The sequence below is a fragment of the Hydrotalea sp. AMD genome (assembly GCF_004100315.1).
GTDB lineage: Bacteria > Bacteroidota > Bacteroidia > Chitinophagales > Chitinophagaceae > Hydrotalea > Hydrotalea flava.
Map to the genome: position 1 here is coordinate 1 of NZ_SCKY01000014.1, position 57,671 is coordinate 57,671.

The following is a 57,671-nucleotide window of genomic DNA, read 5'->3' on the forward strand; positions in this document are numbered from 1 at the left end:
GGTTTCAATAAAGCAGTTGGCATGCCCGTCAAATTCTTCTTTTAAAGGTTCTCCTTTCATATAGCGAAGAATATTTTCGGTGAGTATTTCTGCTTCAAAGTGGGCTACCGAACCTGCTTTGGATGCTGGTATGTTTGATGCATCGCCAATTACAAAAATATTTACATAATTTTTAGATTGCAGCGTAGTGCGGTTGGTGGGCACATAATTCAAATCATCCCCTAACCCTGAACGTGCCATTAATTCATCCCCTTTATTGGTGGGCACAGTCACCAGCAGGTCAAAGGGTACTTCCTTGCCGCTGTAATCAATTATTTTTTTGTTGGCATTGTCTACTTCCTGTATAGCAAAATCACTAACAATATCAATGTGTTTTTCCTGTAACAGGTGTTCTAAAGCTTCGGTACTTTTGGGTTTGGTAAAGGCACCACTCAATGGCGTAACAAAAGTAATTTGTACTTTATCACGCATGTTTTTATGTTTCAAATACGAGTCGGCCAGAAAAGCAAATTCTAAGGGTGCAACCGGGCATTTAATGGGCATTTCGGTAATGTGTACAACTAAACGGCCACCTTTCCAGTCTCTTAGTTTATTGCGCAAAGCCAATGCACCTTCAAAAGTGTAAAAGTCAAATACAGACTGATGCCATTCAGTACCTTTCATGCCCTCGGTTTCTTCCGGTGCAATTTTGGCACCGGTGGAAATAATTAAAATATCATAAGTAATAGTATCGCCATCGGTTAATGCTATGGTATTAGTGGTAGGTTCTATTTTTTCAATCCGTTTGTTGATGAAGTGTACACCTTTGGGAATAAATTCGGTGATGGATTTAATAATATCTTCCGGTGCATAAATATCAAAAGGTAAAAACAAATAGCCGGGCTGGTAATGGTGTTCTTTGCGTTCATCTATAATGATAATATCCCATTCGTCGTGCTTTAATTCATGTTTTAGGTGGTTGGCCATCATGGTACCTGCGGTGCCTGCGCCTAATATTACAATCTTTTTCATAACAATTTTTTAATGTGTTTACTGTTTCATTTGGTACTGTAAAAGTACATGGGGCATTTAGTGTATTATATGACGGTTGTTAGTTGCATTTATGATTAAAATCATATACTTTTAGCCAAGGAAAACGTGGTAGTGTAATAATTGTCACAATACATGCAATAGCTATTGGTAATTTTAAAATTTCTATAAAACCTGCACCTCTTTTATTGGTTGGGCACAGTAACAAAACAAGTATAAAAATATATTTTTATGGATTTAGAATTGCTTTCCCGCATACAATTTGCTTTTACTATTGCTTTTCATTACATCTATCCGCCCCTGAGTATTGGATTGGGTGTAGTGATTGTAGGATTGGAAGGCTTGTTTCTGAATACAAAAAATCCTTTATATGCAAAGCTTTCCCGTTTTTGGATAAAAATATTTGCATTGATATTTGGAATTGGTGTGGCAACCGGTATTGTAATGGAATTTGAATTTGGTACCAACTGGGCAACTTATTCACGTTTCGTGGGCGATATTTTTGGGAGTGCCTTGGCTGCAGAAGGCATTTTTGCTTTTGCATTAGAGTCTGGCTTTTTGGGTGTACTGTTGTTTGGATGGAACAAAGTATCTCCAAAAATGCATTTCTTCTCAGCAGTAATGGTTACTCTAGGCTCTATGTTTTCGGCGGTATGGATTGTAGTGGCTAACTCCTGGCAACAAACACCTGCCGGCTATCATTTGGTAGGGCATGGTTTAGCTGTGCGGGCAGAGGTTACCGACTTTTGGGCTATGGTGTTTAATCCTTCATCGGTTGATCGCTTGTTGCATGTTTGGGTGGGTGCATTTTTAGCAGGTTCTTTTTTAGTGTTGAGTGTACATGCTTATTACATTTATAAAAACAAACATGTTGAAATATCAAAAAGAGCATTTAAAGTAGCATTGGCAATAGCAACGGTATCGGCTTTACTCCAATTATTTATTGGCGATCGGTCTGCCAAAGGGGTGGCCGTTAACCAACCGGCTAAATTAGCCGCATTTGAAGGGCATTATGATAGTTTGGCTGCCGCCGATATGTATCTTATAGGTTATGTAAACATAAAAAAAGAACAGGTAACCGGTATTAAAATTCCGGGTGGTTTGTCTTATTTAATTGATGGCAATTTTTCAACACCGGTAAAGGGCCTGCGTTATTTTAAACCGGAAGACAGGCCTACGGCCGTAAACTTTGTTTTTCAAACCTACCACTTTATGGTGGCTATTGGTTTATTGCTTATAGCATTAACCTTATATGCAGCATTTTTATTTTGGCGCAAAAAATTGTTTGAAAAGAAATGGCTCATGCTTGTTTTTGCTTTCTCAGTACTGCTGCCTGAAATAGCCAATCAGTTGGGCTGGTATTCTGCTGAAGTTGGCCGCCAGCCCTGGGTAGTTTATGGTTTGTTACGCACCAGTGATGCTTTATCTAAATCTGTTAAAGAAAATGAAGTATGGTTTTCTTTAATTCTGTTTACTTTATTGTACCTGTTGTTGTTTGCCTTATTTATTTATTTGTTGAATAAAAAAATTCAGCACGGATTAGATGAAAATGATGGTGAAATAACCGATGCTATGCCTTCAACAACAAAACTTGATGACCCTTTAATACATTAATATGGAAACTTTTTTAGGAATAGAATTGTCTACCTGGTGGTTTGCCATTGTAGGCGCTGTATTTACCGGTTATGCTATTTTAGATGGTTTTGATTTGGGTGCTGGTGCCATTCATTTATTGTTTAAAAAAGAGGAAAGCCGCCGTATTGCCTTAAATGCTATTGGTCCTGTTTGGGGGGGTAATGAGGTTTGGTTAGTAATTGGCGGTGGTGCTTTGTTTGCGGGTTACCCGGATGTATATGCTACTATATTTTCGGCTTTCTATATACCCTTTATTTTGTTTCTGGTATTGTTAATTTTAAGGGCTATCTCCATTGAGTTTAGAAGTAAAGAACCTATGTTGTGGTGGCGTAAATTATGGGATATTCTCTATTTTGTTTCCAGCAGTCTGATAGGTTTTTTATTGGGTGTGGTGTTGGGTAATTTAATCATTGGATTGCCCATTAATGAACATTTTGAATATACCGGTACTTTTCTGCAATTATTAAATCCATATGCCTTGTTAACGGGTGCTACTACTTTGTCGTTATTTGCCATGCATGGTTCTATTTATTTAGTCATGAAAACTGAAAAGCGTTTGTACACCAAGCTTTCATTAATGGTGCATGATACCAGCAGGGTATTTGTAGTGTTTTATATGTTGTTAACCATTGTTACTTTGGTGTATTATCCGCACATGGCTAATACCATTAAAAGGTATCCTTTTTTAATTGCTGTGCCGGTAGTAACCGTATTTAATACCATTAATACAAGGCGTTTGTTAGAAAGTGGTAAATATTTAGTTGGTTTCTTTTCTTCTGCACTAACCGTTGCATTGCTGCTTATTACTTTTGCCATGAATTTGTATCCCAATATTGTACGTTCTACTATCAATCCACTGTATTCATTAACAGTGCATAATGCGGCATCTTCTCCCCGATCACTCACCATTATGCTTATTATTGCAGCCATTGGAGTGCCAATCATTGCTCTATATACCGGTTTTGTATTCTGGACATTTAAGGGGAAAGTGAAATTAGAGGAGAATAGTTATTAAATAGCAACTGATTTTTCATACTTAATCTATAGGATTAATATACTAATAAAAAACATTTGTTATGTGATTTTAGTCACATACCTGTATCTTGTAGTACATTATTTTCAACAAAAAATAAGATTGCTATGCCAGTACAACATCAAATTGTAATTATTGGTGGCGGAAATGCAGGTATTTCCGTTGCCGGTAAATTATTGCTTAAGAATAAGCAATTAGATATTGCCATTATAGATGCTGCCGATAAACATTATTATCAGCCTGCCTGGACATTAGTAGGCGGTGGTGCATTTAATGTGGCAGATACCGTTCGCTCTGAAGCATCGGTAATGCCTAAATCGGTACATTGGATTCAAAAAAAAGTAACCGGCTTTTTACCCAACGTCAATAAGGTATCGTTAGATGATGGTACTGAAGTGGGTTATGAATATTTGGTGGTGGCACCCGGTATTCAAATTAACTGGAGTGCTATTAAAGGATTGCCTGAAACATTAGGTAAAAATGGAGTTTGCTCTAATTACAGTTTCCAATCAGTAAATTATACCTGGGAATGTATTCAAAATTTTAAAGGCGGTAAAGCCATTTTTACCAATCCCAATACACCGGTGAAGTGTGGTGGTGCGCCCATGAAAATTATGTTTCTGGCAACAGATTATTTCAGAAAACATGATTTGCTCAATAAAACGCAGGTTGAATATTGGAGCGGTGGTACCCGTTTATTTGGAGTTGATAAGTATGAAAATACTTTGAAAAAAGTGATAGCCCGGGGTAATATAAAAACACAGTTTTTTGTGCGGTTAGATGAAATAGATGGCCCCAACAAAAAAGCAAAATTTGTGAGCTTTGGCGAAAATAATAAGGATCAGGAATATTGGGTTGATTTTGATATGATGCATGTAACCCCACCACAAAGCGCACCCGATTTTGTACGAAATAGCCCATTGGCCAATGCTGCAGGTTGGGTAGATGTGGATAAGAATACATTACAGCATGTGCGTTATGCCAATATTTTTTCTTTAGGTGATGCTTCCAGTTTACCCACCTCACGTACAGGCGCTGCTATTCGAAAACAAGCACCGGTATTAGTGCAAAATTTATTAGCGCTGATGCAGGGGCAGTCTTTAACTGCCAGCTACACAGGTTATACCTCTTGTCCATTAATTACAGGATATGGCAAACTGGTATTGGCTGAATTTGATTACAACAATCAGCCTATGGAAACATTCCCATTTGATCAGAGTAAGGAGCGTTGGAGTATGTGGATATTGAAAACGAAAATCTTGCCCTGGTTATATTGGCACAAAATATTACCGGGTACTGCCTAAATTTATTATAACCCCCATACAAGAGCCTGCGTTCAATTTTCTAAGCAGACTCTTTTTAGCGGCTACTTTCTAAAGTATGAAAATTGAATTTTTATTTTTTTAATATAAATTTCGTTAAAATTTCAATGGCTGTGTTGTCTGTGATTCATGTCACTTTACAATGCAGTAATAAAAGCCATTTTTACAAATAAATTTTTATCCATGCAGTTTATTTTTGGTTATTTGGCATCGGCTTTAATAGGTATATCGCTCGGTTTAATAGGTGGCGGCGGCTCAATACTAACGGTACCGGTTATGGTATATTTATTTAGTGTAAGCCCGCTTTTGGCAACCTCTTATTCTTTATTTGTGGTAGGCTCTACCAGTTTGGTGGGTGCTTATAACAGTTACAGAAGAGGATTGGTGCGTATTAAAACCGGTTTGTTATTTGGTATATCCTCTATTGCTACTGTGGTTTTAACAAGAAAGTTTTTTATTCCTGCCATACCCAAAAAAATAGCTACCATAGGCTCTTTTGTAATTACAGAAAATATTATGACAATGGTGCTTTTTGCTATTTTAATGGTAGTGGCATCTTTGTCAATGATGCGCAATGGCAACAAAAAAGAAATAACTGATGTAATACCCGATAAAAAAATTAATATCCCCAAATTGTTGGTTTATGGTATTGGTATCGGTTTTATTACCGGTTTGTTAGGCGCTGGTGGTGGATTTTTATTAATACCTACACTGGTATTGTTGGTGGGCTTGCCAATGAAAGAGGCAGTAGGTACTTCCTTGTTTATCATTGCACTCAATTCATTAATTGGTTTTACCGGTGATTTAGGCCATTTTGAAATGGATTGGAAGCTGTTGACAATTGTTACGATCATCGCTATTGGCGGTATCTTCGTAGGTGGATGGTTAAGTAAAAAAATTCATGGAGATAAATTGAAAAAAGGCTTTGGATGGTTTGTATTGGTAATGGGTATTTATATTATTGTTAAAGAATTGTGGTTGCATTAATAAAATATTGTTTTGTGATATGAGTCACTATTCATACTGAATCGTTTTATTAATTTTAATTTTTTAAAAATATGCTTATGGTAGTTGAACAAATTTATACCGGTTGCTTAGCACAGGGCGCATATTATGTTGAAAGTGATGGCGAAGCGGTGATCATTGATCCGCTTCGTGAGGTAGAACCCTATATTCAAAAAGCAGAAAGAAATGGTGCTATCATAAAATATGTGTTAGAAACGCATTTTCATGCCGATTTTGTATCCGGGCATCTTGATTTATCTAAAAAAACAGGTGCTCCCATTGTGTATGGCCCCAATGCTAAACCGGCATTTGATTTTTATGCAGCAAAAGATGGTGAAGAATTAAAAGTGGGTAAAGTAACCATTCAGGTATTGCATACACCCGGACATACCATGGAAAGTACCTGTTATTTGTTGAAAGATGAAAACGGCAAGCCAACCGCGTTATTTAGTGGCGATACCTTGTTTATTGGCGATGTGGGAAGGCCCGATTTGGCTCAAAAAGTAGTAGCTGATTTAACACAGAATAAATTAGCGGCGCATTTATTTCATTCACTTCGTAACAAAATAATGACATTACCGGATGATGTAATTGTATATCCTGCACATGGTGCAGGTAGTGCCTGTGGAAAAAATATGAGTAAAGAAACAACCGATACACTCGGCCATCAAAAGCAAACCAATTATGCACTGCGTGCAGATATGACGGAGGCTGAATTTATTAAAGAAGTAACAAACGGATTGGTTCCACCACCTGCATATTTTCCTTTGAATGTAATGTTGAATATTCAAGGCTATGAAAGTATTGATAAGGTGCTGGAACGCGGACAACATGCTTTTTCTCCCAATGCTTTTGAAGCTGCAGCCAACGAAACAGGTGCCATTATTTTAGATACCCGCGACCCTCAGGTATTTGCGCAAGGCTTTATTCCCAATGCTATTAATATTGGTATTGATGGAAATTTTGCGCCTTGGGTGGGTGCCATGATTCCCGATATTAAACAGGAAATTTTATTGGTAACAGATGAAGGTAGAGAGGAAGAAGTAATTACCCGATTGGCCCGGGTGGGTTATGATTATACCATTGGTTACCTGAAAGGGAGTTTTCAGGCTTGGAAAGAAGCAGGTAAAGAAGTAGATATCATTCTATCCATAACACCTGAAGAGCTGGCCGCAAAAATGGAACAAGAAGAAGTGGCTATTTTAGATGTACGCAAAAACAGTGAATATTTAAGCGAACATGTAGTAGATGCCGAAAATGCACCGCTCGATTTTATAAATGACAGCATGAGCTTGATTAATAAAAATAAAACATACTATGTGCATTGTGCCGGTGGTTACCGCTCCATGATTTTTAATTCTATTTTGCGGGCAAGAGGTTTTGATAATTTAATTGATGTAAAAGGCGGCTTTACTGCTATTAAAGAAAGCGGTAAGTTTCCTGTTACCGATTATGTATGCCCAAGCACTTTATTGTAAAACCAAATAAATACGGAAAAATAAAACATATGTCAACATTAAAAGAAATCGTAAACAATTCAGCAACAAGTATTGTAGATGTACGCACGGTAATGGAGTTTCAAGGCGGCCATGTGCCCGGTGCAATCAACATTCCATTAGATGAAGTCCAGAACCGTTTAGAAGAATTTAAAAAGTTGCCAAAACCAATTGTGGTTTATTGCCGCAGTGGGGCACGTAGTGGTATGGCCATGTCAATGTTAAAACAATCCGGAATCAACGAAGTATACAACGGTGGTGGATTGTTGGATATGCAATTTATGTTAAACTAAAAAATCAGTTATGCTTTCATTTCTTAAAAAATTATTTTCAGGTAAAGAAGTAGATTATCGGGAATTACAAAACCGTGGTGCTATTATTATTGATGTTAGAACACCTGCAGAATTTAAAACAGGCCATATTCGCGGGGCTATTAATATTCCGGTTGATCAAATCAAATTAAAAACAGCCGAACTGAAGAAAAAAAATAAGCCGGTAATTACCTGCTGCCGTAGTGGTGCCAGAAGCGGCATGGCTAAATCTGTGTTATCTGCTGCCGGTATTGAAGTATACAATGGCGGTGCCTGGTTTATGTTGGAGAAAAAATTATAAATACATTTTAAATTTAAAAAAATGTTAAATCAATTGAAATACGGCTGGAACCTGATGCGGATTATACGTCTTGCTATTGCAGGTTTTGCCATTACGCAGGCCTTTTTGTCGCACGATTGGTTACTGGGTATATTCGGGGGAATAGTAGCGTACATGGCTTTGGCGAATATAGGCTGTTGCGGTGTTGGTGGCTGCAGTACCAACACTTATCAACGCAAAACAATCAATCATCAGGCAGCAACAGAAGAAGTTACTTATGAAGAAGTGGATCATCAAAAATAAATTATACATAGCCGGTGCAATTACCGGTGGTGTTGCAGGCTATTTGTACTATTACTTTATAGGTTGTGCAACCGGCACCTGCTTAATTACCTCAAAACCGATAAATAGTACGCTGTATTTTGCCATGTTGGGTGCGCTTGTTTTTGGAATGTTTCAAAAGCGTTCGGCAAAGCCAACTAAAATGCAACCTTAAACAGTACTAATGTTGAATTAATTTGAGTGCTTTAAAATAAATTGATATGTTAACCTCTGCTGATATTCAGGTACAGAACATAAAATGTGGCGGCTGTGTAGCTGCCATCGAAAAAAATATTGGCTCCATGCCGGGCGTACAGCATGTTTCTGTGAACCAGGCAACCGGCATGGTTACCATTACCGGCATTGGTTTACAAACCGATGAAATTAAACAACAATTAACAAAGCTTGGCTATCCGCCCGCTCCAAAAAACAGTGTATTCAAACGCATTAAAACAAGTATTCAGTGCGTATTTAAACAATAAAAATTACTGTATGGAAATAAATATTAACAATATTGATATGGCTGCTTACGAAAAAATTAAACAGTCCATTACCAGTAAAGATAGTGTGGTAGGTATTGATGCGGTACATACACACATTCTTATCATTCATAAATTAATGCAGATAGAGCAGCAATTGCAACAGCTCCAGCAAAGGTTAGAAGGCATAGATAAATAATCTCTCAACATTACGTAAATGGTATGCCGTTTAGGAATAACATTTGCAAATTTATTTGGTATGAAACCTTACAAAGCTATTATTCAATTAACTTCTGATGAACCAAGGGTGTATAAAAGTATTATTGGACAAATAAATAATTTATTGCATGCTTTGCCGGGTAAAGTTACAATAGCAATGGTTTGCCATGGCGGTAGCAGCGCTTTTTGTTTGAATGATAACAATCCTAATCGAGAGGCTATTTTGCAATTAATGGAACAGGGTGTTGTAATTAAAGTGTGTGAAAATATGTTGCATGCCAATCATATTTCAGCAACACAACTCATCCCCGGCATGCAAACAGTAGCCGCAGGTATAGCCGAACTGGTTATCCGCCAACAAGATGGCTGGAGTTATATCAAAGCCGGCTTTTAAATATTTGCTTGCAGTAAAGAGAATAATTTTGTTATGCAAAAAAATTGTATGCAATTTTATGGTTGCTATTCGCACAATTTACGGCAGTTGACGCAACAGCACAAACGGCAGATACTTCATTGGCCGACGATGAGCATAGGGAAGAGCCAAAACAAAACGATACAACCACTTTATTGCACGCTCTTTTCGGAAAGGCAGTATTGAAGGGCGTTTCCGATACTTTTTTATTTCGGCCATCAACGAGGGGCAATTATCTGATTATTATGCCAATGCTTTTGGTGGCGGTATCAAATATCAAACGGCGTCATTCCATCATTTTAAATTCGGCCTGGGTGGTTTTTATACTTTTAATCTGTGTTCCTCCAATCTTGCAAAACCCGATTCTATTACTGGCTCCCCCAATCGTTATGAAATTGGATTATTCAACATATAAAATCCTTCGCAAACCAATAATCTGGATAAGTTAGAATATTTTTATTTAAAGTATCAGCACAAAAATTTTCAAGCTATATTGGGAAAATAATTGCTGCATACTCCATTTATTAATCCGCAAGACGGCCGTATGCGCCCAATTTTTGAAGATGGCTTGTATTTGAAATATAACCGTAACAAAACAATTTGGGAAGGGGAGGGGGCTGGTTATACAACATTTTGCCGCGCAGCACCATACAATGGTTTTTTGTTCCCAATTCAATAGGTTGGTATGCACAAGGCATTAATCCAGATGGAACAGTAGGTAATTACAGGGGTAATCTTTCCGGAGCCGGTATTGGTTTATTCGGCATTACGCATCATTTCAATAAAAATGTAAGTATTAAACTTTGGGAGCAGTTTGTTGAAAATATATTCAATACTTCGCTTGCCGAATTCAACTACATGCCTGAAACAATTCAGCAAAAGCCTGTTTTCTTTACCGGTATTCGGTTCATGATGGCGGTAATCAAAATCAAGATAAAACCTATATGCAGAAAGGCAATGTAGCCTATGTTCTTTCAGGGAGAGTGGGATTGAAAAATAAACGATGTGAAACCACTTTGAATTATACCCGTATTACAGATAATGGTTGTTTTCTCAATCCCCGAGAATGGGGTATTGAACCCTTTTATACTTTTATATATCGCGAAAGAAATGAAGGCAACGGCAATTTGAATGCTGTGATGTGGAATGTAAAATGGAATGCAATGGCTAAACAATTGCTGCTGGAAGGCCAATTGGAATATTTTGCCCTACCCGATGTAAAAAATACTGCCATGAATAAATATGGCATGCCATCTTACGGCCAATTGAATCTTGACCTGAGGTATCAGTTCAATAAGCAATTAGCAGGGTTTGATGCTGAGTTTTTGTACACCTACAAAAAAGGATATGGCGATACCTACAATAACCCAAAATATGTGTATAACAAGGCAAATCTTTCGCTCTTTAACTTTATTATCAATTATTCTTTCTGAAATTTATTGGGGGAAATAAATTTTTTGTACTTTCCCTGTTCGTTCAATTGTGTTTAAATTGTAATTAATAAAAACTGCTATGATTTTAGTAACCGGAGGTTCAGGTTTATTGGGCACTCATTTAATTGAGGAGTTACTGCGAAGAGATTTTTCCGTAAAAGCAATCTATCACAACAACATGCCCCCTCATCTGGCCAATAAATTAGAATGGGTAAAGTGCGATATATTAGATGTGGAAGCGTTATCTGCTGCTATGGAAAATGTGGAACAGGTTTACCATTGTGCAGGACTTGTTTCTTTTAATCCGGCCAAGAAAAAGTTGTTGTACAAAGTAAATGTAGAAGGTACCGCTAATGTGGTGAATGTTTGCTTAGAAAAAAACATAAAAAAATTAATTCATGTTAGTTCAGTAGCTGCGCTGGGTAGAATGCGGGAAGGCAGACCTGTTTCTGAAAGAATGAAATGGAGCATGGCCACCAGTAACAGTGAATATGGCAGAACAAAATACTTAGGCGAAATGGAGGTATGGCGCGGAATCGGCGAAGGGTTGAATGCCGTAATTTTAAATCCTTCCATGATATTGGGGGCAGGCGATTGGAATACCGGCTCTACAGAATTATTTAAAAAAGTATACCATGGTTATTCCTGGTATACAGAGGGCACCAGCGGTTTTGTAGATGTAAAAGATGTAGTAAGATCCATGCTCATTTGCATGCGTGGTACTTGCAACAAAGAACGTTTTATAATTAGTAGTGAAAATAAAAGTTACAAAGAAATTTTAACAAGCATTGCCCATCACTTTGCTGTAAAACCACCACATAGAAAAGTAACTCCTTTTTTAGCAGAAATAGTTTGGCGAATAGAAGCAGCAAAAGCATTTTTTACGAAACAAGAACCGCTGATTACAAAAGAAACGGCTAAAACTGCATTAACAAAAGTTACATACGATAATCTCCGCTTTCTTACCTATGCTGTAAATTTTGAATACACACCCATTGATGCAGCCATTGAAAGAATATGTGGTGAGTTAAAAGCTAAGTATGGATTATGATGGTGTATCCATTACTTTTTTCCATAACTCCGGAATTCTTTTTATCCAAACCAATTCTCTTCTTTTAACTGCGGCCTCCTGTGTGGGGGTACCCCAATACACTTTATTACCTTCTAAATCGCTCGGTACTCCGCCCTGTGCTAGTACAACAGCATTTTCGCCAATGGTTAAAGTTTTGCTTACACCTACCTGCCCCCATAAAGTAACCCCATCTTCAATTACCACAGCGCCTGCAATTCCTACTTGTGCAGCAAACAAACAATTTTTGCCAACAAGGGTATCATGCCCAATATGTACCTGATTGTCTAAAACAGAACCCCGACCAATTCTAGTTTCAGAAGTTACACCTCTGTCAATGGTACAACCTGCGCCTATTTCCACATAATCTTCAATTACAACATGCCCGCAACTTTTCATGCGCTTAAACCATACAGGTCTGTTTTTTTTTGTATTATAATAAAAAGCATCGCTGCCAATTACGGTGCCTGATTGTATTACAACATGATCTCCAATAATACAGTCATCACCAATGGTAACATTGGGATGTATGATGGTGTTTTTACCGATTACAACATGATTGCCAATATAACAATTGGGCATTACCACACTGCCTGCTCCAATTTTTGCTGAACTACTAATTGCTTTTTCTGAAGGTGTAAATGGTTTAAAATAATCTACAATTTTTAAGTACGCTTCAAACGGATCGGCTGTGTACAACAATGCTTTTCCTTCCGGTATTTGTACTGCTTTGCTATTAATAATTATAACACTGGCAGCACTTTGTAAACAAGTGTCATAATATTTTGGATGATCTACAAATACAATATCACCTTGTTCAACTTTATGAATTTCATTTATACCGGTGGGGGTTACAGCAGCATTGCCAACAACTTCAGCATCAATCAATGTTGCCATCCAGGTTAAGGTTACAGGTGTAGGAAATTTCATAATTCTATTTATGAGTGTAAAATGCAAAGTTAAATCTGCTTGCTGTTATAAATTTTTTTGTTGCAGAATAAATATAAACGTTGTGTTTTTTATGTAAAAACGCTTCGATTTTTTAATTTGTTATTCAAAATTTATAAAACAGTTTCTTTTGAAATGCACTGTTCATCGATATTACAGCTATTTGTAAAAAGTTAAATGCAAACAATTGAAAGTAGTGCGCTATAGTTTTTAGAACAAAAATTTTGAAGATCTGTACTCCGCTATTCACATTTTTTTTAAAGATGTGAATAAAATAGTTTGCAATTTTTTTTGTATTGGAAAAAACTCTTTATAATATTGTGGTGGGAATTGTATTCCCGTACTTACTAACCCATCCATATATAAAGTCCCGCTTCTGCGGGATTTTTATTGTAATAGAAAATCAACACCATCCATTCAAAAAAAATAGTGCAAGTTTAAACATAAAAAATTGGATGTACATTACAAATGTTGCATTAAAAAACAACTTTTACAAATTGTATGAAACACACTGTTCATCAATATTTCATTATTTATAAACCATTTCAGGTATTATCGCAGTTTACAGCAACGGATGATAAAAAATGTTTGAAAGATTTTTTTTCGGTTCCTGATAATGTATACCCTGTTGGTCGTTTAGATTTTGATAGTGAAGGCTTATTGCTGCTCACCAACGATAGCAGCATCAATAAGAAATTATTAGATCCTGCATTTGCGCATGAACGTGAATATTGGGTACAAGTAGATGGCGCTATTACACCTGACGCAATCTTTCAATTACAAAATAGTGTAAATATTCAGGTAGATGGCAAGCAATATCGAACTTTACCCTGCAAAGCTGAGCTGCTTGTAACTGCACCACAGGTGCCCGATCGTTTTCCACCCATACGATTTCGAAAAAATATTCCGGCACCCTGGATTAAAATAATTTTGAAAGAAGGCAAAAACAGACAGGTGCGTAAAATGACGGCTGCTGTTGGATTTCCTACCCTACGGCTCATTCGCCACAGAATTGGACATTTAACATTGGGTGGCTTATTGCCGGGAGAAATGCGAATATTACATGATACAGAGATATCGAGGTTTTTTTGCGGCAGATAAATTAAGGAGCAGACGAACTGTTTAAATGTATCCATAAACAATGGTTTGTATTGGTGCCTGCTACCAACACTCATTTTTTGTGAATAGCATTTGTAAAGATTTATTTCCTTTGAAACACGATTTCATTGAAACAAGTGCTGGTTGAATAAAAAGTAATGCAACGCTGCGAATGGCATAGCTGCTTTGCACTTATCTTTGCAGCCATTAATTTTCTAAGTTATGAGTGTACAACTGAGTGAACAAGAGCTAATTCGCAGAGAAAAATTAGCAAAATTAAAAGCAGCAGGCATAGAACCTTATCCTGCAGCCTTATACCCCGTTACACATTATTCATCTGATATTAAAGTCAACTTCAGTGAGGAAAATAAAGATAATTTTCAAAACGTTTGTGTGGCCGGCCGAATCATGAGCATCAACGATAAAGGAAAAGTTTTCTTTATAAAAATTCAGGATAGCAAAGGTATTTTTCAGTTGTATGTAAAGCGCGATGATATTTGCCCCGGTGAAGACAAAAGCTTTTGGGATGATGTAATTAAACATGGTTTAGACCTTGGTGATATTATTGGTGCAACCGGTTTTGTGTTCATAACAAAAACCGGTGAAACCTCATTACATACACAAACCATTACACTGCTTACTAAATCATTAAAACCACTTCCGGTTGTAAAGCGCGATGATGAAGGGAATGTGTATGATGAAGTAACCGATCCGGAATTCAGGTACCGCCAGCGGTATGTTGATTTAATCATTAATCCTTCTGTAAAAGAAAATTTTGTGCAGCGTACGCAACTCATCAATACCATCCGCACATTTTTAAATGAAAAGGGTGCATTGGAAGTAGATACGCCGGTATTACAGCCTATTCCCGGTGGTGCAGCTGCAAAGCCCTTCATTACCCATCACAATGCATTGGATATTCCATTGTATTTAAGAATTGCAAACGAATTATATTTAAAAAGATTAATTGTTGGCGGATTCGATTGGGTGTATGAGTTTAGCCGAAACTTCAGAAATGAAGGGATGGACAGAACACACAATCCTGAGTTTACAGTATTGGAATGGTATACTGCTTATAAAGATTATTTCTGGATGATGGAAATAACCGAACAACTCGTGGAAAAAATTGCATTGGCTTTGCATGGTACCACTGAAGTGCAGGTGGGTGAAACAATCATTAATTTCAAAGCGCCTTATAAACGCATCAGTATTTTTGAAGCCATTCAGGAAAATACAGGTATTGATATTAGCCAAATGGATGAAGCCGGCCTGCGTGCAGTTTGTCAGCAACTGCATATTGATGTTCCAGGCAATATTGGAAAAGGAAAATTAATTGATGAAATTTTTGGTGCTACCAGCGAACACAAATACATACAACCTGCTTTTATTATTGATTATCCGGTTGAAATGAGCCCGCTTACCAAAAAGCATCGCAGTAAAGCCGGTTTGGTTGAACGTTTTGAATTGATGGTGAACGGAAAAGAAATTGCCAATGCTTACAGTGAATTAAACGATCCGATCGATCAGCGGGAACGCTTTGAAGAGCAACTGCAATTAATGCAACGCGGCGATGAAGAAGCCATGTATATTGATTATGATTTTTTACGTGCATTAGAATATGGTATGCCTCCTACTTCGGGTATAGGAATTGGTATTGACAGGTTGTGTATGTTAATGACCAACCAGCCTTCTATACAAGATGTTTTATTATTCCCCCAAATGCGGCCAGAAAAATTATAAAAATTAAATAGCCATTAATTTATAACCACTAACACCTCTTTTCGAGGTGTTTTTTTTGTGCCACTTGCAAATATGAAAAATGATTTTTACCTTAAAGCCTAAATCAAAACTCCTAACTATGAACAAAAACATGGTTTCTCGTATTTCCAGTATTGTATTTGCATTGGTAATAGCCGTATTTGGCATTAATCATTTTAGAATGGGTGATGCAATGGCAGGGTATGTTCCCGGTTACTTGCCTGTTGCAGTTTTTTGGGTATATCTGGTAGGTACAGCTTTAATTCTGGCAGCTATTGCTATTATTATTAACAAACAAACCCGTTTAGCCTGCTATTTATTAGGGCTTATGCTGTTTTTGTTTGTAATATTATTGCATTTGCCCGGAATGATGCATGCCACTGACCCTCAAATGAAAGCTATGTCAATGACCATGCTATTAAAAGATTTAGGATTGGCTGCCGGTGCTTTCTATATCGGTTCACACAATCAATAAAAGGCAATTGGCGGTTATAAATTTTTCCCGGCAATTAACCACTGCCGGGATTTTTTATGTGCAGTTCTATCATAATCTTTCGCTAAATCAATAAATTCGCAATAATATCAATGTTCTCCATCTATTTTTGCTAAAAATATTATTCATTGAGTTTAACCATACATACAGAAGCATTAGTAAAAAGTTACAAGGGCAGAACCGTTGTAAGCAAGGTAAGCGTAAATGTAAAACAAGGCGAAATTGTTGGGTTGTTAGGTCCCAACGGCGCCGGTAAAACCACAACGTTTTACATGGTAGTGGGCTTAATTAAGCCCGATGAAGGACGTGTTTTTTTAGATACTGCCGATATTACAAAATTACCTATGTATAAAAGGGCACAAATGGGTATTGGTTACCTGCCGCAAGAAGCCAGTGTATTTAGAAAATTAACCGTACAAGATAATATAATGGCTGTTTTGGAAATGACGAATCTTTCTAAAAAACAGCGTCATGAAAAATTAGAACAGTTGCTCAATGAATTTAATTTACATCATGTAAGACACAATAATGGCGATAGTTTAAGCGGAGGTGAAAGAAGACGTACGGAAATAGCACGTGCACTGGCTGTTGATCCTAAATTCATATTATTAGATGAGCCCTTTGCAGGGGTTGATCCCATTGCTGTAGAAGATATTCAAACAGTAGTAGCCAAATTAAAGTATAAAAATATCGGCATCCTCATTACCGATCACAATGTAAACGAAACCCTGTCTATTTGCGACCGGGCCTATTTGCTGATTGAAGGGAAGATATTTAAACATGGCACAGCCGAACAATTGGCGCAGGATGAAAAGGTACGCCGTTTATACCTCGGTACTAACTTTGAACTGCGCAGAAAAGACTGGATTATTGAAATGGAGAGAGATAATGCCATGAAACAAACCACTGAAGGTTTTACAGAAGCGATAGAAGAATAATCTTTTTACTGTAAAATTGTTTACTTAAATTGCTGCAACCCCTATTTGAATGAAACTGCTTAGTCCTGCCATATCAAGATTTGCACGGTTGCGAAACTGGCGTATTGAACAGTGGATGCAAAATCCCATTGCTACCCAGCGCGATGTGTTGCAAGATTTGGTTACCCACGGGCAGTTTACGGAGTTTGGCCGAAAATATGGTATGAATAATTTATTCACCATTAAAGAATTTAAACAACGGATACCCATTAACGAATATGAAGATTTAAAGCCTTACATTGAAAGACTGATGCAGGGTGAGCAAAACTTATTATGGAATACACCGGTTTATTGGTTTGCCAAAAGTAGCGGCACTACCAGCGATAAAAGTAAATTTATTCCCATTACAGAAGAAAGTTTACAGGATTGCCATTACCAGTCTGCGAAAGATGTGCTTAGCCTTTATTATAAATTTAATCCGGAAAGCGACTTACTAACGGGGAAGGGATTGGTGATTGGTGGAAGTCATCAAATCAGTCCTATTAATGATGAGGCTCAATATGGCGATTTAAGTGCCGTATTGTTACAAAACACGCCAATGTGGGCTTCGTGGATACGCACCCCCGAATTATCCATTGCATTAATGGATGAGTGGGAAAGTAAAATTGAATATTTGGCACAAACCACTATTCAGGAAAATGTAACTTCTATTTCCGGAGTGCCTACCTGGACTTTATTGCTGATTAAACGTATTCTTGAAATTACCGGAAAAAATACTTTGAGTGAGGTTTGGCCGAATTTAGAATTATATTTGCATGGTGGCGTTTCCTTTGTTCCTTATCAGGAACAATTTAAAAAGCTGATTGGGAAAAATATATTTTATTTAGATTTATATAATGCCAGTGAAGGTTTTTTTGCTGCACAAAACGATGCACAGGAAGAAGGCATGTTACTGTTTTTAGATTATGGTATTTTTTATGAATTTATGCCTGTTGAGGAATATGGAAAAGAAACACCCATTACTATTGGATTGAAGCAGGTAGAAATAGGAAAAAACTATGCACCGGTTATTTCAACCAATGGCGGTTTATGGCGCTATCTCACCGGCGATACTATTCAGTTTACATCAATATTCCCTTTTAAAATAAAAGTAAGTGGGCGGTTAAAACATTTTATCAATGCCTTTGGTGAAGAATTAATTGTAGATAATACTGATAAAGCCGTAGCCATTGCTGCCCAAAAAACAAATAGCATTATAAGTGAATATACTGCAGCCCCTGTATATTTTAACGATGAACAAAACGGTGCACATGAATGGCTGATAGAATTTGAAAGGCCGCCCCAAAATATGGAACATTTTGCATTTGAATTGGATTGCGCTTTAAAATCTTTAAATAGTGATTACGAGGCCAAACGCCAGAAAGATATTGCCTTACGGAAGCCCATTGTACATGCTGTTCAAAAAAATATTTTTAATGGATGGTTGCGGAACAAAGGCAAATTAGGCGGCCAACATAAAGTGCCTCGCTTGTCGAACAACAGAATATATGTGGATGAATTATTACAACTTATGCGGGAAGAGTTTAAACAATAATATTATTTTTATCCCACAAAAACAGTATTCGAAAGAATGAATGCAATGCAAACACATTCATCACACTCATTATCAAAACATAAAACAAGTGTATCTTTTATGAAATTGTTAGAAGGAAAAACAACCGTAATTACCGGCGCAGCCAGAGGCATAGGAGCCGCAATTGCTTTAAAATTAGCCGAACAGGGAAGTTATATTGCTTTTACCTATGTTAGTGATAGCAGCGCAGATAAAGCAGCCGAACTGGTAAAACAAATAGAAGCAATGGGTGTAAAAGCTAAAGCTTATCAAACCAATGCAGCCAGTTATAGTGATTCTGAATTGTTCATTAATGAAGTACTAAAAGAATTTGGAACCATTGATGTTTGTGTAAATAATGCCGGCATATCAAAAGATAATTTGTTATTGCGTATGAGTCCGGATCAATGGAATGATGTAATCAATACCAACTTAAATAGTGTGTATAATGTTACCAAACAGGTAATTAGACCCATGATGAAAGCCAAAGCCGGCAGCATTATCAACATGAGTTCTATTATTGGCATTCGTGGCAATGCCGGACAAAGTAGTTATGCTGCCAGTAAAGCGGGTATCATTGGTTTTACAAAATCAATTGCTGCTGAGTTAGGTAGTCGTAATATTCGTTGCAATGCCATTGCACCCGGATTTGTTGAAACCGATATGACTGCTTATTTGAAAGAGGGCGATGCAGGTAATACATTCCTCAGTAAAATACCGTTGGGCCGTTTTGGTAAACCAGAAGAAATAGCCAACACAACCCTTTTTTTAGCGAGTGATTTAAGCAGTTATATCACCGGTCAGGTGTTGAGTGTATGCGGCGGATTGAATATTTAATTCAATAAAATTTGCTACCCTATGTAATTTTATGATTTAAGCAACATATTCTTTTTTAAATTTTGTTATTTTCGCTGCGATGCTAAAACCACTTATCGCTGCTTTTTTATTAATAACTATTTCCCTGCAAATCATTCCGATTAAGCAGGTGGGTGCGCTTTTATTCAATAATTCCATTACCGAAGAGTTGGCACATGGCCAAGGTCTTGAAAAAGATACCATCAAAAAATTCAATTTTTTGTATAATTTGCTTTATAACACTAATCAGCATTTCAATATCCTTTCCTTTAACGCATTGGATGTTTACATTCAACGCTCCGAGAAACTTCCCATTCAATTCAGTCCCGATATTTTAGTGCCTCCCCCCAACAAGGCCTAATGCAATCACAATCCGGATTGCAAGTATGCTCCACATTTTACCAATGATCATGCGTTTAATTCAATTATAATAATTATTAGGCATGCTTATCAATAAATACAGCATAGTTCTGTGTATGCAATACCGGAAGCCTGCATTTCTTTTTATTCTATTAAATTGTAATTAAACATATTCATGAAAAATTATTTCCGTTCTGCCGGAAAAGATATTCCGGCCTCTATTGTAGTGGTATTGGTAGCATTGCCCTTATGTTTGGGAATTGCTTTGGGATCAGGTGCACCATTGTTTTCAGGTATCATTGCTGGAATTGTAGGAGGTATTGTGATTGGATTATTAAGTGGTTCACATTTAAGTGTTAGTGGACCTGCTGCCGGCCTAACCGTTATTGTTGCAACGGCTATTGCCAAATTACAAGTGTATGAAGCATTCTTACTGGCTGTTGTAATAGCAGGAATATTGCAGGTGGTGTTGGGTTTTATAAAAGCGGGCATTCTGGGCGATTATGTACCCAATGCAGTGATAAAAGGCATGTTGGCTGCCATTGGCATTTTACTAATTTTAAAGCAAATGCCACATTTAGCAGGTTATAATTCCGATTTTATTGGTGATGAATCGTTTAAAGAAGCAAATTCGCAAAATACATTTACCGCTTTCGAAAACTTTGCTTCAAAAATAAATGAAGGTGCATTATTGATAGGGGTAGTTGCTTTATTAATTTTAATTGTTTGGGATGGTTGGATTGTAAAAAAAATTAAAAAAGTACAATTGATTCCCGGGGCATTACTGGCTGTAATTGCAGGCACATTCATGAATGAATACTTTAAAACAAGTATACCTTTTATAGCGCTGCAATCAAACCATTTGGTAACCCTGCCTGTAGCAAAAGATGTTATCAGTTTTCTCTCTTTCTTTACCTTTCCTGATTGGTCGTTCATTACCAACAAAGAAGTATGGATTGCTGCCGTAACCATTGCCATTGTTGCTTCATTAGAAACGCTGTTAAGTATAGAGGCTATTGATAATTTAGATCCTTTAAAACGGGCAACACCTACCAACCGTGAATTAAAAGCACAAGGGGTGGGTAATTTAATCTCCGGTTTAATAGGTGGTATACCTGTTACTTCAGTTATTGTAAGAAGTTCTGCTAACGTATATGCAGGTGCAAAAACTAAACTTTCTGCAATTCTACATGGGTTACTGTTATTGTTGTTTGTATTATTTATTCCTGAAATCATTAATCATATACCGCTAAGCGCATTGGCTGCTATCTTAATTTTTACCGGATATAAATTGGCTAAAGTTTCTTTGTTTAAAGAGTTTTACAAAAAAGGATTAGACCAGTTCATTCCTTTTGTAGTTACCATTCTTGCTATTTTATTAACCGATTTGTTAATTGGAATATTAATTGGGTGCGGAGTGGCATTGTTCTTTTTAATTAGAAGTAATTTTCATTCTGCTGTTTTGGTGGTGAATGATACCAATAACTATTTAATCAGATTACGGAAAGATGTATCATTTTTAAATAAGCCTATTATCAAACAAAAATTAGAGGAAATTCCTGAAAATTCTTTTGTACTGATTGATATTACCAGGGCTGATTTTATTGATAAAGATGTGATAGAAGAAATTAATCATTACATGCAACATGCACATCTGAAAAATATTAAGGTAGAAGTTAAGAAAAGCCGGAACAAAAGCATGCACCAATTATTTTCACAACCAAATGAATTAAAATATGAATTCAATTGATAAATTATTTTTAGAAAATAAAGCATGGGCCAATGAACGCAGGAAAGATGATCCTTCATATTTTAAACGCCTTAGCAAAATTCAAAGACCCGAATTTTTATGGATTGGTTGCAGCGATAGCCGGGTGCCCGCCAATGAAATAACCGGTACCGATCCTGGTGAAATTTTTGTACACAGGAATATTGCCAATATGGTGGTACATACCGATTTAAATTTGTTGAGTGTATTGGGGTATGCTGTGCATCATTTAAAAGTGCAGCATGTAATTGTATGTGGTCATTATGGTTGTGGTGGTGTAAAAGCTGCTGTTACACAACATAATTTTGGCATCATCAACAAATGGCTGCGCAATATAAAAGATGTAAAAAGGCTGCATCAATCTGAAATTGAACAATTACCAACCGAAGAACAACAACTAAACAGATTAGTTGAATTGAATGTAGAAGAGCAGGTGATTAATTTAGCCAAAACTTCTATCATTCAAAAGGCATGGCAGTATCATCATCGTCCAAGCTTGCATGGTTGGGTATACAATTTGGAAGACGGGTTATTAAAAAAAATAAAAGAAATACAACCAAACGATGTAATCGATGACTTATACTGTTACGATAATTTGTAAAACTGTTTTCTAATAATTTGTAAAACTGTTTTCTAAATGCCTATCAATACCTTTATGGTACTAATTTATTCACTCAAATTAATCATTTTATGAAAGTTTACGAGCAATTATTAAAAAACAATGAAGAATGGGCCAAGAAAAGAGTAAGTGATGATCCTGAATTTTTTTCAAGATTAGCACACTTACAAACCCCACAATTTTTATGGATTGGTTGCAGCGATAGCCGTGTGCCTGCCGATATGATTACCGGTACACAGCCGGGCGAAATTTTTGTGCATCGGAATATTGCCAATATGGTGGTGTATACCGATGTTAATTTGTTAAGCGTTTTAGAATATGCCGTGAATCAGTTAAAAGTTCAGCACATTATAGTTTGTGGGCATTATGGCTGTGGTGGTGTTAAAGCGGCCATGACCAAACATAGCCTGGGCATTATCAACAAATGGCTGCGTAATATTAAAGATGTATATCGTTTTCATAGGGAAGAGTTAGATGCCATAGCAGATGAAGAAGCCCGAGCAGACCGGTTAACTGAACTGAATGTTCGTGAACAGGTAATGAATCTGGCCAAAACATCAATTATTCAAAAAGCCTGGAAATATGAAAATAAACCACATTTACATGGCTGGGTGTATGGGTTAAAAGATGGCATTATACATCCTGTTTTTGAAATGACTTCCCGCACACATATTGATCCGTTGTATGAATATGATGACTTATAATAACAAATTAAAAATAATATGACAAAAACTGCAAATATTTCAATTATTGGTGCAGCAAAAAAATTTTTTGAAATTTTAAAGTTCGATAGAAGAGATATTTCTGCTATTTATTTCTTTGCCATTTTAGGCGGGTTAATTTCACTTTCGCTACCACTCGGAATTCAATACATCATCAGTTTTGTACAGGCAAATACCATCTCAATATCAATTGTGGTGCTTATTTCAATTGTATTGATAAGTGTATTTATCAATGGTTTATTACAGATACGGCAGATGGAAATAATAGAAAAAATTGAGCAAAAAATTTTTGTAAGATATGCATTAGAATTTGCTGACCGTATTCCTAAATTGGATGTTGAAAAATTAGACCACTACCACCTGCCGGAACTTGTGAATCGTTTCTTTGATACTACTGCTTTAATCAAGAGTATTGAAAAAATTTTATTAGATATACCGGCAGCAATCATTCAAATATTTTTTGGTTTGGTTTTATTGTCCTTCTATCATCCTGTTTTTATTGCATTCGGTGCTTTACTGGTAATAGTACTTTCTGTTATCATTAAATTTACTTCACCCCAAGGTTTTGAAACCAGTTTAATTGCAAGTGATTATAAGTATAATATTGCCGCCTGGTTTCAGGAAATGGCTGCAGAAATTAAAACGTTTAAATATGCAAAGAAAACAAACATTCATATTAAGAAAGCCGATGAAGATGTAAATGGATACCTCATCGCAAGAACAAACCATTTTCGCATTTTAGTAATGCAGTATTGGAGTTTTATATCATTTAAAATTATCATTATTGCCACAATGCTGATTGTTGGGTCAATATTATTGGTGAACCAGCAAATTAACATTGGGCAGTTTATCGCCTCAGATATTGTTATCATTCTCATTATCAACTCCATCGAGAAATTAATTCAGTCGCTGGATAAAGTGTATGATACCCTTACTTCAGTTGAAAAATTAAGTAAGGTGGTTCACGCACCCATTGAAAATGAAGGCAGCATGCTATTGCCAAATAATAATGTTGGCGTGCAAATAACACTGAATCAGGTAAATTTTACCTATCCTGATGGTAAAATAGCCTTAAATGATATTCATGTAAATATACCTGCAGGCAGTTTGGTGCAATTGTGTGGTGCTTCCGGTTCAGGAAAATCATCATTTCTGCGTTTATTAACCGGGGCATTTAATCATTATACCGGCAATATTTTAATTGACGGAATGCCCATCAATAATTTTCAATTGGCCGATTTACGTGCCAAAACTGGTATTTTATTTGGCAGGCAGGACGTTTTTAAAGGTACATTACTCGAAAATATTACAATGGGGAATGAGGCGATTGCTGTGCAGGATGTTTTAAAATTGGCTGAACAAATCAATTTTCTTTCTTACATTAATGAACTGCCAATGGGACTGTATACACCGATTGATCCTGTTGGTAAACGATTGTCGCAAAAAATAAAAAAAGAAATTTTATTAATGCGTGCCCTGATTGGCGATGCACGTTTAATATTACTGGAAGATCCTTGTGCACACAAATCTGAACAACAAATGTTAGCCTTGCTTGAATTTTTAAGAAAGAAAAAAAGCAATGCTACCATTATTATAACAACCGAAACACCCGTGGTAAAACATTTGTTTGATATGTTCATTCAATTAGATAATGGTAAAATAATTTTTATTGAGGAAAAATGAATACAGAAAAATCAACTTATTTAAATATTGAAATTGAATCGGCAACAACAAATCATTCGTTGCAATCATTTCATTCTATCTATAAAATACACAAAAGAAAATACATCAAAAAATGGATTATTGGCTTAATTGTTTTTTGTGTAATTGTACTTTTTTTACCCTGGACACAAAATATTAGAACCAAAGGAAAAATTACTACTTTACGTCAGGAAGCTCGTCCGCAACAGCTCAATACCATTCTGCCCGGTAAAATTGTAAAATGGTATGTAAAAGAAGGTGATATGGTAAAACAAGGCGATACCATATTACAATTGGGAGAAGTAAAGGTAGATTATTTTGATCCACAATTATTAAACCGCACACAACAACAAATTACTGCAAAAAAACAAAGTATTCAGGCTTATCTTGAAAAAGCTGCAACTGCCGATAAACAGGCTGCTGCATTAAAAAAAGGGTTGCAATTAAAATTAGCATCTTTCGATAATAAAATTGCGCAGCAACAATTAAAAATAGTGAGCGATAGTATGGATGTTTTAGCAGCTGTGAATGACGTAAATATTTATAAGCGACAAATTGAAGCTGCCAGGCTAATGCTGGATAGTGGCGTAATTTCATTAACAGATTTTGAAAAACGAAAAGCGAACTATCAAAATGCTATTGCAAAAAAAACAAGTGCCGAAAATAAATTTTTACAAAACAAACAGGAACTGTTGAATCTTAAAATTGAAAAAAACAGTGCCATTCAGGATTATACCGATAAAATTTCAAAAGCCGAAGGTGATAAGTTTGCTGCCCTTTCGCAAGTTGCTTCAACCAATGCCGAAGTAAGTAAATTAGAAAATATTTATACAAATTATGATATCCGAAATCAACTCTATTATATTACCGCACCTCAGTCTGGCCAAATAACAAAAGCTAAAAAAGCCGGGTTAGATGAAATTGTTAAGGAGGGGGATATGATCGTTGAAATTGTACCCGATTTCAGCAATTATGCTGTTGAAATGTATGTATCACCCACCGATATTCCGCTCATTTCTAAAGGGCAAGAAGTGGCTATTATTTTTGATGGATTTCCTGCCATTGTTTTTAGCGGATGGCCACAATCTACATATGGCACTTTTACAGGTAGGGTTTCAGCTATCGAAAATAATATCAATACATCAGGAAATTACAGAGTGTTAATAGCACCGGATACTACCAAAAAACCATGGCCCAAACAATTAAAATTAGGTGGTGGTGCTAAATGTATTGCGCTGTTAAAAAATGTACCGGTTTATTATGAATTATGGCGAACCATTAATGGCTTTCCACCAGAGTACTATTCAGCAGAAAATAATTTTGAAAAAATATCAAAAAAATAAACTAATTTTTGAATATGTAAATAGAAGTCATTTGATATGAAAGTATTTTTTATTGGTATATTATTGTTTTGCATCAACAGCTTTGCTTCAGCCCAAACTGAATCAGAGATTGTGTTTTCATTCAATGAGTATATACAAGGAGTGAAAAAAAATCATCCGGTTGCACGTTCTGCAAATCTGTCTGTTGAAAGTGCTCAGGAAGGAATTGTAGCCGCGAAGGGTGAATTTGATCCGAGCATTAGTTATACAAACAATCAAAAAACTTTTAACGGAACCAATTATTTCTATTATAACAATGCTGAACTAAAAATACCCATACCAATTGGTATGGATATTAAAGCCGGAGTAGAGGATAATGGAGGCAACTACATTACAAGAGAAGTAACAATAGGTAAAACAAGTTATATTGGTGCAGAAGTAGCAGTATTAAAAGGATTATTAATTGATAAAAGAAGAGCCGCTATTCAACAGGCTAAAATTTTAAACAGCCAGTCAGTTCAGGAAAGAAATGCAATGGTCAACGATTTACTGCTTGATGCAGCATTGCGCTACTGGCAGTGGTATGGTGCCTATGCACAAAAAAAATTGTATGAAAGATTTTTGGACGTTGCTAAAAACAGGTTACATTTAATAGTGATTGCTTACCAACAAGGTGATAAAGCTTTAGCAGATACTATTGAAGCGAATGCACAGGTTTTAAACTATCAGTTATTGCTGGGTGAATCAATCATTAAATTCAATAAAGCAAGTTTTGAATTAACCGATTTTTTATGGGATGAAAACGCAATGCCTTATTTTTTGCCCGGTCATTTTATTCCTGATACCACAGCACTGCAGGATTATATTGTTCCATTGTCATTGGATGATTTGATGAATCAGGCAGTACCTAATCATCCGGAAATAAAACAATATGAGTTTAAGCTAGATGCATTGGAGGTTGAGCGGAAATTAAAATGGCAAAGTTTTCTGCCTGCACTAAATCTAAAAGCAAACTTGCTTAATAAAGGGTACAATGCTTTATATAATGTTGCTGATGCAGCTTTTCTTGAAAATAACTACAAGTTCGGCATTGATTTTAAAGTGCCTTTGTTTTTACGAACAGCCCGTGGTGAGTACAGGAAAACACAAATTAAAATTCAACAAACCAATTTAAGTTTGGCTTCAAAAAAATGGCAGATTCAAAACAAAATAAATTCTTACTATGTTCAAAATCAATTGTACGCAGCACAATTTCAGCAAGTTGCAGCTCTGATTAATAGTTTTGAAATTTTATTTAGAAATGAGTTGTTGAAATTTAATAATGGCGAAAGTTCCCTGTTTTTAATCAATAGCCGTGAATCCAAATTATTAGAAACAAGGCAAAAAATGATTGATTTACAAACAAAATTGGTTGTATCAAAATTTCAAACCGAGTGGGCTGCGGGTTTACTTTTTTAAACTATTTCCGCTTATTTTTAAATTGCTCAATAAACTTTTTGGTATAGTCGCTCAGCACCAATTTACCGCTAACGGATGCACGTTTGTGTAAAAGGTCATCCCAGTGTTCTGTTCCCTGCCAAAATACATGTTTCAGTTCTTTAATGGCAGTGATGCTGCTTTGCGATAAAAAGTTAGCCAGACGATGAATGCTTTCATCCATTCCTGAAATTTCAGCATGCAGCTCGGCATATAAGCCTTTTTGTTTAGCCCATTCTGCCGGTCGCCAGTTGGCTGCATCAATGGCTAACTGCGAAAAAGCAGATAATCCTATTTTTCTTTCTACTGCCGGTCCTACAACAAATGGCCCAATGCCTACTGCCAACTCGCTTAATTTAACATCAGCACCTGTTGTTGCAATCGCATAATCGGCTGTAGCTGCTAATCCTACGCCACCACCTACACATTTTCCCTGTATACGTGCAATAATGAGTTGTGGTGCTTTACGCATGGCATTAATAACATGGGCAAAACCACTAAAAAATTGCTCTCCGGCTGCTTCAGTTTGAATGGCTGCCAATTCCTCAAAAGAAGCGCCGGCACAAAAAGTTTTTTCGCCGGCAGAACGCAGTATAATCACTTTTATATCTGCATTAATGCCTTCATTGTGTATGGCTTCTGCTAATTCATGCAAAATTTTTCCGGGTAATGAGTTACTTTGTGGATGATAAAATTCAATGGTGCTAATACCATGACTTCTGTGCACTGATACATATCCATGATCGTTATCCATATAAAATTATTTTATTGTTTTTGTTTTTTTACCATCGTTAAAATGGTGGCTATACCTACCAATTCATTCGTATCATCTATCATTTCTACCAGCCATTTTACAATGCCCCTTGCAATATCAGTTGGTTCTTTTCTTTCCTGACTAATTTTTTCTTTACAGGTAAATTTAACATGCATTGACGTGCCCGGATATACCGGCTTGGTAAATCGCAACTCATCAATGCCATAATTCAACAATACCGGATTTTTTTCATAACTGTCTACAAACAAACCTGCAGAAAGGCTTAATAACAAATACCCATGTGCTACCTGTTGAGTGAACATGGTGCCTTCAAAATTGGTATTTCTTAAATGAGCATAAAAATGATCGCCCGATAAATCGGCAAATGCATCAATCAAATCGTGGGAAATGGTTACAGAGGGGGTAATCATTTGCTCACCAATCCTTAGTTCTTCAAAATATTTTTTGAAAGGATGAACGGTTGCAGCTATACCATTTGCACCTTGTTGGTATTGTTGTAAAACAGCAGTGAGCATATCTGGCGAACCCTGAATGGCTACGCGTTGCATATAATGTTGCAGGCCTCTTAATCCGCCCATTTCCTCACCTCCTCCTGCACGTCCGGGGCCACCATGTACAAGCAGTGGCAATGGCGAACCATGTCCGGTATTTTCTTTGCCACATTGCTGGTTTAAAATCAATATTCTGCCATGATGAGTACCTGCTCCCAATACATAATTTCGGGCAGTTTCTGCAGATGCGGTAACAATGGTAGATACCAATGATCCCTTTCCTAATTTAGTAATGTGAATTGCTTCCTCTAAATTGTGATAGGGCATTAAAGTTGAAACAGGCCCAAACGCTTCAATAGCATGTACTTCGGGTGAATGCAGTGGGTTATTGTTTCGCAATAGTAACGGACTCATAAAGGCGCCTGCAGTAGCATCTGCATCCATTACCTCAACAGTATCTAAATTGCCATACACCAATTCACTGCTTTGTAATAATAATTGTACCTGATGAAGCACTTCTGCTTTTTGAGTTTTGCCTGCCAGGCTACCCATTCTTACTTTTTCATGCAATGGATTGCCAATGATTGTTTGCGACAGTGCTTTGCTGATATCTTGTTGCACTGCTTCAATTTTATTTTCCGGAACCAAAATGCGGCGAACACCTGTACAACGTTGTCCGCATTTTAAAGTCATTTCCTTTCTAACTTCCTTAATAAATAAATCCCACTCGGGCATTCCGGGTGCAACATCGTTACCCAAAACAATGGCATTCAATGAATCCGCCTCCATTGTATATGATACGTTGTTTTGCACAATAGCAGGAGTGGTTTTTAGTTTTAATCCGGTATATGCACTGCCGGTAAATGTAATGGTGTCTTGTGCATTCACTAAATCCAACAAATTCCCTGTACTGCCACAAAGCAGTTGTAATGCACCTTCAGGGAATATGCCTGATGCAACAATTTGTTTAACCACAGCCTGGGTTAAATAACATCCAACGGTAGCAGGTTTTACAATAGCGGGCACACCTGCTAAAAAATTTACTGCAATTTTTTCTAACATGCCCCATACGGGGAAATTATAGGCATTAATATGAATGGCAACTCCTTCTTTCGGTAACAATAAATGGTGCCCCATAAATGTATGGGCTTTGCCCAGCATGTGCGCCTCTCCTTCGGGCCAGTAGGGCAAATCGGGGAGTTTTCTTCTCAGCGATGCATATGAAAATAAATTACCGATTCCACCCTCAATATCTACCCAGCTATCTGCTTTGGTTGCACCGGTTTTGTAACTGAGGGTATACAATTCGGGCAAGTACTGTTGTAAATGCAGTGCTAAGGCTTTTAATAGTAATCCACGTTCCTGAAAAGTCATTTTCCGTAAAGCGGTATTTCCTTTTGTTCTGGCATACTCCATAATTGTAGCCATATCAAACCCTTCTGTACTGGCCGCTGCAATGTATTCGCCGTTTACTGCATTGTACAAAGACTGCCCTTCGCCGCTGCCGGCAATCCATTTTCCTAAGATATAACTTTCTAATATCATTTCTTTTGTTAAGATTATTGCTGCAATAATGCGCTTCAAAAATAAGGAAAGCAGTATTTAAATACTAATGATTGTTAGTTTAAATTGAGGTTGCATAAATAAAAAACCCGCTTCAAGGTTTGTATACTCAAGCGGGTTAGCAGTTGGTTTTGGTAGTATCTTTCTGCTATTAAGACAAGCGTTTGTTAATTTCGCTGCATAAACTGTTAAAAATTTCTTCAACAGTACCTTCGCCTTTTACATCTACTACCTTATTAAATTTTGCGTAATATGCTTTTACGGCTGCTGTTTTAGCATTGTATTCTTCAATTCTGGCCCTGATAATAGCCTCATTGGTATCATCACTACGACCACTGGTTAAGCCTCTGTTCAATAAGCGTTTCACCAATTCTTCTTCACTTACTTCCAGCGCCAGCACTACATTTATCTGGGTATGCTTTAATTTTAAAAGTGCATCCAATGCTTCACATTGTGTTTTGGTTCTGGGAAAACCATCAAACAAAAATCCTTTGGCATCAGGATGATGCTCCAACGCAGAACTAATCATACCAACTACTACTTCATCGGGAACCAATTGCCCTTTGTCCATTAGGCTTTTGGCTTCCAAGCCCAAAGGAGTTTGCGCTGCAATTTCGCTGCGTAATAAATCGCCGGTACTTAAATGTTTCAGGTGATATTTAGCTACTAATTTTTCACTTTGTGTTCCTTTTCCGCTTCCGGGAGGGCCAAACAGAATAATATTAAACATAGCCACACGCTCTTTAAATGAGGAACAAATATAAGCCTTGCGCTTTACATTTCCTTTAACAAATGAACAAACTACTGCGCTACCTGTTAATTATTTGGCTTTAACATTTGCCTCCAAACCATTTTCTGTCTATTTGCGTAGTTTTATTGTCTGCATATAGCATGCTGAAATTTTTTATAAAGCGCTTTGCAATGCATTCATAGAATCTCATACAATCATTGCTGGCAAGCAAATGGTTAAAACGAAAATCATGAAATTAAATTTATTTTCAATAACACTATTTTTGCTAATGAATAGTTGTTATAGTCAACCCCAAACAAAAACAACAGTTATGGAAAACAATTCCAAAAACGAATTTTCAAAAACCGGTGCAGATGCCGGTGCTGCCATTGTAAAAACCGATGCGGAGTGGAAAGAATTGCTTTCACCCGAAGTGTATTATGTGGCAAGAGAAAAAGGCACCGAACGTCCATTTACCAGTAAGTTTGAAACTTTTAAAGAAGTGGGTACCTATTATTGCGCTGTTTGTGGTAATGCATTATTTAAAAGCGATACAAAATTTGACAGTGGATGTGGTTGGCCAAGTTTTTATGAACCCATTAGTAAAAATTCAGTAATTTATTTACCGGATAACAGTTATGGCATGAAAAGAACTGAGGTGGAATGCGGTCGCTGTAAATCGCATTTAGGCCATGTGTTTGAAGATGGTCCGCCACCAACAGGGTTGCGTTATTGTATTAATGGCGTGGTTTTAGATTTTAAAAAGGCACAGGAAGCAGAAAAAAAATACAACGAGAATCATTAATAGTACATATGTATCATTCAATAGCGGCTCTTTAAAAGCGGTCGTTTTTTTTATGGCCACTCCGCCCGATTACTGTAATTTTGCTAACAGTTGTAAGTTTTAATCAATAAAAATTTGGAAATGGTAAAAGTAAGTAAGTTGGCTGAGAGCCTGATTGGTAGTGAAATTGTAAAGTTGGGCAATGCTATTACAGAACGCATTAAGAAAGGAGAAAAAATTTATAATTACACCATTGGCGATTTTGATTCTTCCGTATTTCCTATTCCTACCGAGTTGGAGCAATATATTATAGAAGCCTATCAAAAAAAGTTTACCAATTATCCGCCTGCAGATGGTATTGCTTTGTTACGTAAAGCTGTTTCGGCATTTTTGGCGCAAAGAGAGGGGTTGGTTTATGCTGAAAATGAAATACAAATTGCATCAGGTGGCAGGCCGTTAATTTATACCTTGTTTGAAACATTGGTAGATGCAGGCGATAAAGTAATTTATGGGGTACCATCCTGGAATAATAATCACTACGTTCATTTAACACAAGGGCAACATTGTACCATTGAGTGTACTGCGGAAAATAATTTTATGCCTACAGCCGAAGCCATTGCACCACACATCAAGGGGGCTACGTTACTTTGTTTGTGTACACCACAAAATCCTACCGGAACTACACTATCCAAAACATCTTTAGAGCAGATATGTGATATGGTACTGGAAGAAAATAACAACAGGCCGCCCGATGCAAAAAAATTATATGTGATGTTTGATCAAATGTATTGGACACTTACCTATGGTGATATTCAACATTATAATCCGGTTACCTTAAGGCCAGCAATGCGGGAATACACCATCTTTATTGATGGTATTTCTAAAGCTTTTGCAGCAACGGGTGTACGGGTAGGATGGGCAGTTGGTCCTGCTGCTATCATTGCCAAAATGAAGGCAATTTTAAGCCATCTTGGTGCATGGGCGCCAATGGCAGAACAGCATGCAGTTGCAAAATATTTGGGACAAACAGAAGCAATTGATCGGTATTTGAACAGCTATAAACAAGCACTTGAGTTTAGATTGAACAGTATTTACCAGGGTATTAAAGCATTGCAAAAAAAAGGATATTCTGTTGATGCCATTGCACCGCAGGCTGCTATTTATTTAACTGTTCAAATGAATTTAACCGGTAAAAAAACAAAGGAAGGCCAACTGCTTGAAAACCAGGATGCGGTTACAGGTTATATTCTATCTGAAGCTAAAATAGCCATTGTTCCTTTTTATGCTTTTGGCGCCGGCCGCAATAGCAATTGGTACAGATTGAGTGTAGGTACCTGCCGGGAAGAAGATATTGTTCCTATGCTGAATGGATTGGAAAAAGCTTTGGCTGCATTACAATAACTGAAATAAAACGTATAAAAAAGAGGAAATTTCAAAAGTAAAATGAAGCGTTTGAGAATGGCTTAAATGAAAACTTTCTCCACCACACCCCCTTACCGAATAAAAAGAGGCTGCCTCGGACTTTTGAGACAGCCTCTCTTTTTAAAATTATTTTTGGATCAATAGGACGTGGAACAGGTGATGGAGGTGGCAATTAGTTTTTATTGCAGATAAAAACAAAAGGTTTGTATAACCGGTCTTTAATAGCTTGTTGCATTAAATGTTGCGAACGGATTATTTTCGATCGGTTCACATCAATTAATTCATTGGCAATACAAAAATTACGGAAACTTTCTGTTCGGTGCAGTAATAGATTTAATTGCGCAACTTCATTGGCAAAATCATCGGGTCCAATTAACTCGCTTTTAGAAAGTACTAAAAGATCTCTGCTGCTATTTTTCATATATATTTAATTCATTTGGGGATAAATGAAATTTTTTATACAGGTTTATAAACAGGGCACATACAATGTTTCTTATAATTAGATTTACTCAAAATTCCGCAGGAAACTAATCCCATCATCATTAATAATAACAGAACTATTCGTATTTTGTTGCGCTGATGAAACATGATTATTTTCTTCCGTAAAAATAAAAATACGGTATAAATTGATAAAAAAATCATCAACACCAAATATTTCGGTGAAAATTAAGGGCAAAAATGTATTGGTAGCACCATTAGATTGGGGGTTGGGTCATACAACCCGCTGTATTCCTATAATTAATGCCCTGATTATCAATCATTACCATGTAATTCTGGCTGCATCCGGTAAGTCGGCCGCTTTGCTGCAAAAAGAATTTCCTCATTTAACCATTGTTCCCTTAGCCGGATATCATGTTCAATATGCGCAAAGCAGTAAATGGTTGCCAGTTAAATTATTGCTGCAGGTGCCTAAAATTATTCGTGCCATTAAAAATGAACATGCAGTACTGAATGAAATGGTACAGCAATATTCCATTAATTGGGTAATCAGTGATAACCGTTTTGGATTATACCATCCTGCTGTTCATTGCACCTTCATTACCCATCAATTAACTATTCTGGCTCCTTATCAATGGTTAAGAAATTTGCTGCAACGTATCAACTACCAATACATTAATCGTTTTGATACTTGTTGGGTGCCTGATATGGGCGGTGATGAGGGATTAGCGGGAATACTGTCTCATCCCAAACAATTACCTGCTATTCCCGTGCAATATATGGGAATGTTATCTAGATTTGAAAACACTGCTTCATTTCATCCGGGATATGTTTATGATTATTGCTTTCTGTTATCCGGCCCCGAACCGCAGCGTACCCTTCTTGAAAATATAGTCCTTTCTAAAATAGAGCAGATAGATGCAAGTATTATTGTTTTGCGAGGGTTGCCAGAACAGGCAAATGCCATCAAAAGCAAACACAATATTTTATCACATTTACCGGGTAAGGCATTGCAACAGGTGATTGAGCAGAGCAAATTTGTAATTGCAAGAAGTGGTTATACTACGGTAATGGAATTATTATCATTGCAAAAAAAATGTTTTTTTATACCTACGCCCGGGCAAACGGAACAGGAGTATCTGGCAGAACGTTTAGCCGACTTACAATTGTGTTTTATGGTGAAACAAGAGCATTTGAACATAGCAGAACAGTTAACAGCACTTGAACAGTTTCCTTTTAAAACTATACAGCCCAAAATTTTTACCGCGCAACAATTAAAGTTGCTCATGCAAAATCTTTAAAACCAAGTAAGCGTGCTGCTATATTTGCAATATGCTCAGTAATACCAGGTGGAATGCACATGCAGCCGTATTAATCACCAATCTGCTTTTTGGCGTAAATTATGCAGCCGTAAAATATATTACCCCTGCATTTATTTTACCTTTTGGATTAAACTTTGCGAGGGTAGTAACAGCACTGATATTATTTTGGACATTGTTTTTATTAAAGCCTGGAAACAGCGCCAGCATTGAACGCAAACATATTCCCTTATTTGTGCTCTGTGGTATTACCGGTGTTACAATTAATCAGTTATTTTTTATTAAAGGCCTGTCACTTACTTCTTCTATACATGCATCGCTGCTTGCTTTGGCAACACCCATATTCATTACATTCATTGCTGCATGGTTGTTAAAAGAACGGTTATCTGTTGTAAAAATATTGGGATTATTAATGGGCGTATCCGGCGCTGTTATTTTAATTGCCATGAAACAAAATAGTGGCAACAGGCAAGACAGCCTTATTGGCGATTTGTATATTTTGGTGAACGCCATCTCTTATGCTTTTTATATGGTTTGGGTTCGCCCTTTAATGCAGGTATATAGCGCATTGCATGTAATGCGCTGGATTTTTACCTTTGGAGCTTTGTTTTTAATTCCCTTTTGCTGGAACGATTTTTTTGTAACCCAATGGCATGCTTTTGGCATATTTGAATGGCTGATATTGGCATTGATATGTGTAGGTGCCACATTTGTGGCTTATCTCTTTAATGTGTATGGTATCTCCGTTATTGGCGCATCTGCTACGGGCAGTTACATTTATACTCAACCGGTATTTGCAGCCATTATTGCTGTATGGCTTTTGGGCGAACATTTTACACTCACTAAATTACTGGCAGGCTTATGTATTTTTGCCGGGGTGTTTTTGGTGAATAGTAAAAAAAATGTATTTAAATTTTTTTGGGGGAATAGAAAAACAGAAAATGCTTAGGCGCTGCGCTGAAATCTTTCCAGGAAGCTGCATCTACAGCAATGCCAACTACCCCGCAGGTAGGCATGGGCACTATTTCTTGTTTAAAAGCGGAACATTTGTAGGCAAACTCTGTAATGCCCGGATTGTGTGAAAACAAGGCGGCTGACTGAATGGCATCATCTAATTTTTCAGTAACATGAAAAAAAGTATCTAATTCGGCGTCGTATAATTCGGGTGCTTCACTAATTTGATTGTACAACAATTTTCCCTTTTGTTGAAAGGCTTCTAAAAAATAAGAGGCAGTGCTTATGGCTCTTAAAGCCGGGCTTGAAATAAAAGCATCTACCGTAATATTTTCTGCAATGAGTTTTTGGGCCATTTCAGCAGCCTCCATTTGTCCTCTATTGTTTAAAGGTCGGTCAAAATCAGTAAGTGCATCCAAACTACTTTTGGCATGCCGAATAATTAATAATTGCTTCATGATGCATTTAGCGTTTAATTAATAGCCTCTTACATTTTTCCCTTCCATGTAATTCATAAAAGCTTTATTGCAAACCTTGTTGCCACCAGGGGTGGGATAGTTGCCAGTAAAATACCAGTCGCCGGTATTGGTAGGGCATGATTCATGCAAATCTTCAATGGTTTGAAAAATCACTTCTACATCTAAATTTAATTCAGAAGGCGTAATTAATTGGGCAATTTCAGCCGATATTTCTTCTGTACTAAAGGGTTTATACACCTGCCGAACCATATTTTCGGTATGTAACTGATTGTTGCGTTCCATTTCTTTGCAGGTTTGGAACAACTGCTCCAGATCGGCTTCAATATCCCGTTTTTTGTGCAATGAAAGGGCTGCTTTAAAAGCAATGAAATCGCCCATTTTGCTCATGTCAATTCCATAGCAATCCGGGTAACGTATTTGCGGGGCTGAAGAAACTACAATAATTTTTTTAGGCTCTAAACGGGCCAACATTCTTATAATGCTTTCTTTTAAAGTAGTACCTCTTACAATACTATCGTCAATAACTACTAAAGTGTCTTCCTGTTTTTTTACGGTACCGTAAGTAATATCATAGACGTGCTGCACCATTTCATTTCGGCTATTGTCTTCTGTAATAAAAGTGCGCAGCTTCACATCTTTAATCGCTATTTTTTCCTGTCTTATTTTACGGTTAATCATTTCCTGCAGTTTATCTTCCGTAAAATCATTGCCCCAACTTAAAATGCGTTGAATTTTAATTTGGTTCAGGTATTCTTCCATTCCCTTTACTAAGCCATAAAATGCTACTTCTGCGGTATTGGGTATGTATGAAAAAATGGTTTGTTTTAAATTATAATCAATGCTTTCTAATACTGTTTTGCTTAGATGGTGCCCTAAGGCAATTCTTTCGCGGTAAATTTTTTCATCGCTGCCACGTGAAAAATAAATGCGTTCGAAAGAGCAGGCTCTTCTTTCCTTTGGGGGTAAAATTTGTTCAATGGCATATTTCCCATTATCATTTACAATTAAAGCACAACCGGGCATTAATTCTTTTACTTCATTTTCGCCCACATTAAAAGTAGTGCGTATGGCGGCCCTTTCACTGGCTGCCACAATAAATTCATCATGCACAAAATAATAGGCAGGTCTTATGCCATGTGCATCACGCATCACAAAGCTGTAACCGTTACCTGTTAATCCGCCAAAAGTATATCCACCATCAAACAATGGTGTTGCTTTTTTTAGCACTTGTGTTATGGAGGCCTGGTTGGGGTTTGCTTCATCTTCTTTTACCAAAAAATGATGCACCACTTCCATCATGGCAGCCAAATCGCTTTGTTTTTGAAATTCGCCTGGTTCAATATTCAGCAATTGATACAGTTCTTCCGTATTCACCAAATTAAAATTGCCGGCTAAGGCTAAATTCCTTCCCGGTAATAAATCTCTTTTTATAAAAGGGTGGCAAAATTCTGCATTGTTTTTTCCCTGGGTACCATACCGCAAATGGCCTAACATTAGTTCGCCCAGCATGGGTAAATGACCTTTTAATAATTCGGGCTGTTGTGTAATGTCTTTCTGGTATTTTTCCAGTTCCTGTACTTCTAAACCAATTCTATAAAATATTTCTGCAATAGATTGTGGAACAGCGCTGCGCATTCTGTTTAAAAATGCATAGCCATTGGGTACATTTAATTTTACGGAAGCAATACCGGAGCCATCCTGCCCACGGTTGTGTTGCTTTTCCATTAAAAGGTACAATTTGTTTAAACCGTAAAGGGCCGTTCCGTACTTTTCCAGATAGAATGATAAGGGTTTGCGTAACCGGATGAATGCCAAACCGCATTCGTGTTTTATTTCGTCGCTCATGTAAAGTTTATAAAAAGAAGTGGCGAAGTTACAACTCCGCCACTTTATTGAAAGGTTAATTATAGGAAGTTACCGGTTCGGGGTGCAAACTTTCTGCAAGCCATAAAAATTCTTTGATGAAATTGTCGATGTTTTTTTGAAAACTGCTATCCAATAGTTTGCCTTCGGGGCTAAATTTTTGATCAACAAAAGGGGTTACCAATAAATAGGGAGAAACTATGCCAAACAGGGCGGGTACCAGCAACAGTAATTGCTGTGCGCTGCGCATACCACCCAATGCACCGGTTGATGCGGTAACAATGCCAAACGTTTTATGTGGTTGTTTGGGAAAGTGATCCAATAAATTTTGCAATGCGGCGGAATAGCTGCCATTGTATTCGGGGGTTACCAAAATAAAGGCATCGGCTGCAAAAATTCTCCTGGCCAATGGTTTTAGATGTTCAGGAGCATGCTCTTCTGAAGTATATACCTGCTGTAAAAGCCCTATTTCCCAATCTTTTACATCAATCATTTGTACAGTATGTGCTGTATTTTCTGCCAAATAATTCTTTAAATAAATGGATAGTCTTTGGGTAACACTATCTTTTCTGGGACTGCCTGAAATAATTTCAATATTCATAATTAATATTTGTTGCTTAATTCAACAGCAAATGTGTTGGAAAGTTGCTTTTATGGTTTTTATTTCCGGAATAAAGCAGGATGAATAGCAAATGTTCATCCTGCCATTATTTTGAAATGGGTATTGTGCATGCTATCAGGCTTGTTTTGCCAGCTCAAAATTCATGTGTAATTTCACTTCATCACTTACTACTATACCGCCAGTTTCGGTAGTGGCGCTCCAGGTAAGGCCAAAATCTTTACGATTAATTTTTCCTTCTACTTCAAAACCCAATTTGGTTTGTCCCCAAGGGTCCACAATCTGACCGCCGTAAGAAACATCTAAAGTCACGGTTTTGGTAATATCTCTGATGGTTAGGTTGCCGGTTAAGCTGTATTTTTCATCATTTACTTTCTTAATATCGGTTGATTGGAAAAGAAGCTTTGGAAATTTGTCGGCTGCAAAAAAATCATCACTTTTTAAATGCCCGTCTCTTTGTTCATTGCCAGTAGTAATGCTGTTTACATCGGCTTCAAAGTTGATTTTTGCATCGGTAAAATCATCTTTCTCAACTTGTAAACTCCCGTCGAATTGCTGAAATTTTCCGGTTACACTTGAAATCATCAGGTGTTTTACTTTAAATGTTACTTCACTGTGTGCTGCATCAATTTTGTAGGTTGCCATTTTTTTTGTTTTTAAAGTTTAATGAATAAATATGTGTTTGTATTTAAGATGTTGCTTCAATTAAAACCCCCATTTTGCCCATTTGGTAATCTTTAAATGATTGTAAAATTTCTGTTTGTGTATTCATTACAAAAGGGCCGTGTGCCGCAATGGGCTCGTTCAAAGGTTCGCCACTGCCAATAAATAAATTACTGTCTTCGATAGCATCAATGGTAAATGTTGTTCCATTTTGCTGCAACAATGCTAACCGGCGGGCAGCAATGCTTGTGTTGGAATTGAATAATATGGCCCCACTTAATACATACACCAGCGATTGGTGTGTAGCCGGAATATGAAAAGTATACACACCGCCTTTTTTCATTTGCACCATCCATGTATTGACTGGTGTAAAAGTTGGAATGATACCTTTAATGCCATCCAGTTCTCCGGAGGGGATTAAGATGTTGGTTAAACCATCTGATGTTTGAATGGAGGGTGTTTCCGCTTGCGTTGCGGGATAATAATGCGGCTGATCCATTTTATAGGCTGCAGGTGTATTAATCCAAACCTGTAACAATTCCTGTACACCGCCGTGTTCAAAAATATCGGCAGGTAGGCGTTCGCTGTGAATAATACCCATTCCTGCATGTATCCATTGGGTACCGCCTGCATATACTACATGATTATTGCCCCGGCTATCCTGGTGATGCACACCTCCTTTATAAATAAAGCTAATAGCCGAAAAGCCACGATGTGGGTGTGGACCAACACCCTGCAAACGGATGGGAATGGCAGGGTCTGCTTTGGCTATGCCATGATGGAATACTAAAAAAGGATCAAAAAAATTGCCGCTGTTGGGCAGTAATTCCAGCACATCAATACTACCAACTTGGGTAGGGTTACCGGAAATAAGTCGCTGAATATTTTTTGTTGACATGTTTTTTTGTATGTTTTATTTATTGCAAAATGGGCACTTCCATTAATAAAATATGTGAGCCTGCCTGAACAGACAATGGAATGTTATCGGTTGCTGAAACCCCCAGCGCATCTCTTTTGTTTAATGTTATTTTGTTAACATTTGCGGCACCCTCTATCATAAAAATGTAAACGCCATGGTTCTTGTTCTGCAAACGATACTCGATCGTAGTATCTTTTGAAAATTTGCCCATGCTGAACCATGCATCCTGATTGATCCATAATGCATTTTCATCATTGGGTGCAACAATGGTTTTTAAACGGTTCAATAAATCTTCCTGCTGTAATGTGATTTGCTGATACCTGGGCGCAATATTTAAATTTTTAGGCATTACCCATATTTGTAAAAACTGTACCTGTTTGTCTTTGTTGGCATTGGTTTCGCTGTGCACAATGCCACTGCCTGCGCTCATTATCTGTACATCATTTTCTTTAATAATGGCATCACGGCCCGTATTGTCTTTATGATGTAAATCACCATGCAGGGGTATTGATATGATTTCCATATTTTGGTGTGGATGCGCTCCAAAGCCCATTCCCGGAGCAACAGTATCATCATTTAAAACCCTTAATGCACCAAAATGCATACGTTCCGGATTATAATAATCTGCAAAACTGAAGGTATGCCAGCTGTTTAACCAGCCATGTTGTGCATGACCTCTTGAAGCCGCTGTATGTAAAATGGTTTTCATGTTTTAATACTTTAAATTTTGAATGTGCTTATTTTGTTAATTATATGTATGTACATCTATCTACTTAAAAAATTTTTATACTTCTTTCGATCGGATTTTTTCGAGTAATGCATTGAGTTGCATTGCTTCTTCATTATTTATTGCAAATTCAGTGGCTCGGTGTGTATCTATCGCCTCACTGCATTTTTCTAAAAGATTTACACCTAATGGTGTTAAATGAATCACCGTTTCACGTTTGTCAATTTGTGATTGCTTGCGTTCTACCAATTTTTTTAGTTCCAGTCTGTCTATAATTCTGGGCACATTTGAGTTTTTTTCAATCATCCTTCCTGCAATGTCTCTTACGCACATGTCATCCGGATGTTTCCCTTTTAAAATACGCAGTACATTAAACTGTTCATGTGTAATGCCAAATTGCTTTAAAATAATGGCCGATTGGGTTTTTAACCACCAGGCAGTATATAAAATGTTCAATGCCGATTTATGCACCTCGTCTTTAAATTTATTACTTTGTATGGCTTGTTCTAATTTCACAACACAAATGTATGTACATACATGCAATTTTTCAAATTTTTCTTATTTTCAATCAAAAAGGGAATTTTAGAAGCATCAGTCAATCGTGCTTTTTTAAATTTTTATAAAAACTAACCAACGGGAGCCTACTTTTGAAATGCAGAAAATTTAATTTTCTGTTTATACTATTTTGTACAAACAGTAAAAAGCTGTTAACTTTGCAGTTGTTACCGAATTGCTCTTCACGATAAAAAAACAGGTAGAATGAAAGAAGAAATGGATGTTTTGGAACAAACCATTGGTTCAGAGTACAAGTACGGGTTTGTTACAGACATTGAAACAGATACTGTTCCAAAAGGAATTGATGAATCAATTGTACGGCTCATTTCAAAGAAAAAAAATGAGCCTGAATGGATGCTGAACTGGCGGTTAAAAGCTTTTGCCCACTGGCTAAAAATGGAAGAGCCCCAATGGCCCAATGTAACATATCCACCTATTAATTTCCAGGATATTATTTATTATGCTGCTCCCAAAAAGAAAAAGGCCTTAAACGGATTGGATGAAGTAGATCCCGAATTACTGAAAACCTTCGAGAAATTGGGGATATCGATTAATGAGCAAAAACGATTAACCGGTGTGGCTGTGGATGTGGTAATGGACAGTGTGTCTGTAGCTACTTCCTTTAAAAAACAATTGGCCGAAGTGGGTATTATTTTTTGCTCTATGAGCGAGGCCATTCAAAACCATCCGGAGCTGGTCCAAAAATATATAGGCTCTGTAGTGCCCATGACCGATAATTATTTTGCAGCCCTGAATAGTGCTGTTTTTACCGATGGTTCATTCTGCTATATTCCCAAAGGGGTTCGTTGCCCCATGGAATTATCTACTTATTTCCGAATAAATACTGAAAATACAGGTCAGTTTGAAAGAACACTGATTGTGGCAGAAGAAGAATCTTATGTAAGTTATCTGGAAGGTTGTACTGCCCCTAAACGGGATGAAAATCAATTACATGCCGCTGTGGTTGAATTGGTGGCGCATCGCAAAGCCGAAATTAAATATTCGACTGTACAAAACTGGTATCCAGGCGATGCCAATGGTGCCGGAGGTATTTACAATTTTGTTACCAAAAGAGGTATTTGCTTAGGCGAATATGCTAAAATATCTTGGTCGCAGGTAGAAACAGGTTCTGCCATTACTTGGAAATATCCTAGTGTAATTTTGAAAGGCGATAATTCTGTTGGCGAATTTTATTCAGTAGCACTTACCAATCATTTACAGCAAGCCGATACCGGTACCAAAATGATTCATTTGGGCAAAAACACCCGTAGCCGAATTGTATCAAAAGGTATTTCAGCTGGCAAAAGCCAGAATAGTTATCGCGGATTGGTTCGGGTGGGTAAAAATGCCATCAATGCCCGTAATTTTTCTCAGTGCGATTCTTTGCTTTTGAGCGATCAGTGTGGTGCACATACCTTTCCTTACATAGAAGCTGCGCATCCATCAGCTGTTATTGAACATGAGGCCACCACTTCTAAAATTGGTGAAGACCAGCTTTTTTACTGCCGTCAACGCGGTATTGATACTGAAGCTGCCGTAGCGCTCATTGTTACGGGCTTTGCAAAAGAAGTGATGAATCAATTGCCTATGGAATTTGCTGTAGAAGCACAAAAACTGCTGGCTATCAGTCTGGAAGGAAGTGTTGGTTAAAACTAATTTTTCATTAATTACATTTTAATAATATGTTGTCTATTCAAAACATTCATGCTGCTATTGAAGGTAAAGAAATTTTAAAAGGAATCAATCTTGATATTCAACCCGGCGAAGTACACGCCATCATGGGGCCGAATGGTTCCGGTAAAAGTACGCTGGCATCTGTACTGGCAGGAAGGGAAGAGTATGAAGTAACCGAGGGCTCAATTGAGTTTCTTGGGAAAAATATGTTGGAACTTTCGCCTGAAGAAAGAGCCAGAGAAGGGTTGTTTCTTGCCTTCCAATATCCGGTTGAAATTCCGGGTGTAAGCACTACCAATTTTATTAAAACTGCTTTAAATGAAAAAAGGAAATACCATGGCTTAGAACCCTTAGATGCCGTAGCTTTTTTGAAATTAATGAAAGAAAAAATGCAGTTGGTTGAAATTGATAAAGCCCTGCTGACACGCTCAGTGAATGAAGGCTTTTCAGGCGGTGAAAAAAAGAAGAATGAAATTTTTCAGATGGCGATGCTTGAACCGAAGCTCACTATCTTGGATGAAACAGATTCAGGATTGGATATTGATGCCTTACGAATAGTAGCCAGTGGTGTAAATAAACTGCGTAATAAAGACAACGCTATTATTGTTATTACCCATTATCAACGTTTATTGGATTATTTACAACCCGATTTTGTACATGTTTTGTATAAGGGACGTATTGTAAAATCAGGAACCAAGGAGTTAGCACTAACTCTGGAAGACCAAGGCTACGACTATATTAAAGAAGAGTTTGGGGCTACAACTATTTAAAATCAATTCCAAAAATATTCCAGTAATATGGCAATTTTACAAACGGCGTATATAGAAGAAAAGTTTGGCACATTGCAATCATCGCATCCAAATGTGTTGTTGAATGAGGTTAGACAAAAAGGTTTTCAAGCCTATCAAAATGTAGGTATTCCATCTTATAAAAATGAAGAGTGGCGGTATACTCCGGTCAGTAATTTATTTAAACAGTCATACAGTTTTTCTGAAAAAATTTCAACCATCAATCAGGCGTCTGTTAATACATTTCGCTTGCCGGATAGTGCAACAGCCAATGAACTGGTATTTGTAAATGGTTTGTACAATCCGTTGCTTTCTAATATTCGTTCTGCAGCCAATGAACTGGTTATTATATCAATGGAAGAAGCAGCGAATGATATACGTTTTTCTGATATTTTGAAAGAGCACTTAGGTAAAAGCAGTTTGTATTTGCAGGATGGTATTCATGCACTAAATACCTCTTTCATTAGCGGTGGTGTATTTGTGTATGTTCCCAAAAAAGTACAGGTAGCACTGCCATTGTATATTTATCATATTGCCGATACTGTTCAAAATCCGGTTCTGGCTCAGCCCCGCAGTTTGATATATCTGGCAGAATCAGCTGAATTGAAGTTGGTTGAAACATATAAAACTGCAGGTAGTTCAGATAGTTTTACAAATGAAGTAATGGAAGTGGTGGTTGCAGGCAATGCGGTGTTTGAATATTATAAACTACAAAATGATATTGCAGTAGCTAATCAGGTAAACACAACCCATATTCGCCAAATTGGCAAAAGTTATGTGCATACCGTAGTGGTTACTTTAGATGGTGGCATGGTTCGTAACAACACCAATATTATTATGGAAACACCAGGTAATGAGGCACATATGTATGGCTTGTATTTGTTGAAAGGGAATACACATGCTGATAACCATACATTGGTTGATAACAGAGAACCCCATTGCTTTAGTAATGAGTTGTATAAAGGTGTAATGGATGATGCAACTACAGGCGTTTTTAGCGGGAAAATTTATGTGCGGCCACAGGCTCAAAAAATCAATGCATACCAGAGTAACAAAAATATTTTGTTGAGTGAAAGGGCCAGTGTAAATACCAAACCTCAGTTACAAATTTTTGCTGACGATGTTAAATGTTCTCATGGATGTACTATAGGAAGGTTAGATGAGGAAGCTTTGTTTTATCTGCGTTCCCGTGGTATTGATGCTGCACAGGCTAAAGCTATGTTGTTGCAGGCATTTGCAAACGATGTTATTGAAAAAATTAAAATTGAATCATTACGCGGACACATTGAAACACTGATTGTAAACAGGCTCTCCGTTCAAATCAGCTGATATCATCATGGAAACATCAACCCATATATTGAATACATTGCAGGTGGAAGATATTCGGAAACAATTCCCAATATTGAAGCGCACTATTCATAACAAGCCTATCGTATATTTCGATAATGCTGCAACTACACAAAAGCCAATGGTTGTTATTGATGCATTGAGCCATTATTATATGCACTCAAATGCCAATATTCACAGAGGTATTCATACACTTGCAGAAGAAGCAACGGCCGCTTATGAAGCAACACGCACAGCAGTGCAGGTTTTTATCAATGCATCTTGTACCGAAGAAATAATTTTTACACGAGGTACCACTGAGTCAATCAATCTGGTTGCTAATACATGGGGAAGAAAAAATATTCAGGAAGGTGATGAAATCATCATTTCTGAAATGGAACATCACTCCAATATTGTGCCTTGGCAAATACTTTGTGAAGAAAAAAAAGCAGTATTAAAGGTTATTCCCATTAGCGATGAAGGTGAGTTGTTGTTAGATGTTTACCGGCAACTGCTAACGTCTAAAACGAAATTGGTTGCCATTACTTATGTATCGAATAGTTTAGGCACCATCAATCCCATATCTGAAATCATACAAATGGCACACAACGCTGGTGCGCTTGTGTTAGTGGATGGCGCTCAGGCTACTGTACATTTAGATATTGATGTACAAAAAATGGATTGTGACTTCTATGCTTTTTCAGGACATAAAATTTATGCTCCAACAGGCGTTGGTGTTTTGTATGGTAAAAAGGCTTTGTTAGAAGCAATGCCCGTATTTATGGGCGGTGGCGAAATGATAAAAGAAGTAAGTTTTGTCAAAACTACTTATGCTGAATTGCCGTATAAATACGAAGCAGGCACCCCAAACATTGCTGATACCATTGCATTAAAGGCAGCGATTGATTTTATGCGTGAAACCGATGTTGCAATGATACACCAACATGAAAAAGAATTATTGGAATATGCTACGAAACAAATGCTCCAAATTCCCAACTTGCGCATTTATGGAACGGCTGAAAATAAAACCGGAGTTATTTCTTTTCTGGTAAACAATATTCATCCGCAAGATATGGGTGTTTTATTAGATAATCAGGGCATTGCCGTTAGAACCGGGCATCATTGTACACAACCCTTAATGCACCGTTTGGGTATTCCCGGAACGGTTCGTGCTTCTTTTGCCGTATATAATACAATGGAAGAAGTAGACCGGCTAATTAACGGCATTCAAAAATCAATTAAAATGCTTTTATAATATGGGTGAATCAAGCACTATTGCAGCAAGAGAGGCAGAAATAATTGAAGCATTTGCTTTATTGGATAGCTGGGAAGAAAAATATGAATACATCATTGAACTGGGTAAAAAACTTCCACCGCTGGATGAGCGATATAAGTTAGCAGAAAATATCATTAAAGGCTGCCAGTCAACTGTTTGGTTAGTAGCCAATTATTCAGATGGGAAAGTATTTTTTAAAGCAGATAGTGATGCGGTAATTGTAAAAGGATTGGTGAGTTTGCTGATTAAAGTTTTATCCGGCGTTACGCCTCAGGAAATTTTACAAGCACAATTAGATTTTTTGCAAGAAATAGGCATGATGACACATTTGGCACAAACCCGTTCCAATGGTTTGCGTGCCATGATTCAGCAAATGAAACATTATGCATTGGCGTTTCAATCTATTAACTCCTGAAAAAGGAAAACTATGGAACCAGAAGTATTAAAAGAAAAAGTGATTGAAGCTTTACATGAAATATACGATCCGGAAATTCCGGTAGATATTTACGAGCTGGGTCTGATTTATGAAGTTGAAATTCTGCCTATTAACAATGTGCAGATTGTAATGACTTTAACTGCACCCAGTTGCCCGGCTGCTCAGGAATTACCGATTGAAGTTGACCAAAAAGTGCGTGCTATTGAAGGGGTAAATGATGTGCATGTTTCAGTAGTTTGGGATCCGCCATGGGATAGAAGCATGATGAGTGAGGCTGCTCAACTTACTTTAGGATTTATGTAACGCTGGCATTCAAATTTAATACTAAAAAACAATAAATAATTTTTTAATATATATAGATCTGTACGCTTACCTTAAAAAATTGCAACATGAAAATAACTTCACAGGAAGAATATGGTTTTCGTATTTTACTCCGCATTGCAAGGTGTAAGGATAGTGAAAGCATGAGCATACAAGCACTGAGTGTTGCCGAGGGTTTAACAATGGCTTATGTGGCTAAATTAACCCGATTGTTGCGGAAGGCAGGATATATTAATAGTACACCTGGTAATGTGGGCGGTTATGTTTTGGCCAGACCTGCATCTGAAATTAATGTAAATAAGGTATTAAAATCATTGGGTGGGGCATTGTTTTCAAAAGAGTTTTGCGGTACGTATTCCGGATCTATGCGTTTTTGCAATAATTCGGTAGATTGTTCTGTGCGTTCATTGTGGCAAATGGTGCAGTTCTCCATTGATCAATTATTAGATAAAGTGAGTTTACAGGATTTGATTGGTACTGAAAAAAAATCTGAAAATTTGTTGAGCAATTTGTTTCAGGCGCATCTGCAATTGTTGAAAGAGGCCGAAGTTGCTACCGTATAAATTTTGAATTTACTTTAAAATAACGGTGTACAGTTGGTGTAATGATACAAAGTGGGCTGTAATTCTGCAATTTTTTTATTGCAGATAGAGTGCCCTCTTTTAAAAAATAAAAAACCATTTCTGCTGTTGGTAAAATGGTTTTGAATATGTTTGAAGAAAGTGGATTGAACTATATATGCTACAACTTTTAATTTCTAGCAGCATATTTCCACCACTCATCCAACGATTTGCAACCTTTAAATTCTTTATCGATAGTAATGTAGAAATTAGGTAAATGATCGTTAAACCATTGTTCTAATTTCGATTGTTTTTTATCTTCCAATGCTTGTTGTGCAATTTTGTTATAATCTTCTTTCAGGTTTTCGCGATGTGGCTCTGTTCTGGTTTTCAGATAAACCAATCGTACCATTTTTCTGCCCCGGTCGTCGGTATAAACTTGTGGTTGCGATATTTGTCCGGGCTTCAGTGTTTTTAATAATGGAATTAAGTCTTTATCGGGTAACTGATCAATGGTAATGTATGAACTGCCATCTCTTCCCTGAATTTGACCGCCGGTAAATTTGCTGTTATCATCGTCGCTAAAGCGCTTAACAGCTTCGCCGAAAGTCATTTGTTTGGTTTCAATTAAATTACGAACCGAGTCTAATTTTTGAACGGATAAATCAATTTCTGTTTGTGTTACCGGTGGAATTTTAAGAATGTGGCGTACTACCGCATCATCGCCGGAACGGCTTACCAATTGAATGATGTGTAAACCAAATTTTGATTTAATAACCGGAGAAATTTGACCTTCCTTCAATTTAAATACAGTGGCCAAAAATGTAGGATCCCAGAATTTATCGTTTCTGTTCAGGTGTAATAAACCACCTTGTTTTTCTGTTTCCACATCATCAGAATATAGCTTTGCTAACTGATCAAATCTTTTCTGGCCCGATTCAACTTGTTTTTTATAGCTGTATAAATCTTTTGATACATAATCTTCTACTTCTTTATTCGCTTTTGGCTGTGCCAAAATTTGGCTCACTTCAATTTCGCTTTCAAAAAATGGGAGACTGTCTTTTGGAATTTTATCGAAATATGCTTTTACTTCATTGGGAGTAACTTTTACGTTCTCCAGAATTTTATTGCGCATCTGGTCGGCTAATTTTCTGTCTCTGAATGCCGGCCTGAAATCTTCTTTAATTTGATAAATGGTTTTACCTGCAATTTCCTCCAGTACTTCTTTCGAACCATATTCTCTGATAAAACCTCTGATTTGATTGTCTAAAGCTGCATCCAAATCTTCATCAGAAACAACGAGTGAATCTTTTTCAGCTTGTAAAACCAATGCTTTTTGAATGAGTTGTGCTTCTAAAAAGGCACATTCAGGATGTGGAGGTAATGATGCTTCCTGACCCTGACGTTTGGCATCTGAAATAGCATTCATTACATCTGATCGTAAAATAATTTTATCGCCAACCTGGGCAACAATTTTATCGGCTACTACTTTTTGTACCTGCGCTTTTATAGTGGCAGATACGGAAAAGAAAAGAATGCTTACTAATAAAAACTGCTTCATAATTTTTTACTATGTATCACCTGCAAGGCTATTTCATTTATTTAAAAATGTTTATTCCTGCATGCTATTCAGGATAAAATATTTAGGTATTGTGTGTTTCAAAAGTACTTCTAAACTGTGTGAAACTGCTCACTGCTAAAGCTTTTAACAAAAAAATTTGCTTCAGGCAGGCTTACCCGCTACATCCTGAAGCAAATGATAGGAAAGTATGGTTATAATGTACGTTTTATTTCTACTTCTTCATAAGCTACAATGGTATCACCTACTGCTAAATCAGTATAATTTTTAATGGTTAAGCCGCACTCCATATTAGAGGGCACTTCTTTTACATCATCTTTATATCTTTTTAAACTGCCTAATTCAGCAAATGCACCTTCCTGACGTGGATAAATTAAGATGCCATCTCTAAACAATCTGATTTTTGCATCTCTTTTTATACGGCCTTCTAAAACAAAGCAACCTGCAACGGTAGCTTTATCAAATTTATATACTTCGCGTACTTCAACGGTGGCCACTTCTTTTTCCTGAATTTTGGGTTCCAACATACCCTCCATGGCGCTCTTCACTTCTTCAATAGCATTGTAAATAATGGAGTACATTTTAATTTCTACGCCCTCATTTTGTGCCAGACGGGCAGCTTGTGCCGATGGGCGAACATTGAAGCCAATTAAAATGGCATCAGAAGCGGTAGCCAGCAATACATCACTTTCTGAAATCTGACCCACTGCTTTGTGTACAACATTCACTGCAATTTCAGCGGTAGAAAGTTTTTGTAAAGAATCGCTCAATGCTTCTATTGAACCATCCACATCACCTTTGATGATAATATTTAATTCTTTAAAGTTACCCAAAGCTAATCTACGTCCAATTTCATCTAGGGTAATATGTTTACGTGCTCTAAGTCCCTGTTCACGCATTAATTGTGCCCGTTTATTGGCAGATTCTTTGGCTTCAGATTCACCTTTATATACTTTAAATTTTTCACCGGCCTGTGGTGCACCATTTAAGCCTAAAATAACTGCGGGTGTTGATGGAGGTGCTTCTGTAATTTTTTGATTCCGTTCGTTAAACATGGCTTTAACACGGCCATAATATTGTGCACTTACAATAATATCACCTTGTTTAAGGGTGCCATTTTGAACCAGAATAGTAGCTACATAGCCGCGACCTTTATCTAAAGTGGCTTCTATAATAGAGCCGGATGCTTCTTTATTGGGGTTGGCTTTCAGATCTAACAATTCTGCTTCCAGCAATATTTTTTCTAAAAGTAAATCAACATTTAAACCTTGTTTGGCACTCAGTTCTTGACTTTGGTATTTTCCACCCCACTCTTCCACCAAAATATTCATATTGGAAAGTTGTTCATATATTTTTTGTGGATTGGCGCCTTCTTTATCAATTTTATTGATGGCAAAAATCATGGGTACATTGGCAGCTTGTGCGTGGCTAATGGCCTCTTTGGTTTGTGGCATTACGGCATCATCTGCTGCAATAACAATAACTGCAATGTCTGTAACTTTTGCACCTCTAGCACGCATAGCGGTAAAGGCTTCGTGTCCGGGTGTATCTAAAAATGTAATGTGTTTGCCACTTTCGGGTAAGGTAACTTCATACGCACCAATGTGCTGGGTAATACCGCCTGCTTCACCTGCAACTACATTGGCATTTCTAATATAATCGAGTAATGAGGTTTTACCATGGTCAACGTGGCCCATAATGGTTACTATTGGTGGGCGGCTTACTAAGTTTTGGGTATCTTCCTCTTCTTCTTCCTCATTTAATTCATCCACGTCATCCACGCCAATAAATTCTACTTCATAGCCAAATTCACTAGCCACTAATTCAATTACTTCTGCATCAAGGCGTTGGTTAATAGACACCATAATGCCCAGGTTCATACATTTACCAATTACATCTGCAAAACTTACGTCCATTAAATTGGCCAGTTCGCTTACGCTGATAAATTCTGTTACCTGTAGTTTATTATCTTCCGATAATTCGCCCATTGATTCGGCAGCTTCATCTCGTTTGGCACGGCGATATTTTGCTTTTAGGCTTTTACCTCTGCCACCTGCACCGGCTAATTTAGCCTGCGTTTCTTTTATTTTTTCCTGAATATCTTTTGCGTCAATTTCTTTTTCTTCTTTTCTATGATCACGTCCGGCACCTCGTTGGTGTGGGGTATGTCGGTTATTGTTGTTCCGGTTGCCACCTGTTCCGCCACCACCTTGCGGCTGATTATTGCGGTTATTAGCGGGTTGTATGGGCCGGTTGGGTCCTGTAACCGGTGTACCGCCTGCATTAACAGTAGTACCTGCAGCTACATTACCCTGACGTGGGCCGCCACCTGCTTTGGGTTCGCGGTTAAATTGTCCTCCGGGTTGGTTACCACCTACTTTGTTTAGCGGAATGCGTTTGCGTTGCTTACGGCTTTCTTCACGTGAAGAAGGTTTGGGCCGGGTGTCACTGTCAATTGGCAATTGTATTTTCCCTAATATTTTGGGGCCGGTTAATTTTTCCACTTCAATATTTTCAATAACCGGTGCACCATCCTGGTGTGGAATGTTGGATTCTATATTGGTTACAGGTGTTGCTGTGGGTTGTTCTTCTTTAGCAACAACCGTAATTTCTTCGGGTTGAACACGTGGAGTAACCGGGGTAGTACTTTCAACTATCGGTTCCTTTTTATCGGATGTATCTTCTTTCTTTCTGGAAGATTTTTTAGGTCTGGTAGAAGTATCTATTGCATCTAAATCAATCTTTGCAATAATTTTAGGCCCTTCTATTTCGGGAACCTCTAACTTAATAAAGTCATCTTCTGCAGATTTTTCGGGTACAATTACTTCCGGTTCGGGATGCTTTTCCTGGATGATGGGCGCTTCTGTAAGAATAGGTTCAGATGGTAATTCAACGGTAGGAACTTCGGCTGGTGTAGTTTTTTTCTGAACAGATTCCGATTCTGTTTCTTTCAATGTTTCCTTAAGTTCTTCTTTGGGGAGTGATTTTTTTTCCTCTTTTTTAAAACTTACTTCTTCTTCTTCCTTTCTTTTTCTTGGTTCTGCCGGAGCAATTTTAGGTATTTCTACCTGATCAGCTTTATTCTTAGCTTGTTTATCACTTTGGAATTCGGCCTGAAGGGCAAGATACATTTCTACCGAAAGTTTGGCTGTTGGTTTCAGCTCCTCTTTGTTAAAACCTCTCTTCCCCAAAAATTCAATAATGGTATCCTGACCAACATTAAACTCTTTGGCTGCTGCTAATAATCGTGGTAATTTCAGTTCTGACATTCCGTTTTATTTAATCCATCCGCGCCTTTTTGTTAAAGGCAACGTTCAAATGTATATATAAGACCGTTTATGGCCTAATATGTTGCTTTAAAATACTCAAGTTTTTGCATAAACTTTTTTTATGGTATTAAAAAAGAAAGGTTTTATGCTTCATCGTTATCAAATTCGGCCTGTAAAATTCTTCTTACTTCGGCAATGGTTTCTTTTTCCAGATCGGTTCTTCTTTCCAGTTCATCTTCATTTAAATTTAAAACACTGCGGGCCGTATCGCATCCTACTTTTTTGAATGCTTCAATTACCCAGGGTTCAATTTCATCGCTAAATTCTTCCAGGTCAATGTCAAATTCATCTGTTTTTTCTTCATCTTCCCTAAACACATCTAAAGTATATCCGGTTAGTTCAGAAGCTAATTTAATATTTACGCCTCTTCGGCCAATGGCAAGCGATACCTGATCAGCTTTCAAATAAACATCAGCCTGCTTCTTCTCTGTATCAATATTCATGAAGCTGATTTTAGCAGGTGTTAAAGAGCGTTGAATGAGTAGCTGGATATTATTGGTGTAATTAATAACATCAATATTTTCGTTTTTCAATTCACGTACAATTCCATGAATACGACTTCCTTTCATGCCTACACAGGCACCAACGGGGTCAATTCTGTCGTCATAAGATTCTACTGCTACTTTTGCTCTTTCACCCGGCTCACGAACAATTTTCTTGATTGATATTAGTCCGTCAAAAATTTCCGGTACTTCTATTTCTAAAAGTTTGGCTAAGAATAAAGGGCTGGTTCGTGAAAGTATGATGACAGGGGAATTGTTTTTTAAATCAACTCTTGCAACAACTGCACGTATGGTTTCGCCTTTGCGGAAAAAGTCTTGTGGTATTTGTTCAGATTTTGGCAAAATTAATTCATTCTCTTCTTCATCCATTAATAAAACTTCTTTTTTCCAAACCTGATGCACATCGGCAGAAATGATTTCACCAATGCGATCGCTGTATTTTTTTACCAGTACATTCTTTTTTAAATCGTTGATACGGCTGGCCAAAGTTTGTTTGGCAGCTAAAATAGCACGGCGGCCAAAGTCGAGCATATCAACTTCTTCATACAATTCTTCGCCCACTTCAAAATCGGGCTCTATTTTAACGGCTTCTGAATAGCTGATTTCGGCAAGTGGGTCATGCACTTCTCCATCTTCTACAATCATCCGGCGGCGGATGATTTCCAAATCGCCTTTTTCGGCATTTACAATTACGTCAAAATTTTCGTCGCTACCATATTTTTTGCGTAATAAGGTTTTAAAAACATCTTCTACTACTTTCATCAAAGTAGGTCTGTCCAGATTTTCGGTGTCTTTAAATTCCTGAAATGCGTCAATAAGATTAATACTTGCCATAATTCAATTTTTTAGCGGTAGTTCAGGCTTTGTTGATACAAACGGGCCTGATGAATATTAAAATTTAATTTGAACGGTTGTTGTTTTTATATTAGTAAATGGTATTAAAATTTGTTGTGTGATAGCTTTTTTGCCTTTTCCTGTTGTATGTTCCAATAAAATATCCTGTTCTGCCACGGCCAGCAAAACACCTTGTTTAATGGTGTCGTCGGTAAATACTACTTCAACATTTCTGCCAATATTTTTAACATATTGCCTGTGTAGTTTTAGCGGCTCACCAACGCCGGGTGAAGAAACTTCCAAACTAAATTCGCCCTCCGGAAAAATACCCGCTTCTGTGATTAATTGATACAGTTTTCTATTAAAGTACACGCATTTTTCAATGGGCAATCCTTCATCGCCATCTAAAAACACCTTAATATTTTGTGTGGGTTTTACTTTAACCGCTACGCAAAAAAATGAAGGCTCGGTTTCCAGCATGCTATTTACAATGCCGGTAATTTGTTCTATGTGTGTTTGTGTTGACATACCTATAAAGCAGAAGGGAACGCTTCCGTTCCCTTCTATCGTTCTTTTTTCCGTTGCAAATGTAATGGATAAAATGATTACGCTCCAAATTAGAAATAGGAACTTATTATAAATGGTTAAAAAATGGCCGGAGGGTTGTAATTAAACCCTGTTATTGTATTTTTGCCACTATGTTAAAAATTATTATTTGGAGTTGTGTATTGTATCTGATTTACAAGTTTGTATTTGATTTGGTGGTGCCAATTGGCAAAGCTACTTCTGAAATGAAACAGAAGATTAATGCCATGCAACAAGCGCAACAGCAGGCTGCTGAATCGCAAAATAATTTTAATGCCACATCTAAAGCTGCATCTTCTAAAACAAAACCGGCAGATGAAGAGTATATTGATTTTGAAGAAATGAAATAAAGCCGGATATATTAAAGGAATGCGCTTCTGCTTTCTGATACATTGTGTTATTTAAATACTTCATCCTTTCATCAAACTATTTATGAAACAAAATATACTTGCCATTTTTTTATTATGTCTCACTGTTTGTGCTGAAAATAGTAATGCACAATCTGAACTACCAAAAGCAGATGCCAATCAAAAATGGTGGAAAGAAGCCATTGTGTATCAAATTTATCCCAGAAGTTTTAAAGATAGCAACGGCGATGGCGTAGGCGATTTAAAAGGCATTATCTCTGAATTAGATTATATTAAAAGTTTGGGTGTTGATGTGGTTTGGTTAAACCCCATTTACCAATCGCCCAATTTTGATAATGGCTATGATGTAAGCGATTACCGCAAAATTTTGCCGGAATTTGGGACGATGGCCGATTTTGATTCTTTGTTAAATGGAATGCACCGCAGAGGTATTAAATTGGTAATGGATTTGGTGGTGAACCACAGTAGCAACGAACACGAATGGTTTCAGAAAAGCCAGAGTTCAAGAAATAACCCCTATCGCAACTATTATCATTGGTGGAATGCTGAAAATGGGAAACCACCTTATCGTTATAGTTTGTTCGATATTAATCATGATGCCTGGAAGTATGATACACTCACCAATGCCTATTACCTGCATTATTTTTCAGATAAACAACCCGATTTAAATTGGGAAAATCCTAAAGTTAGAAATGAAGTGTACAATATTATGCGCTTTTGGGCTGATAAAGGCATTGACGGATTTAGGTTAGATGCTTTTCAATTTGTGGCAAAAGATACCACCTTCCCCATGTTCCCGAAAGGGTTTGAAAAAGATTTTACACGTTATTATGCCATGCAGGGTAATATACACGGCTATTTACAACAAATGAACCAGCAAATTTTTAGTAAATACGATGTAATGAGTGTAGCAGAAGGTGCCGGTAATACGTTTGAAGATGCACATAATTTGGTAGATAGTAACCGGCATGAACTGAATATTGCTTATGCTTTTAATGGGGTAGACCTTGCGAAGCCTAACGGATACAGCTTGTTGCAATTTAAATCGATTTTTTCGCAATGGGATAGTGCTTTTGAACACAGTGGGTGGCTGGCTGTTTTTTTGGCCAATCATGATCAGGCCAGAATGGTGAGCAGATTTGGAAATGATCTACCACAGTTTAGAACCCATTCCTCACAAATGCTCTCTACTTTTTTACTTACCATGCGGGGCACTCCTTTTTATTATAATGGGGATGAATTGGGCATGACCAATCCCAAATTTTCATCCATTCATGATTATCGGGATCAGGTAATATTAGATGAATACAAGCATACACAAATGACGGGCGGCAATGTGCAAGCACTGCTGAAAAATCTTTCTTTTGGAGCAAGGGATAATGGCAGAACCCCCTTTCAATGGGATAGTTCCAGAAATGCAGGTTTTACAACCGGAATGTCCTGGATTGGCATCAATGCGAATTATAAAACAGTGAACGTTGCTGTTGAAGAAAATGACCCGAATAGTTGTCTGCATTATTTTAGAAAATTAGTACAACTGCGTAAAAACAACCCAACCCTGGTTTATGGCAAATACACATTGCTGGATAAAGCCAATCCACAAGTATATGCATACCTTAGAGAAGATGCTGCCGGTAAATTTTTGATACTATTGAATTTTTCTGCTAAAGATGCGGTATTTAGTAGTCCTACATTATCTGCTAAAGCAAAAGTGGTATTGGCCAATTATGTAAAAACACCTATAACACCTATAACTATCACATTAAAAAATAAAATGCCCTTACGCCCTTATGAAGCCATGGTGATTCGATTATAGAACAGTTATAACGGTATATCTAACACCGTTAGTGGTGCTTTCAGGTGTATGGTTTGTAATCCTAACGAATGGGCTGTTTGTATGTTAGGTAACGTATCATCAATAAATAAAGTTTCTTCCGGGGCTAAATTTTGTTCCTGTAAAATAAGTTGAAATCCATCTGCATCCGGCTTGCGCATTTTTATTTTGTGAGAATAATAGGCTTTTTTGAAATAGCGGTTAAAATTGTCTTTGCCGGTATCACGTTTAAACATTTCCATGAAACAATCGTAATGAATTTGA

The 57,671-nt window shown here is 37.2% G+C and carries 60 protein-coding genes (1 of these 60 running past the window's edge); 42 read left to right on the forward strand and 18 right to left on the reverse strand.

Annotated elements, in window-relative coordinates; all coding sequences use genetic code 11:
* A partial coding sequence (locus EO766_RS11105; protein WP_287101024.1) for an NAD(P)/FAD-dependent oxidoreductase occupies nucleotides 1-1,011 on the reverse strand: 1,011 nt, incomplete at its 3' end.
* Nucleotides 1,012-1,260: 249 nt separating this feature from the next.
* Here EO766_RS11105 and EO766_RS11110 point away from each other — a divergent pair.
* From EO766_RS11110 to EO766_RS11185, 16 genes are all read left to right on the forward strand, one after another.
* Nucleotides 1,261-2,643 (forward strand): cytochrome ubiquinol oxidase subunit I, encoded by a 1,383-nt coding sequence (locus EO766_RS11110; RefSeq protein ID WP_074420776.1) that lies wholly within the window; start codon nucleotides 1,261-1,263, stop codon nucleotides 2,641-2,643.
* Between the two features lies 1 nt (nucleotide 2,644).
* Nucleotides 2,645-3,679: a cytochrome d ubiquinol oxidase subunit II gene (gene cydB, locus EO766_RS11115; protein WP_074418259.1), complete on the forward strand. Its 1,035-nt coding sequence runs from the start codon at nucleotides 2,645-2,647 to the stop codon at nucleotides 3,677-3,679.
* Nucleotides 3,680-3,804: 125 nt separating this feature from the next.
* A complete protein-coding gene (locus EO766_RS11120; RefSeq protein WP_074420775.1) occupies nucleotides 3,805-5,001 on the forward strand; it encodes an NAD(P)/FAD-dependent oxidoreductase in 1,197 nt (398 codons plus the stop codon).
* Nucleotides 5,002-5,202: 201 nt separating this feature from the next.
* Nucleotides 5,203-6,006: a sulfite exporter TauE/SafE family protein gene (locus EO766_RS11125; protein ID WP_074418261.1), complete on the forward strand. Its 804-nt coding sequence runs from the start codon at nucleotides 5,203-5,205 to the stop codon at nucleotides 6,004-6,006.
* Between the two features lie 77 nt (nucleotides 6,007-6,083).
* A complete protein-coding gene (locus tag EO766_RS11130) occupies nucleotides 6,084-7,502 on the forward strand; it encodes an MBL fold metallo-hydrolase (protein ID WP_074418262.1) in 1,419 nt (472 codons plus the stop codon).
* Nucleotides 7,503-7,531: 29 nt separating this feature from the next.
* Nucleotides 7,532-7,813 (forward strand): rhodanese-like domain-containing protein, encoded by a 282-nt coding sequence (locus tag EO766_RS11135; protein ID WP_074420774.1) that lies wholly within the window; start codon nucleotides 7,532-7,534, stop codon nucleotides 7,811-7,813.
* 10 nt (nucleotides 7,814-7,823) lie between these two features.
* On the forward strand, nucleotides 7,824-8,132 hold the full coding sequence (locus EO766_RS11140) for a rhodanese-like domain-containing protein (protein WP_074420773.1): 309 nt from the start codon (nucleotides 7,824-7,826) through the stop codon (nucleotides 8,130-8,132).
* Between the two features lie 21 nt (nucleotides 8,133-8,153).
* On the forward strand, nucleotides 8,154-8,414 hold the full coding sequence (locus EO766_RS11145; RefSeq protein WP_074420772.1) for a hypothetical protein: 261 nt from the start codon (nucleotides 8,154-8,156) through the stop codon (nucleotides 8,412-8,414).
* Nucleotides 8,389-8,607 carry a hypothetical protein gene (locus EO766_RS11150; protein ID WP_074420771.1) on the forward strand — a complete coding sequence of 73 codons (219 nt, stop codon included), beginning with the start codon at nucleotides 8,389-8,391 and terminating at the stop codon, nucleotides 8,605-8,607. Before EO766_RS11145 ends, EO766_RS11150 begins: the two co-directional genes overlap by 26 nt.
* A 46-nt stretch (nucleotides 8,608-8,653) precedes the next feature.
* Nucleotides 8,654-8,914: a heavy-metal-associated domain-containing protein gene (locus tag EO766_RS11155; RefSeq protein WP_074420770.1), complete on the forward strand. Its 261-nt coding sequence runs from the start codon at nucleotides 8,654-8,656 to the stop codon at nucleotides 8,912-8,914.
* A 10-nt stretch (nucleotides 8,915-8,924) separates the two neighbouring features.
* On the forward strand, nucleotides 8,925-9,110 hold the full coding sequence (locus EO766_RS11160) for a hypothetical protein (RefSeq protein ID WP_074420769.1): 186 nt from the start codon (nucleotides 8,925-8,927) through the stop codon (nucleotides 9,108-9,110).
* A gap of 60 nt (nucleotides 9,111-9,170) precedes the next feature.
* Nucleotides 9,171-9,524, forward strand: coding sequence for a DsrE family protein (locus tag EO766_RS11165; RefSeq protein ID WP_074420768.1), 354 nt, complete (start codon nucleotides 9,171-9,173; stop codon nucleotides 9,522-9,524).
* A 44-nt stretch (nucleotides 9,525-9,568) separates the two neighbouring features.
* Nucleotides 9,569-9,991 carry a hypothetical protein gene (locus EO766_RS11170; protein ID WP_143439525.1) on the forward strand — a complete coding sequence of 141 codons (423 nt, stop codon included), beginning with the start codon at nucleotides 9,569-9,571 and terminating at the stop codon, nucleotides 9,989-9,991.
* A gap of 151 nt (nucleotides 9,992-10,142) precedes the next feature.
* A complete protein-coding gene (locus tag EO766_RS11175; RefSeq protein ID WP_074420766.1) occupies nucleotides 10,143-10,505 on the forward strand; it encodes a hypothetical protein in 363 nt (120 codons plus the stop codon).
* Nucleotides 10,487-10,975: a hypothetical protein gene (locus tag EO766_RS11180; RefSeq protein WP_074420765.1), complete on the forward strand. Its 489-nt coding sequence runs from the start codon at nucleotides 10,487-10,489 to the stop codon at nucleotides 10,973-10,975. Before EO766_RS11175 ends, EO766_RS11180 begins: the two co-directional genes overlap by 19 nt.
* A gap of 79 nt (nucleotides 10,976-11,054) precedes the next feature.
* Nucleotides 11,055-12,026 carry an NAD-dependent epimerase/dehydratase family protein gene (locus tag EO766_RS11185; protein WP_074420764.1) on the forward strand — a complete coding sequence of 324 codons (972 nt, stop codon included), beginning with the start codon at nucleotides 11,055-11,057 and terminating at the stop codon, nucleotides 12,024-12,026.
* Here EO766_RS11185 and EO766_RS11190 read toward each other — a convergent pair.
* Nucleotides 12,021-12,974, reverse strand: coding sequence for a UDP-3-O-(3-hydroxymyristoyl)glucosamine N-acyltransferase (locus tag EO766_RS11190; protein ID WP_074420763.1), 954 nt, complete (start codon nucleotides 12,972-12,974; stop codon nucleotides 12,021-12,023). The two genes, EO766_RS11185 and EO766_RS11190, sit on opposite strands and share 6 nt — an antisense overlap.
* A 519-nt stretch (nucleotides 12,975-13,493) precedes the next feature.
* Between EO766_RS11190 and EO766_RS11195 the strand changes: the two genes are divergently transcribed.
* The 13 genes from EO766_RS11195 to EO766_RS11255 all read left to right on the forward strand — a co-directional run bounded on the left by EO766_RS11195 (nucleotide 13,494) and on the right by EO766_RS11255 (nucleotide 27,675).
* Nucleotides 13,494-14,093: a pseudouridine synthase gene (locus tag EO766_RS11195; protein ID WP_074420762.1), complete on the forward strand. Its 600-nt coding sequence runs from the start codon at nucleotides 13,494-13,496 to the stop codon at nucleotides 14,091-14,093.
* Between the two features lie 219 nt (nucleotides 14,094-14,312).
* Entirely contained in the window at nucleotides 14,313-15,830 is a 1,518-nt protein-coding gene (gene lysS, locus EO766_RS11200) for a lysine--tRNA ligase (protein ID WP_074420761.1), read from the forward strand.
* A gap of 118 nt (nucleotides 15,831-15,948) precedes the next feature.
* The gene (locus tag EO766_RS11205) at nucleotides 15,949-16,323 is read left to right on the forward strand and encodes a DoxX-related protein (protein ID WP_218330961.1); all 375 of its coding nucleotides are present in this window, start codon (nucleotides 15,949-15,951) and stop codon (nucleotides 16,321-16,323) included.
* A gap of 146 nt (nucleotides 16,324-16,469) precedes the next feature.
* Complete coding sequence (lptB, locus tag EO766_RS11210; RefSeq protein ID WP_074420760.1) at nucleotides 16,470-17,279, forward strand: LPS export ABC transporter ATP-binding protein; 810 nt, start codon at nucleotides 16,470-16,472, stop codon at nucleotides 17,277-17,279.
* 49 nt (nucleotides 17,280-17,328) lie between these two features.
* Complete coding sequence (locus EO766_RS11215) at nucleotides 17,329-18,852, forward strand: GH3 auxin-responsive promoter family protein (RefSeq protein WP_074420759.1); 1,524 nt, start codon at nucleotides 17,329-17,331, stop codon at nucleotides 18,850-18,852.
* Nucleotides 18,853-18,951: 99 nt separating this feature from the next.
* Nucleotides 18,952-19,707 carry a 3-oxoacyl-[acyl-carrier-protein] reductase gene (fabG, locus tag EO766_RS11220; protein WP_074417844.1) on the forward strand — a complete coding sequence of 252 codons (756 nt, stop codon included), beginning with the start codon at nucleotides 18,952-18,954 and terminating at the stop codon, nucleotides 19,705-19,707.
* A 79-nt stretch (nucleotides 19,708-19,786) separates the two neighbouring features.
* Nucleotides 19,787-20,086, forward strand: a complete 300-nt coding sequence (locus EO766_RS11225; RefSeq protein WP_074417841.1) for a hypothetical protein — start codon at nucleotides 19,787-19,789, stop codon at nucleotides 20,084-20,086.
* Nucleotides 20,087-20,260: 174 nt separating this feature from the next.
* Nucleotides 20,261-21,835, forward strand: a complete 1,575-nt coding sequence (locus EO766_RS11230; RefSeq protein ID WP_074417840.1) for a SulP family inorganic anion transporter — start codon at nucleotides 20,261-20,263, stop codon at nucleotides 21,833-21,835.
* A complete protein-coding gene (gene can / locus EO766_RS11235; protein WP_074417839.1) occupies nucleotides 21,822-22,454 on the forward strand; it encodes a carbonate dehydratase in 633 nt (210 codons plus the stop codon). The genes EO766_RS11230 and can (EO766_RS11235) overlap by 14 nt, the downstream gene beginning before the upstream one ends.
* 89 nt (nucleotides 22,455-22,543) lie before the next feature.
* A complete protein-coding gene (can, locus tag EO766_RS11240) occupies nucleotides 22,544-23,176 on the forward strand; it encodes a carbonate dehydratase (RefSeq protein ID WP_074417838.1) in 633 nt (210 codons plus the stop codon).
* Nucleotides 23,177-23,194: 18 nt separating this feature from the next.
* Nucleotides 23,195-24,877: a peptidase domain-containing ABC transporter gene (locus EO766_RS11245; protein WP_074420758.1), complete on the forward strand. Its 1,683-nt coding sequence runs from the start codon at nucleotides 23,195-23,197 to the stop codon at nucleotides 24,875-24,877.
* Nucleotides 24,874-26,238, forward strand: coding sequence for an HlyD family secretion protein (locus EO766_RS11250; protein ID WP_074420757.1), 1,365 nt, complete (start codon nucleotides 24,874-24,876; stop codon nucleotides 26,236-26,238). The genes EO766_RS11245 and EO766_RS11250 overlap by 4 nt, the downstream gene beginning before the upstream one ends.
* Nucleotides 26,239-26,274: 36 nt before the next feature.
* The gene (locus EO766_RS11255) at nucleotides 26,275-27,675 is read left to right on the forward strand and encodes a TolC family protein (RefSeq protein WP_074420756.1); all 1,401 of its coding nucleotides are present in this window, start codon (nucleotides 26,275-26,277) and stop codon (nucleotides 27,673-27,675) included.
* A 1-nt stretch (nucleotide 27,676) separates the two neighbouring features.
* Here the strand turns inward: EO766_RS11255 and EO766_RS11260 are convergent, their stop codons facing one another.
* The 3 genes from EO766_RS11260 to EO766_RS11270 form a co-directional block, all read right to left on the reverse strand.
* Nucleotides 27,677-28,447, reverse strand: a complete 771-nt coding sequence (locus EO766_RS11260; RefSeq protein ID WP_074420755.1) for an enoyl-CoA hydratase/isomerase family protein — start codon at nucleotides 28,445-28,447, stop codon at nucleotides 27,677-27,679.
* Between the two features lie 11 nt (nucleotides 28,448-28,458).
* Nucleotides 28,459-30,504, reverse strand: a complete 2,046-nt coding sequence (gene paaZ / locus EO766_RS11265) for a phenylacetic acid degradation bifunctional protein PaaZ (protein WP_074420754.1) — start codon at nucleotides 30,502-30,504, stop codon at nucleotides 28,459-28,461.
* Between the two features lie 169 nt (nucleotides 30,505-30,673).
* Nucleotides 30,674-31,252 (reverse strand): adenylate kinase, encoded by a 579-nt coding sequence (locus EO766_RS11270; protein WP_074417832.1) that lies wholly within the window; start codon nucleotides 31,250-31,252, stop codon nucleotides 30,674-30,676.
* Nucleotides 31,253-31,583: 331 nt separating this feature from the next.
* Between EO766_RS11270 and msrB the strand changes: the two genes are divergently transcribed.
* Nucleotides 31,584-32,057, forward strand: a complete 474-nt coding sequence (gene msrB / locus EO766_RS11275) for a peptide-methionine (R)-S-oxide reductase MsrB (protein ID WP_228733164.1) — start codon at nucleotides 31,584-31,586, stop codon at nucleotides 32,055-32,057.
* A gap of 120 nt (nucleotides 32,058-32,177) precedes the next feature.
* Nucleotides 32,178-33,437 carry a pyridoxal phosphate-dependent aminotransferase gene (locus tag EO766_RS11280; protein WP_074420752.1) on the forward strand — a complete coding sequence of 420 codons (1,260 nt, stop codon included), beginning with the start codon at nucleotides 32,178-32,180 and terminating at the stop codon, nucleotides 33,435-33,437.
* Between the two features lie 193 nt (nucleotides 33,438-33,630).
* Here EO766_RS11280 and EO766_RS11285 read toward each other — a convergent pair whose 3' ends face one another.
* Entirely contained in the window at nucleotides 33,631-33,879 is a 249-nt protein-coding gene (locus EO766_RS11285; RefSeq protein WP_068242312.1) for a hypothetical protein, read from the reverse strand.
* A gap of 238 nt (nucleotides 33,880-34,117) precedes the next feature.
* On the opposite strand from EO766_RS11285, the gene EO766_RS11290 reads away from it, so the two are divergent.
* Both EO766_RS11290 and EO766_RS11295 read left to right on the forward strand, forming a co-directional pair.
* Nucleotides 34,118-35,197, forward strand: a complete 1,080-nt coding sequence (locus tag EO766_RS11290) for a glycosyltransferase (protein ID WP_143439230.1) — start codon at nucleotides 34,118-34,120, stop codon at nucleotides 35,195-35,197.
* A gap of 31 nt (nucleotides 35,198-35,228) precedes the next feature.
* A complete protein-coding gene (locus EO766_RS11295; RefSeq protein ID WP_074420750.1) occupies nucleotides 35,229-36,164 on the forward strand; it encodes a DMT family transporter in 936 nt (311 codons plus the stop codon).
* Here EO766_RS11295 and EO766_RS11300 read toward each other — a convergent pair.
* The 7 genes from EO766_RS11300 to EO766_RS11330 form a co-directional block, all read right to left on the reverse strand.
* Nucleotides 36,124-36,627, reverse strand: a complete 504-nt coding sequence (locus tag EO766_RS11300) for a SixA phosphatase family protein (RefSeq protein ID WP_074420749.1) — start codon at nucleotides 36,625-36,627, stop codon at nucleotides 36,124-36,126. The two genes, EO766_RS11295 and EO766_RS11300, sit on opposite strands and share 41 nt — an antisense overlap.
* Nucleotides 36,628-36,645: 18 nt before the next feature.
* A complete protein-coding gene (locus tag EO766_RS11305; RefSeq protein ID WP_074417827.1) occupies nucleotides 36,646-38,493 on the reverse strand; it encodes an amidophosphoribosyltransferase in 1,848 nt (615 codons plus the stop codon).
* Between the two features lie 55 nt (nucleotides 38,494-38,548).
* Complete coding sequence (locus EO766_RS11310) at nucleotides 38,549-39,112, reverse strand: NADPH-dependent FMN reductase (RefSeq protein WP_074420748.1); 564 nt, start codon at nucleotides 39,110-39,112, stop codon at nucleotides 38,549-38,551.
* Between the two features lie 135 nt (nucleotides 39,113-39,247).
* Nucleotides 39,248-39,775: a YceI family protein gene (locus EO766_RS11315; RefSeq protein WP_074420747.1), complete on the reverse strand. Its 528-nt coding sequence runs from the start codon at nucleotides 39,773-39,775 to the stop codon at nucleotides 39,248-39,250.
* A 43-nt stretch (nucleotides 39,776-39,818) separates the two neighbouring features.
* Nucleotides 39,819-40,691, reverse strand: coding sequence for a pirin family protein (locus EO766_RS11320; RefSeq protein ID WP_074417824.1), 873 nt, complete (start codon nucleotides 40,689-40,691; stop codon nucleotides 39,819-39,821).
* 19 nt (nucleotides 40,692-40,710) lie between these two features.
* Nucleotides 40,711-41,421, reverse strand: coding sequence for a pirin family protein (locus tag EO766_RS11325; RefSeq protein WP_074420746.1), 711 nt, complete (start codon nucleotides 41,419-41,421; stop codon nucleotides 40,711-40,713).
* A 75-nt stretch (nucleotides 41,422-41,496) separates the two neighbouring features.
* Entirely contained in the window at nucleotides 41,497-41,955 is a 459-nt protein-coding gene (locus tag EO766_RS11330; RefSeq protein WP_068242332.1) for a MarR family winged helix-turn-helix transcriptional regulator, read from the reverse strand.
* A gap of 243 nt (nucleotides 41,956-42,198) precedes the next feature.
* Between EO766_RS11330 and sufB the strand changes: the two genes are divergently transcribed.
* The 7 genes from sufB (at nucleotide 42,199) to EO766_RS11365 (ending at nucleotide 48,378) form a co-directional block, all read left to right on the forward strand.
* Nucleotides 42,199-43,644 carry a Fe-S cluster assembly protein SufB gene (sufB, locus tag EO766_RS11335; RefSeq protein WP_074417822.1) on the forward strand — a complete coding sequence of 482 codons (1,446 nt, stop codon included), beginning with the start codon at nucleotides 42,199-42,201 and terminating at the stop codon, nucleotides 43,642-43,644.
* 32 nt (nucleotides 43,645-43,676) lie between these two features.
* Nucleotides 43,677-44,438 carry a Fe-S cluster assembly ATPase SufC gene (gene sufC / locus EO766_RS11340; protein ID WP_074417821.1) on the forward strand — a complete coding sequence of 254 codons (762 nt, stop codon included), beginning with the start codon at nucleotides 43,677-43,679 and terminating at the stop codon, nucleotides 44,436-44,438.
* A gap of 27 nt (nucleotides 44,439-44,465) precedes the next feature.
* Entirely contained in the window at nucleotides 44,466-45,785 is a 1,320-nt protein-coding gene (sufD, locus tag EO766_RS11345) for a Fe-S cluster assembly protein SufD (protein WP_074417820.1), read from the forward strand.
* Between the two features lie 7 nt (nucleotides 45,786-45,792).
* The gene (locus EO766_RS11350; protein ID WP_141676745.1) at nucleotides 45,793-47,037 is read left to right on the forward strand and encodes a cysteine desulfurase; all 1,245 of its coding nucleotides are present in this window, start codon (nucleotides 45,793-45,795) and stop codon (nucleotides 47,035-47,037) included.
* Between the two features lies 1 nt (nucleotide 47,038).
* A complete protein-coding gene (locus EO766_RS11355; RefSeq protein WP_068242339.1) occupies nucleotides 47,039-47,473 on the forward strand; it encodes a SufE family protein in 435 nt (144 codons plus the stop codon).
* Nucleotides 47,474-47,485: 12 nt separating this feature from the next.
* Nucleotides 47,486-47,797, forward strand: a complete 312-nt coding sequence (locus tag EO766_RS11360; RefSeq protein WP_068242340.1) for an SUF system Fe-S cluster assembly protein — start codon at nucleotides 47,486-47,488, stop codon at nucleotides 47,795-47,797.
* Nucleotides 47,798-47,883: 86 nt separating this feature from the next.
* The gene (locus EO766_RS11365) at nucleotides 47,884-48,378 is read left to right on the forward strand and encodes an RrF2 family transcriptional regulator (protein ID WP_074417819.1); all 495 of its coding nucleotides are present in this window, start codon (nucleotides 47,884-47,886) and stop codon (nucleotides 48,376-48,378) included.
* A 187-nt stretch (nucleotides 48,379-48,565) separates the two neighbouring features.
* Here EO766_RS11365 and EO766_RS11370 read toward each other — a convergent pair whose 3' ends face one another.
* The 4 genes from EO766_RS11370 to EO766_RS11385 form a co-directional block, all read right to left on the reverse strand.
* Nucleotides 48,566-49,936: a peptidylprolyl isomerase gene (locus EO766_RS11370; protein WP_287101030.1), complete on the reverse strand. Its 1,371-nt coding sequence runs from the start codon at nucleotides 49,934-49,936 to the stop codon at nucleotides 48,566-48,568.
* A 212-nt stretch (nucleotides 49,937-50,148) separates the two neighbouring features.
* The gene (gene infB, locus EO766_RS11375) at nucleotides 50,149-53,223 is read right to left on the reverse strand and encodes a translation initiation factor IF-2 (protein WP_074420745.1); all 3,075 of its coding nucleotides are present in this window, start codon (nucleotides 53,221-53,223) and stop codon (nucleotides 50,149-50,151) included.
* Nucleotides 53,224-53,366: 143 nt separating this feature from the next.
* Entirely contained in the window at nucleotides 53,367-54,620 is a 1,254-nt protein-coding gene (gene nusA, locus EO766_RS11380; RefSeq protein ID WP_218330944.1) for a transcription termination factor NusA, read from the reverse strand.
* A gap of 57 nt (nucleotides 54,621-54,677) precedes the next feature.
* Nucleotides 54,678-55,148 carry an LSm family protein gene (locus EO766_RS11385; RefSeq protein ID WP_287101031.1) on the reverse strand — a complete coding sequence of 157 codons (471 nt, stop codon included), beginning with the start codon at nucleotides 55,146-55,148 and terminating at the stop codon, nucleotides 54,678-54,680.
* Nucleotides 55,149-55,318: 170 nt separating this feature from the next.
* On the opposite strand from EO766_RS11385, the gene EO766_RS11390 reads away from it, so the two are divergent.
* Nucleotides 55,319-55,555 (forward strand): hypothetical protein, encoded by a 237-nt coding sequence (locus EO766_RS11390; RefSeq protein ID WP_068242352.1) that lies wholly within the window; start codon nucleotides 55,319-55,321, stop codon nucleotides 55,553-55,555.
* Between the two features lie 82 nt (nucleotides 55,556-55,637).
* Nucleotides 55,638-57,389 (forward strand): glycoside hydrolase family 13 protein, encoded by a 1,752-nt coding sequence (locus EO766_RS11395; protein WP_287101032.1) that lies wholly within the window; start codon nucleotides 55,638-55,640, stop codon nucleotides 57,387-57,389.
* A gap of 5 nt (nucleotides 57,390-57,394) precedes the next feature.
* Here EO766_RS11395 and EO766_RS11400 read toward each other — a convergent pair whose 3' ends face one another.
* Nucleotides 57,395-57,671: the 3' end of an HAD family hydrolase gene (locus EO766_RS11400; protein ID WP_287101033.1), read on the reverse strand. It continues 338 nt past the right edge of the window; the window shows 277 of its 615 coding nt (coding positions 339-615); the start codon falls outside the window, past its right edge; it ends in the stop codon at nucleotides 57,395-57,397.

Coding starts and splice junctions, on each gene's coding strand:
- EO766_RS11230 (WP_074417840.1), top strand. CDS start 20,261: ATGAAAAATTATTTCCGTTCTGCCGGAAAAGATATTCCGGCCTCTATT.
- can (WP_074417838.1), top strand. CDS start 22,544: ATGAAAGTTTACGAGCAATTATTAAAAAACAATGAAGAATGGGCCAAG.
- EO766_RS11370 (WP_287101030.1), bottom strand. CDS start 49,936: ATGAAGCAGTTTTTATTAGTAAGCATTCTTTTCTTTTCCGTATCTGCC.
- sufD (WP_074417820.1), top strand. CDS start 44,466: ATGGCAATTTTACAAACGGCGTATATAGAAGAAAAGTTTGGCACATTG.
- sufB (WP_074417822.1), top strand. CDS start 42,199: ATGAAAGAAGAAATGGATGTTTTGGAACAAACCATTGGTTCAGAGTAC.
- EO766_RS11390 (WP_068242352.1), top strand. CDS start 55,319: ATGTTAAAAATTATTATTTGGAGTTGTGTATTGTATCTGATTTACAAG.
- EO766_RS11125 (WP_074418261.1), top strand. CDS start 5,203: ATGCAGTTTATTTTTGGTTATTTGGCATCGGCTTTAATAGGTATATCG.
- EO766_RS11315 (WP_074420747.1), bottom strand. CDS start 39,775: ATGGCAACCTACAAAATTGATGCAGCACACAGTGAAGTAACATTTAAA.
- EO766_RS11270 (WP_074417832.1), bottom strand. CDS start 31,252: ATGTTTAATATTATTCTGTTTGGCCCTCCCGGAAGCGGAAAAGGAACA.
- EO766_RS11130 (WP_074418262.1), top strand. CDS start 6,084: ATGGTAGTTGAACAAATTTATACCGGTTGCTTAGCACAGGGCGCATAT.
- fabG (WP_074417844.1), top strand. CDS start 18,952: ATGAAATTGTTAGAAGGAAAAACAACCGTAATTACCGGCGCAGCCAGA.
- msrB (WP_228733164.1), top strand. CDS start 31,584: ATGGAAAACAATTCCAAAAACGAATTTTCAAAAACCGGTGCAGATGCC.
- EO766_RS11285 (WP_068242312.1), bottom strand. CDS start 33,879: ATGAAAAATAGCAGCAGAGATCTTTTAGTACTTTCTAAAAGCGAGTTA.
- EO766_RS11120 (WP_074420775.1), top strand. CDS start 3,805: ATGCCAGTACAACATCAAATTGTAATTATTGGTGGCGGAAATGCAGGT.
- EO766_RS11190 (WP_074420763.1), bottom strand. CDS start 12,974: ATGAAATTTCCTACACCTGTAACCTTAACCTGGATGGCAACATTGATT.
- EO766_RS11325 (WP_074420746.1), bottom strand. CDS start 41,421: ATGAAAACCATTTTACATACAGCGGCTTCAAGAGGTCATGCACAACAT.
- EO766_RS11300 (WP_074420749.1), bottom strand. CDS start 36,627: ATGAAGCAATTATTAATTATTCGGCATGCCAAAAGTAGTTTGGATGCA.
- infB (WP_074420745.1), bottom strand. CDS start 53,223: ATGTCAGAACTGAAATTACCACGATTATTAGCAGCAGCCAAAGAGTTT.
- lysS (WP_074420761.1), top strand. CDS start 14,313: ATGAGTGTACAACTGAGTGAACAAGAGCTAATTCGCAGAGAAAAATTA.
- EO766_RS11195 (WP_074420762.1), top strand. CDS start 13,494: ATGAAACACACTGTTCATCAATATTTCATTATTTATAAACCATTTCAG.
- EO766_RS11135 (WP_074420774.1), top strand. CDS start 7,532: ATGTCAACATTAAAAGAAATCGTAAACAATTCAGCAACAAGTATTGTA.
- EO766_RS11365 (WP_074417819.1), top strand. CDS start 47,884: ATGAAAATAACTTCACAGGAAGAATATGGTTTTCGTATTTTACTCCGC.
- EO766_RS11355 (WP_068242339.1), top strand. CDS start 47,039: ATGGGTGAATCAAGCACTATTGCAGCAAGAGAGGCAGAAATAATTGAA.
- EO766_RS11160 (WP_074420769.1), top strand. CDS start 8,925: ATGGAAATAAATATTAACAATATTGATATGGCTGCTTACGAAAAAATT.
- EO766_RS11225 (WP_074417841.1), top strand. CDS start 19,787: ATGCTAAAACCACTTATCGCTGCTTTTTTATTAATAACTATTTCCCTG.
- EO766_RS11205 (WP_218330961.1), top strand. CDS start 15,949: ATGAACAAAAACATGGTTTCTCGTATTTCCAGTATTGTATTTGCATTG.
- EO766_RS11395 (WP_287101032.1), top strand. CDS start 55,638: ATGAAACAAAATATACTTGCCATTTTTTTATTATGTCTCACTGTTTGT.
- EO766_RS11250 (WP_074420757.1), top strand. CDS start 24,874: ATGAATACAGAAAAATCAACTTATTTAAATATTGAAATTGAATCGGCA.
- EO766_RS11255 (WP_074420756.1), top strand. CDS start 26,275: ATGAAAGTATTTTTTATTGGTATATTATTGTTTTGCATCAACAGCTTT.
- can (WP_074417839.1), top strand. CDS start 21,822: ATGAATTCAATTGATAAATTATTTTTAGAAAATAAAGCATGGGCCAAT.
- EO766_RS11280 (WP_074420752.1), top strand. CDS start 32,178: ATGGTAAAAGTAAGTAAGTTGGCTGAGAGCCTGATTGGTAGTGAAATT.
- EO766_RS11155 (WP_074420770.1), top strand. CDS start 8,654: ATGTTAACCTCTGCTGATATTCAGGTACAGAACATAAAATGTGGCGGC.
- EO766_RS11185 (WP_074420764.1), top strand. CDS start 11,055: ATGATTTTAGTAACCGGAGGTTCAGGTTTATTGGGCACTCATTTAATT.
- EO766_RS11140 (WP_074420773.1), top strand. CDS start 7,824: ATGCTTTCATTTCTTAAAAAATTATTTTCAGGTAAAGAAGTAGATTAT.
- EO766_RS11385 (WP_287101031.1), bottom strand. CDS start 55,148: ATGTCAACACAAACACACATAGAACAAATTACCGGCATTGTAAATAGC.
- EO766_RS11150 (WP_074420771.1), top strand. CDS start 8,389: ATGAAGAAGTGGATCATCAAAAATAAATTATACATAGCCGGTGCAATT.
- EO766_RS11165 (WP_074420768.1), top strand. CDS start 9,171: ATGAAACCTTACAAAGCTATTATTCAATTAACTTCTGATGAACCAAGG.
- cydB (WP_074418259.1), top strand. CDS start 2,645: ATGGAAACTTTTTTAGGAATAGAATTGTCTACCTGGTGGTTTGCCATT.
- nusA (WP_218330944.1), bottom strand. CDS start 54,620: ATGGCAAGTATTAATCTTATTGACGCATTTCAGGAATTTAAAGACACC.
- paaZ (WP_074420754.1), bottom strand. CDS start 30,504: ATGATATTAGAAAGTTATATCTTAGGAAAATGGATTGCCGGCAGCGGC.
- EO766_RS11350 (WP_141676745.1), top strand. CDS start 45,793: ATGGAAACATCAACCCATATATTGAATACATTGCAGGTGGAAGATATT.
- sufC (WP_074417821.1), top strand. CDS start 43,677: ATGTTGTCTATTCAAAACATTCATGCTGCTATTGAAGGTAAAGAAATT.
- EO766_RS11145 (WP_074420772.1), top strand. CDS start 8,154: ATGTTAAATCAATTGAAATACGGCTGGAACCTGATGCGGATTATACGT.
- EO766_RS11180 (WP_074420765.1), top strand. CDS start 10,487: ATGCAGAAAGGCAATGTAGCCTATGTTCTTTCAGGGAGAGTGGGATTG.
- EO766_RS11310 (WP_074420748.1), bottom strand. CDS start 39,112: ATGAATATTGAAATTATTTCAGGCAGTCCCAGAAAAGATAGTGTTACC.
- EO766_RS11320 (WP_074417824.1), bottom strand. CDS start 40,691: ATGTCAACAAAAAATATTCAGCGACTTATTTCCGGTAACCCTACCCAA.
- EO766_RS11215 (WP_074420759.1), top strand. CDS start 17,329: ATGAAACTGCTTAGTCCTGCCATATCAAGATTTGCACGGTTGCGAAAC.
- EO766_RS11360 (WP_068242340.1), top strand. CDS start 47,486: ATGGAACCAGAAGTATTAAAAGAAAAAGTGATTGAAGCTTTACATGAA.
- EO766_RS11110 (WP_074420776.1), top strand. CDS start 1,261: ATGGATTTAGAATTGCTTTCCCGCATACAATTTGCTTTTACTATTGCT.
- EO766_RS11260 (WP_074420755.1), bottom strand. CDS start 28,447: ATGGATAACGATCATGGATATGTATCAGTGCACAGAAGTCATGGTATT.
- EO766_RS11305 (WP_074417827.1), bottom strand. CDS start 38,493: ATGAGCGACGAAATAAAACACGAATGCGGTTTGGCATTCATCCGGTTA.
- EO766_RS11295 (WP_074420750.1), top strand. CDS start 35,229: ATGCTCAGTAATACCAGGTGGAATGCACATGCAGCCGTATTAATCACC.
- EO766_RS11245 (WP_074420758.1), top strand. CDS start 23,195: ATGACAAAAACTGCAAATATTTCAATTATTGGTGCAGCAAAAAAATTT.